Here is a 45,001-nt window from a genome sequence, read left to right as displayed (position 1 = left end):
TAGCCTTGAACCAGCCCGGGAAAATTTAAACCGGACAGCAGTGGGCTTGACCCGGCAATCCAGGGCTCCACACTCCGCGGATGAAGGATTTCTATGTCTATATGCTTGCGAGCGGGAGGAACGGGACGATCTATACAGGCGTCACCAGCGACATTCTGCGCCGCATCTCCGAGCACAGGGAAGAGATATCAAAGGGCTTCACCAGCCGATACGGCGTGAAGCGCCTTGTCTGGTACGAGGTGCATTCGGAAGCGCGAAACGCGATCCAGCGCGAGAAGAACATCAAGCACTGGTCCCGCGCATGGAAGATCGCACCGATAGAAGAAACGAACCCGGCATGGAAGGATCTCTTCGAGAGCTTGCTCCGAGAGTCTTGTGAAGAGAGACGCCGCTTGCGCGGTTACTGGATTGCCGGGTCACGGACTGACGTCCGGCCCGGCAATGACATTCGATTTTGACAGGACGCCTACCGTTGCACCATCTTCTGGGCTTCCTCGGCGAATTTCTTCGCGCCTTCGCCGTTGCCCTGCTGAAGGGCGGCGAGGTCGACGGGGATAGTGATGCCCTTCTGCGCGGCGGGGCGCTGAGCGATCAGGTCGAGCCAGCGCTGCAGGTTGGGCAGGTCGTCGATCTCGACGCCCGACCATTTATGCGTGCGCACCCAGGACCAGTTGGCGATATCGGCGATGGAATAATCGCCGGCGAGATACTCATTGTCCTTCAGATGACCGTCGAGAACGGTGAAGAGACGCTTCGATTCGTTCTGGTAGCGGTCGATGGCGGGCTGAATTTTTTCAGGAAAGTAGCGGAAGAAAACATTGGCCTGACCCATCATCGGGCCGACGCCGCCCATCTGGAACATGAGCCACTGGATGACGCGAGAGCGCCCCTTTGCATCCAGGGGCATCAGTCTGCCCGTTTTCTCGGCAAGATAGATCATGATGGCGCCGGACTCGAAAACCGCGAAATCACCCTCGTCGCGATCGACGATCGCGGGAATGCGCCCGTTCGGATTGATCTTCAGGAAGGCCGGTTCCTTCTGCTGGTTCTTCTGCAGCTCGATCGCATGGACCTCGTAAGGGAGCCCAAGTTCTTCAAGCGTTATCGAGGCTTTCCAGCCATTGGGCGTGGAGGCGGTGTAGAGATCGATCATGGACGTTCTGCCTTCCCTTGATGCGGGCCTTGAATAAGGGCGTGATTTTATTGGCGTTCACCGTGCCACTTTACCGGTGCCCGGACCAGACGCATTTTGGGTGGAGGGGGCCCGGGGACAAGGACGGACTGCCGAAATCTTTTGCACTGCACATCAAATTTTCGGGAGGAGGCCGGGGACGGAACGGGACAGCATTCCTGCCTTGTGGCCTGCCGGACCCGCCGTTTAAAATTTTGCACACATGGGCGATGAGAGCGCGCACCTCGCTTGCGCCCATGCAAAATCCATTGAACACTGACGATCTCTCGGCCGCTCGACCTCAAGGCAGGGGCGGGGCACAGACACCACAAGATGGAGGGATGACATCCATGAACCGCAAAAGAGGCATGGCCGGACTGTTGAGCGCGATCTCGCGACGGCAGTTCATGACGGGCGCAGCCGCAGTAGGCCTCAGCATCACCGCGATGCCCAAGTTCGCTTCGGCCGCCGAGGAAAAGAAGCTGAACTTCTACAACTGGGATACCTATATCGGCGAGACGACGCTGGCCGACTTCCAGGCGGCGACGGGCATCGAGGTGAAGATGGACCTCTTCGCCGACAACTCGGAACTCTTCGCCAAGCTCCGTGGCGGCAATCCCGGCTATGACGTGATCGTCCCGTCGAACGACTGGATCCCGCGCATGGTCGCCGGCAACATGCTGCAGGAACTCGACCACTCGAAGATTCCGAACATGGCGAACCTGTTCCCGCGCTTCCTGGACGAGCCGTTCGATCCGGGCCGCAAATATTCGGTTCCCTATATGTGGGGCACCATCGGCATCGGCTACCGCAAGTCGAAGGTTTCCTCCGTGCCCGATAGCTGGAAGGTGCTCTACGACAGCGACGAATATGCCGGCAAGATCGCGCTGCTCTCCGATTGCGGCACCATGATCTCCTGCGCGCTGAAATATCTCGGCTACTCCGTCAACTCGACCGACAAGGCCGAGAACGAGGCGGCGGCCGAACTCATCATCAAGCAGAAGAAGAACATCAAGTCCTTCGCCGAAGACAACGGCCAGGACCTGCTGGCCTCGGGCGAAGTCGACGTCACCATGGAATATAGCGGCGACATCGCGCAGCTCATGACCGAGGACGACGATATCGACTATATCGTGCCGAAGGAAGGCGGCATCATCTGGGAAGACACGCTGGCGATCCCGAAGGGCGCGCCGCACCCGGAAAACGCCCATGCCTTCATCAACTACATCTACGAGCCGGAACCGAACCAGCTCATCACCGACTACATCCAGTTCGCGACGCCGAACAAGGCGGGCTTCGACCTGATGCCGGAAGAATACCGGACCAGCAAGGTCACCTTCCCGCCGGAGGATGTCGTGGCCGTTTCCGAGACGGCGGCCTATCTGGGCGAGGACGTGGTGCAGATGCGCGAGGAGCTCTGCACGAAGATCAACGCCGCTTAGGCGGAACCCGGGCGGGCAGGAAACTGCCCGCCCTTTTCAATTCTGCTATCCTGCTGCCGGCCTCTTTCAATCTCCGCCACGCTGGAGACGGAGATTGAAAGGGACCGGCGGGTCCGGAGAGGGGGAACCTCCGCCCGCCGTCCGAGTTGTGTTTCTCTTTCCTGCCCTTCGGGGGGCCTGCACATGGAAAACTGGAAGAGATCGGCAAAGGCGTTCTTTGCGGCCTTTACGCCGCCGACGTTCTGGCTCGTCGCCTTCTTCATCATTCCGCTCTCGCTGATCTGGCTCTACAGCTTCTCGACCAAGACGGGCGTGACCGACATCACGCTCAACTGGAACCTGCAGCAATATGCCCGCGCGCTGGAGCCGCTCTATCTCGGCATCTTCTGGAAATCGATCCTCATGGCGGCGGCGACGACCGCGATCTGCCTCGTGGTCGCCTTTCCGGTCGCCATCGCCATCGTCTTCTCCAAGCCGACGATGCGCATGTGGCTGCTGCTCCTCGTCATCCTGCCCTTCTGGACAAACCTGCTGATCCGCACCTATGCGCTGATCGCGGTGCTCAGAACCAACGGTTTCATCAATAACGGCCTCGAATGGATCGTGGTGAACGCGGACTGGCTGCTTTCCTTCGTCGGGCTGGGCGACAACCGCATCGTCGGCCCCTTCGAGCCGCTGGCGCTGCTCTACAACAACACGGCGGTCGTCTTCGGCCTCGTCTATGTGAGCCTTCCCTTCATGGTGCTGCCGCTCTATGCCGCGCTCGACCGGCTCGACCGCTCCTACCTCGAAGCGAGCCTCGACCTCGGTGCGGGCCATATCCGCACCTTCTTTTCCATCGTCGTGCCGCTGGCGCTGCCGGGCATTGCGAGCGGCATCGTCATCACCTTCATTCCGGCCATGGGCTCCTACCTCACGCCCGACCTTCTCGGCGGCACGGACAGCCAGATGATCGCCAACGTGATCGCGAGCCAGTTCAAGCAGGCGAACAACTGGCCCTTCGGCGCGGCGCTGAGCTTCCTTCTCATGTATGCGACCTTCTTCGCGCTGGCGATCCGCGCCGTGCTGATGAGGAAAGAGGGAAGAGGAGACGTAAGATGAGTCTTTTCAAGCGCAACCCCGACCCGATGGGCCCGCTCGACTATTCGCGCCGCCTGTCGCTGCGCCTCACGGTCGGCGTGACGCTCTTCTTCCTTTATGCGCCGATCCTCGGCCTCATCGTCTTCAGCTTCAACGACAGCCGCCGCAACGTCGTCTGGCGCGGCTTCACGACCGACTATTACGTGAAGCTCTTCAACAACGACGCGCTGATGCTCGCCTTCGGCAATTCGCTGACCATTGCGCTTTTCACGACGCTCTTCTCGACCGTGCTCGGCGCGCTGACGGCCTATGTGCTCTGGCGCTACCGCTTTCCGGGCAAGGCGATCTACGAGGGCGGCATGGCCCTGCCCATCGTGATCCCCGAAATCTGCATGGGTGTCGCGATGATGGTGTTCTTCGCCCGCATCGGCTGGCCGTCCGGCATGATGTGGCCGTTCAACCTGTCGGCCATCACCATCGCGCATATCGCCTTCTCGTTTCCCTTCGCGGCCATCGTGATCCGCGCCCGGCTCGAAAGCTTCAACCCGGAACTCGCCGAATGCGCGCGCGACCTGGGCGCCAGCGAATACCGCGTCTTCAACGACGTGGTGGTGCCGCACATGAGGCCGGGGCTGATCGCGGGCGCGCTGCTCGCCTTCACGCTTTCGCTCGACGACTTCGTCATCACCTTCTTCACGAGCGGTCCCGACACGGTGACCTTCCCGGTGAAGATCTATTCCATGGTTCGTTTCTCGGTGACGCCGGAAGTGAACGCCGCCTCCACCGTGCTGATCCTGCTGACGCTCGTCGTCACGGCCTTCGCGCTGCGGATGCAGAACCGGAACAACATGCTCGGCTCCGCCGCGCACTGACCCTGAGCGAGTTTCGCAATGACCGACGAACCCATTATCCGGATAGAAAACGTCAGCAAGATTTTCGGCGGCAACGTGAAGGCGGTCGACCGGGTGAACCTGGAGGTGAAGCGCGGCGAGTTCTTCGCGCTGCTCGGCCCTTCGGGTTGCGGCAAGACCACGCTGCTGCGGATGCTGGCGGGCTTCGAGGTGCCGACCGAAGGCAAGGTCATCATCGACGGACATGACATGTCGACCGTCGCGCCGAACAAGCGGCCGATCAACATGGTGTTCCAGTCCTATGCCGTCTTCCCGCACATGTCGGTCGAGCAGAACGTCGCCTACGGGCTCAAGATGGACCGCCGCCCGGCGAAGGAAATCCGGGAGCGCGTGGCCGAAGCCCTCGACCTCGTGAAACTCGGCCACCTCGGCAAGCGCATGCCGGACGAAATGTCGGGCGGCCAGCGCCAGCGCGTCGCGCTCGCCCGCGCACTCGTGAAGCGCCCCTCCGTGCTGCTCCTCGACGAGCCCCTGTCGGCGCTCGACGCGAAGCTGCGCGAGGCGATGCAGCTCGAACTGGTGCGCCTCCAGAAGACGGTCGGCATCACCTTCGTGATCGTGACGCATGACCAGTCGGAAGCCCTGTCGATGGCGAACCGCATCGCTGTGATGAACGCCGGCACCGTGCAGCAGGTGGCAGCACCCGCGCCGCTATACGAAGCACCCGCGAACCGCTTCGTCGCGGACTTCATCGGCAAGATCAACATGATCGACGGCGACGCGGTGGCGGCGGGCGACGGCGAGGTGAAGGTGACGGCGCCCATCCTCGGCGAGGTGACGCTGAAGGGAAGCGCGACCGGCAAGGTGGCGCTCGCCGTGCGGCCGGAAAAGATTTTCGTCTCCGAGAAGGAGCCGATGGAGCCGGACATCATCAAGGTGAAGGGCAAGGTCGGCGAAGTCGCCTATTTCGGCAGCTACTCGAACGTCTTCTTCGACATCGGCCTTGCCCAGCCGCTGCAGGCCGACATCTCCAACCTGTCGAGCGACATCGAGGAGTTCACCTTCAAGGCAGGCGAGGAGGACTGGGTTTACTGGCGCAAGGCCGACACGCTGGTGCTGGGGGACTGAGGGGAGAGAAGGTTCGGGTTGTGTCCTGATTCTCCAGGAGTAAAAAAGGCCGTCATGGCCCGGCTTGTCCGGGCCATCCACGTCTTTACTGATTCAACTCCTCAAACAGGTCGTCCCAGCCGGGGTTCGCCTCATGGATCAGTCGCACCTTCCATGCGCGCGGTCATTTCTTCATCCGGGTTTCACGCGCAATGGCGCCTTCGATTTCTTCGTGGCGTTCCATATAGACAAGGCGCTTCAGGCCGTACCGCTTGCTGAATCCCGGATAGGTTCCATTCCTGTGTTCCGAGGCTCTGCGGCGTATGTCGGATGTCACGCCGATATAGAGCGTCCCGTCTCGCTTGTTTGTGACGATGTAGACCCAGCCGCCTTTCATGCTGGCAGTTTGCCAAGAGAGGGCGGCGCTATGCCAGAAGAAAGCAACAAGAAAGGAAGATGTGGATGGCCCGCATAAAGCGGGCCATGACGGTTGTTATTGAATGGAAGGCGGCAGGTACGGCAATTGAAAACCGCCCCCTCTAAACCTCATCCTCTTCCGCCGGCAGCACGCCGCTTTCCGACACCCTCTCCACCATGCGCACGATGCGGTCGATCAGGATGAGCGGCACCATTTCGCTTAAGGTGCGGATGCCGTTCACCGCGAGCTTCGCGGCGGCGGGCTGGTCGAGCTTGTCGCCGAGGCGCGAGTAGAAGCCGACGACGGCGCGCCGCGCCAGCAATTCGATCATCTGCGGATAGAACTCGTAGCTCTCGGTCGTGTAGCCGATATCGGGCGTGAAACCGTCAGCGCGGGTCTGCGCGATGATCTCCATGATGCGGACATTGCGCTGGTTGAGCCATTCGCCGCCGTCGCGCTTGTCGATATGGATGAGGCCGATTTCGGCGAAGGTGCGGATCTCGTCGATCCCGAGGCCGGTGTCCTTCGCAACATCGGTAAGCTTTCTCGGCGCGAGGTTGCGCCCGTCGGCAAGCAGCGGGCCCATCGCCACCTCAAGCCCGATCAGCGCCTCGAAGCCGCCCTCGGGCTCCCCCGTCTCGGAGGTGACGATGGTGCGGATGACGGAGAGCGGCAGGTGGCGCTCCTGCTGGAGCTTGCGGATGAGGTTGAGCCGCTTCACATGCTCGCGCCCATAGGCTGCGACATTGCGCTTCGGCCGGACGGGCTCCGGCAGGAGCCCCTCGCGGATGTAATAGCGGATGGTCTCGCGCCCGATACCGGTCGCGGCCTCCAGTTCCTTCATCTTCATGCGTCTGGTTTCTTCATTCTTTGGCCCCGCCCTCAGGGCGGGCCTCCCCCCGGGAACATTTTGAGCCAGTTTAACAGATGCATGGCAAAAATGCGTAGTACGAATCCACTGCGGCCGGAGGGATCAGCGGTGGCCTTCGCGATGCGCGATCTCGTTCATGAGCTCGACCTGGATCTGCTGGATTTCCATGAGCCTCTGCCATTGATGGATCAGCAGATGATCGAGTTTCTCGTGCAGATGGCGGATTTCGAGTTCGGCTTTGAGATTGATCTTGTAGTCGTTCTTGGCCCTGATCCGGTCGCGCGCTTCCTGCCGGTTCTGGCTCATCATGATGATGGGAGCCTGGAGGGCGGCAAGACAGGAGAGCACCAGGTTGAGCAGGATGAAGGGATAGGGGTCGAAGGGCCGGGCGAAGAGCCCCACGACATTGAGCGCGATCCAGCCGAAGAGAACCGCGCCGAAAAAGATGATGAAGCGCCAGCTGCCGCCGAAGCTCGCAATGACGTCCGACAGCCGCTCGCCGAGCGTCAACGTGCCCTCGAAAATCTCTTCCGCGTTCTCCGCGACGATGTCGTTTTCCTTGAGGCTGCGCAGCACCTCGCTTTCAAGCTCGTCGAGCTGGCCCTTATCCGCCTCGATGGCGCGGCGGACATAGAGATCGCGGAAGCGGTTCAGGTGATCGCGGCAAATGCGGGCATCCGGCGAAAGATCCGGATGTTCCGCGCGAATGAGCTCGAGGATCGGCTCGCGGATGGAGGAGATCGGGACGAGGCTGCCATGCCGCTTGCCCGGTCCGCACAGGACGCAGAAATGGCGCTCGTTACGGCTGTTGCTCTGCCCGGTCGACATGGCTGGCCCCTCCTCCCTCGTTCCCTGCAAACTATAGACGAAGCGCATGAAAAAAGGGCGGCGCATCACTGCACCGCCCTTCCGGTTCGAGGAGTTCGAGAGCCTTAGAGACGCTCGATGATCGTGACGTTGGCGAGACCGCCGCCTTCGCACATGGTCTGGAGACCGTAACGCTTGCCCTTGCTCTTGAGCGCGTGAATGAGCGTCGTCATGAGCTTGGTGCCGGACGCACCGAGCGGATGGCCGAGCGCGATCGCGCCGCCATGCACGTTGAGCTTCTCCGGGTCGGCACCCACCGCCTGCAGCCAGGCGAGCGGCACCGAGGCGAAGGCCTCGTTCACTTCATAGAGGTCGATATCCTCGATCTTCATGCCGGCCTTCTTGAGCGCCTTCTGGGTGCCGGGAAGCGGCGCCTCGAGCATGATGACCGGATCGCCGCCAACCACCGTCATGTGATGGACGCGTGCGATGGGCTCGACGCCGAGCGCCTTCAGGCCCTTCTCGTTGACGATCATGACGCCGGACGCACCGTCGCAGATCTGCGAGGAGGAGGCGGCCGTGACCGCGCCGCCCTCGACGAGGAGCTTCACGCCCTTGATCGCCTCGAGGCTCGCATCGAAACGGATACCTTCGTCGACCTTGTGGGTCTCCCTCGAGCCGTCTTCGAGCGCGATGTCGAGCGGCACGATCTCGTTGTCGAAGAGGCCGGCCTGCGTGGCGGCAATCGCCTTGCGGTGGCTGTTATAGGCGAACTCGTCGAGCTGGTCCTTCGTGAGGCCGTATTTCCTGGCCATCATTTCGGCGCCGGCGAACTGGCTGAACTGGATGTTCGGGTAACGCTCTTCGATGTTCGGGCTCTTGTAGATGCCGAAACCGTTCTTGAAGGGCAGCGAGATCGGCATGCCCATCGGCACGCGCGTCATGCTCTCGATGCCCGCCGCGACCACGACATCCATCGCGCCCGACATGACGGCCTGCGCGGCGAAGTGGAGCGCCTGCTGCGAGGAGCCGCACTGACGGTCGACGGAAGTGGCCGGCACGCTTTCGGGAAGGCCGGAGGCCAGCACCGCGTTACGCGCGATGTTCATGCCCTGCTCGCCCGCCTGGTCGACGCAGCCGACGATGACGTCTTCGATGAGCTCGGGATCGGCGCCGGTGCGCTTCATGAGTTCGTCGATCACCTTGCCGCCGAGATCGGCCGGGTGCCAGTCCTTCAGTTTGCCGCCCTTGCGGCCGCCCGCGGTGCGGGCCGCGGCGACGATATAGGCTTCCGCCATGATCTTCTCTCCCTGGTTTGCTCGCCCGGCCCGGAACGCGGGCTCACGCGATGACGCTTCCTGATATGTATATACACGGTCGGTTTCGGCAACCATCTTGTCCGCATATTTGCCGCACATCTTCTACACGGGGCGCACCTTGTCCAGCCGGAAACTGCCCCTTGCAAGTTCGCAAATCTGTGCCCAGAGTTGAAAGAAAGCCTTGTAACACAACAACTTGCCGGTTTACGCAGCGTCGGTGCGGTCCCATGGACCGGCTGTCCGAATTTGCACCGCTACCCGGTGAAAAGGAACAGGCGAAACACCCCGGAGGACCCCCATGAGCGACAAAACGAGCGACAAGAAAATCGACAATGCGATCGTGAACCCGAAGACCTATGCGCATGTCGACGCGTTTCACGAGCTCTTCACGAAACTGCGCGCGGAAGAGCCCGTGCGCTGGACGGAGCCCGACGGCTTCCGTCCCTTCTGGACCGTGTCGAAGCATGCCGACATCATGGAAGTGGAGCGCCAGACCGGCAAGTTCCTGAACGATCCGCGCCTCACGCTGCAGTCGATCGAACTGGAGGAAGAGGTGAAGAAGTTCACCGGCGGCGAGGCGAAGCTCATCCGCTCACTGGTCGACATGGACGATCCGGACCACCGCGACTACCGGGGCCTGACGCAGGCCTGGTTCATGCCGCCGAACCTCAAGGCGATTTCGGTCCGCGTCGATGCGCTGGCCGAGAAATATATCGACCGGCTGGAAGCGAAGGGCGGCGAATGCGACTTCGTCTCGGACGTGGCGGTCTGGTATCCGCTGCGTGTCATCATGACGGTGCTGGGCGTGCCGGAGGAAGACGAACCGATCATGCTGAAGCTGACGCAGGAACTGTTCGGCTCGACCGACCCCGACATGAAGCGCCCCGATGCGACCGAACCGTCAAAACGGTGACCGAGTTCTTCAACTACCTCAACGCAATGACGAAAGACCGCCGCAAGAACCCGCGCGACGACGTGGCGAGCGTGATCGCCAATGCGACCATCGACGGCGAGCCCATCGGGCATCTCGAAGCCATGTCCTACTACATCATCGTGGCGACGGCGGGCCACGACACGACGAGCTCGACGGCAGCGGGCGGCCTTCTCGCGCTGATGCAGAACCCGGAAGAGTTCGCGAAGCTGAAATCCGATCCGGAAAAATATCTGGGCGGCGCCATCGACGAGATGATCCGCTGGACGACGCCGGTGAAGCACTTCTTCCGCACGGCGGCCGTCGACTACGAATTGCGCGGCCAGAAGATCAAGGCGGGCGACAATCTGCTCATGTGCTACTGGTCGGCGAACCGCGACGAGGACGCCTTCGACGATCCTTTCGCTTTCCGGATCGAGCGTTCGCCGAACAAGCACCTCGCTTTCGGCTATGGCGCGCATCTCTGCCTCGGCCAGCATCTGGCGAAAATGGAAATCCGTGCGCTCTACAAGGAACTGCTGGCGCGGCTCGACCATATCGAACTCGCGGGCGAGCCGGCCTTCGTGGAGGCGAGCTTCGTGAGCGGGTTGAAGCGTTTGCCCGTGCGCTACTCGATGAAGCGCAAGGCGGCGTGAGGGCGACGCCACCGACAAGGAAAAGGCGGCTCGTGCGGGCCGCCTTTTTCATGCGCCTATTGCGGCATGGCGCGGCGGTAGAGATGCCAGGTTGCGTGCCCGAACACCGGTAGGACGACGACAAGCCCCAGAAAGAGCGGAACCGACGCGGCGAGCACGCAAAGCGTCACGAAGACGCCCCAGCCGAGCATCACGAAGGGGCTCTGCAGCACGGCCTTCACGGACGCGATCATGGCGGTGACGATATCGATGTCGCGTTCAAGCAGAAGCGGGATCGAGAAGACGGTGATCGAGAAGAGAACCATCGCCAGCACCGCGCCGACGGCATGGCCGAGCGCAAGGAAGAGGAGCCCCTGCGGCGTGGTGAAGACCACCGTCACGAATTGCTCGAAGGAGGCAAAGGAGATGAGGCCGAGACAGAGCGCGATCAGCAGGCGGACCTGATACATCCAGACCCAGAAGACGAAGAGCATCACGAAGGCCATCCAGGAAACCTCGCGCCGCCGCTGCGCCCAGATGACGGCGAAGACGCCGCGCCAGGAGGGACGTTCGCCCGCGGCGAGACATCGGCTCACCTCGTAGAGACCGACGGCGGCAAACGGCCCGACCAGCGGAAAGCCGATGGCGAAGGGATAGATGAGCCAGGGCATGTCCCAAGTGGTCAGCGACAGGACAATGACCGCGCCGATCGCCGCGAAGGCGCCGCCGATGGCGAGGCCGAAAAGCGGCGCACGGAAGAAATCGCGAAGACCGGCGCGCAGAGCGGCAACGAGATCGCGTATCTCCATCGTGTGTACAGGTTGCCCCGCAACGCCCGGCGCGGGAGCGCCGGAAGACATATCCGTCATCTTCTCTCTCCTCCCCTGTGCGTCGAAACCCACGGGAGAAGTATGAACAGAAGCCGGGCCCCGCGCCTAGCAGATTTCAGGCGGCGGCGATCGTCTCCGCGCGCGCGACGCCGCTGGCGAGATAGGCATTCCACGCAGCCACGAGGGTGGACGCTTCGCCCGTGCCGAAGACATAGCGGTCGGGACGGACGAGGACGGCCTGACGGTCGCCGATGAGCGCCGCGAGACGACCTGACGCGTCGGGCAGCGCACCGAGCCGGGCCACGAAGCCGCCGGAGCCCGCGAAGGCGCGCGACGCTTCGCTTTCCTCGCGGACGATCAGCAGGGCCGCATAGCCCGCCGCATCGTCGAGGCGGCTCTTTTCATGAGCTGTGCCGAAGCCCGGATCTGGCGCGATGGCGCCGCCGCTTTCGAGGATGCCGGACTTGATGCCGTCGACCGAGAGCAAGGGGCTGATGCGCTTGTCTTCGGGCGCGGCCAGCATCTGCGCGTCGCGCTGGCGCGCGGCTTCGGCATCCTGCGTGCAGACGACCCGGCCCATCGAAACGGCCATTTCCGTGATCATGCGCACATGCGGCTCGCGCTCCACCTGATAGCTGTCGAGGAGCGCCTCACCGGCGCGCCCGCGCAGCACGGCCTCGATCTTGAAGGCAAGGTTCGCCGCATCCCGCGTGCCCGAGCAGAGGCCCTGCCCCAGGAAGGGCGGCATCTGATGCGCGGCATCGCCCGCGAGAATGACGGGGCCCATGCGCCATGTCTTCGCGATGAGCGCGTGGAAGCGGTAGACGGCGCGGCGCTCGACCTCGAGCGCGGAGGCGTCGGCATAAGGGGCGATCATGGCGGCGATCGCCTCGTCCGAGACGACGTCTTCCGGCTTTTCGCCGGGCAGCAGCATGATCTCGAAACGGTGACGGCCGGGCGCCATCGGCATCGAGGTGACCGGACGCGCGGGATCGCAATGCTGAAGACCGACGGTCGACAGGCGCGTCACGCCATTCTTCAATACCGTGTCGATGACGAGCCAGGGTTCGTCGAAACCCATATCGTCGAACTCGATGCCTGCCTTGCGGCGCACCGTGCTGTTGCCGCCGTCGCAGCCGACAATGAAACGCGCCGCGACCTCATAAGCGCCTTCGGGCCCTTCGATCTCGGCAAGGATGCCCTCGCCCGCCGTTTCATAGGTCTTGAGCGCGTGGCAGAGGCGCGTGGAGACCGTGGGCATTTCCGCGAGGCGCGCCCGCAACGCATGCTCGAGCGTCGGCTGGTGAAACATGGAGGACCAGGGCCAGCCCGTCGGCGCAAGATCGCCTGTCGGCTTGAAGCCCATGAGGAGCTCGCCCGCCGCATTGCGGAACTCGTAGGAGGAGAGCGGCTGGCTCGCCCGTGCAACGGCTTCCGCCCCGCCCGCGAGGTGGAGAAGACGCATCGTCTCGTGATCGAGATGCGCGGCACGCGGCAAGGGATAGACGTCCTTGTCGCGTTCGATGGCGATGGCGCTCACGCCCATGCGTCCGAGATAGACGCCGAGCGCCGCACCCACGGGCCCAAGCCCGACGATCAGAACTTCCGTTTCCTCGCGCTTCATGGTCTCCCCCTGTTTTTTTTATGCCGCTTCGATCACCGTCTCGGCCTTTTCGGGCACGACGCGGTTTTCGATGTGCCCGAGTTTTTCGACCTCGACGCGCACGACATCGCCTTCCTTCAGGAACTGCATCGGCTTCATCGCAGCGCCGACGCCGCCCGACGTGCCCGTGAAGATCACGTCGCCCGGATCGAGCGTGAAGGCCTGGCTGAGATGCGCGATCTGGTCGAAGCAGTTGAAGATGAGATGCTTCGTGTTGGAGTTCTGGCGGAGTTCGCCGTTCACCCAGCACTTGATATCGAGCGCATGGGGATCGCCCACCTCGTCGGGCGTCACGATCCACGGACCCGTGGGTCCATGCGTATCGAAGCTCTTGCCGATCTGCCAGGTATTGGTGCGGAGCTGCCAGTCGCGCACGCTGACATCGTTGCCGACGAAATAGCCGGCGATCACTTCATGCGCGCGTTCGACCGGCACATGCTTGCAGCGCTTGCCAATGACGAAACACATCTCCGCTTCGTAGTCGAGAAGCGAGGAGACGGCGGGCAGCGCGATGTCGGCATAGGGACCGGTGATGCAGTTGTGCTGCTTGTTGAACCAGACCTGATGCTCGGGCATGGGCTGGCCGGATTCTTCCACATGGTCGCGGTAGTTGAGGCCGATGGCGAGCACCTTGCCCGGAAAGGGAATGGGCGCTTCGAGCGTGACGCCCGACAGCGGCAGGGCCTTGCCCTTTTCCGCCGCCGCGCGCGCCTTTGCCATCGCGGCATCGCTCGAAATGAGCGCCACCATATCGCGCGGCAGATCCGGTGCCGCGACGGAGAGATCGACGATGCCGTCGTCGCGGACGACGCCGATGCGCGTGGAACCGCCTTCTGTGAAGGTTGCGAGCTTCATGGTCTGTTTCCTTTTTTTGAATTCCGCTCAGGCGCCCATGCTCGGCGGCGCGGGCGGCCCCCACTGATTGCCCATGAGTTCCTCGATGCTCGTGAGATTGGGCGGCGTTTCGTCGTTGAAGAGATCGCCGTCGGTCCAGTGTTCGACCGTGTGGCCCCAAGGATCGCGCCAGTAGTCGAAGATCTGACTGCCGAGAATGTGGCGGCCGACACCCCATTCGTGCCGGCGGCCAGCCTCGACGAGGACTTCGCGGCCGGCCATCAGGTCGTCGAAATTCGCGACCTCGAAGGCAGCGTGATTGAAGCCGGACGTGCCGGTGCCGACGGGAAAGAGCGTGTGATGATCGACATGGGTCTTGCCGCGGTCGCAGCGCAGGAAGGCGCCGATGGGCGCGCCGGGCGCAATCTCGATTTCGTCTGACGTGACGAGGCCGAAGCGTTCCTTGTACCAGGCCTCCGTTTCGCGGAAATCCTTCACATTGATGACGCAATGGCCGAGACGCTTCACCTGCGAGGGACCGGGCGCGACCCGCAGCGGCGCGCCGCGCCGGGGCCGCTCCGCACCGTCATTGTGAACGAGACGCCGCTTCACGGGGAGTGCCTCGGGCGCTGCCTGCCCCGCGACGATGTCGACGGGAAAACCGTTCGGATCGGTGAAGCGGACGATCTTTCCGCCACCCGGCGCATCGTTTTCCTCGACGGGAAGCCCGTAGGCGGCGGAGAGCTTTTCGAGATCGGCGACGCTTTCCGCGTAGAAACCGAGGCCCGCAAAGCCCGGCTCGCCAAGCTCCGTTACATGACCGAAGGGCAGCGGGTCGGTGCCGCGCATGTAGAGGGTCTTTTCGCGGCGCTCCGCGCGCACGAGACCGAATTCGAGAAGGAATTTCTCCATCTCGTCGAGATCGGGTGCGCGAAACCGCACATAGGCAATGTCCGTGACCTTGATCATTCTTTCCTCCGCTTCAATTGCCCGCCGTGAACAGGTCCATGCCGCTCGCATCGAAGGGCCGCGCAAGCACGGCCTCGATCTCGTGGCTCTCCAGTCCGAGCCCGGCGAGCAGAACGGCGGCGATGTTGCGCGCGTAACCTTCGCCGCGCAGGATTTCCGCGCCCGCGCCATTGTCGAGCAGATGCCGCATGGCGATGGTGCCGAGGCCGACGACGATATGAAGTGCCGACATTTCGTCCGGCACGCGGAAGCGGCCCTTCGCAATGCCGTCGCGAACGTCGCCAAGCAGATGTTCGTTGCCGTGACTGTCGAGCGCCGCGCTGCTGTCGTAGAGGCGGGCGAGCATCGCCGTCTTGACCGGATCGAGAACGACGCCGGCCATGAAGAGGCGAACGCCACGTGCGATGCGCTCCGCCGGATCGTCGATGCCGCGATTGATCTCCTCGACCGCGGCGGTCATGCCGTGACGGACGCTGGCGGCGACGGCACGCGCGATCTCCGTGCGATCGGTGAAGTAGTTGTAGAAGGTGCCCTTCGCGACGCCGGCCACGTTCACGATTTCGTCGATGGTCGTCGCGTCGACGCCCTGCTTCGCAAAGAGCCTCAGCGCGGCCTCCACCAGCACCGCGCGCATCCGCTCGCGGCGGCGCGTTGCCGCTTCCTCCGGCTTCACTGCAAGTGCCCGTCCGGCCGCCATGGAACCTCCCTCTCTCTATCTGACTATTTAGTCATTAAATGACTATTTAGTCAAGTTGGGAGAAAGCGCCGTTCGCGAGGGTCCCAAAGAGAAAGGGCGGCACCTCAAGGAGGGCCGCCCTTTCGATTTCGAACGCCAGGCCGGAAGAACCGGCCGGGGGTGCCTTAGTGGCCGCGCATCACCGCGCGCGCTTCCTCTTCGGAGAGCGGCTCGCGCTTCAGCGGCCAGATATATTCGAACACCGCGACCAGCGCCGGCAGCAGCGTCACCGCGCCCACCATGTTCACGATGAACATGAAGGTGAGCAGCAGACCCATATCCGCCTGGAACTTGAGCGCGGAGAAGGCCCAGGTGCTGACACCGATGGCGAGCGTGCCGCCGGTGAACATGGTCGCCGAGCCGACGTCGTAGAGCGCCTGCAGATAGGCCTCGTGCGGCGTCTTGCCCATGCGCATGTAGCGCTGCATCCGGTTGTACTCGTAGATGCCGTAGTCGACGCCGATACCCACCGCGATGGCGAGCACGGGCAAGGTCGAGATCTTGAGACCGATGCCGAAGGCTGTGAGGAACCAGTCGCCGATGATGGTCGACAGGATCAACGGCAGCACGACGCACAACGCACCGCGCCACTCGCGATAGGTCAGGATGACGAGCGTCATCACGAGCGCATACACGTAGAGCAGCATGGGCAGCTCGGACTTGTGCACGATCTCGTTCGTCGCCGCCACGATCGGCACGTTACCCGTACCGATGCGCAGGTTGAGACCCGGATACTCGTTCTGGGCGATGTAGGATTCGAGTTCCTCGACGACGTGCTTCACCGTCCCGGCCTTCGTATCCTTGATGAAGATGGCAACCGCGGCAGTCGAGCAGTCCGGATTCACGATGCCCGACGAACTGCCGATGCTCGACGTCGCCTGGGCAAGGGCGGCCGAATTGCGCGGCAGGTTCTGCCACTTCGGATTGCCTTCCTGCCACATGCTGTTGATCTTGCGCGCGAGCACCGGAAGGCTGATGACCGACTGCACACCATCGACGTTGCGCATGTGCCAGCTGAACTTCTCGAGATAGTGCATCTTGTCGTAGTCGACGCAGACCACGCTGTCCGACTCGACGATCACGGTGAGCACGTTCAGGCCGAGGCTGAATTTCTCGGCGATATACCGGCTGTCCTGATTGTAGCGGGCGTCGGGCCAGAGTTCGCCCGCACCGGCATGCACGTCGCCGATCTGCTTGTCGCGCGCCTCGTAGAAACCGATGCCGCCGACGATAAGACAGACGATGACGAAGGGGAACGCGATCGGCGGCGTCGCAATCCGCGACAGCGCGGGCCAGAGCTTGGCGCGCGTATCCATCGCCTTGCGGACTTTCGCGCCATACTCTTCTTCCGGCGGCGCCACATAGGACACCAGCAGCGGCAGCATGATCAGGTTCGAGATGATCTTGAAGCCGATACCGATCGAGGCCGTGATCGCGAGCTCCTGGATCATGCCGATCGGAATGATGTAGAGCGTCGCAAAGCCCGCCAGCGTCGTCAGAAGGGCGATCAGGCCCGGGCGGAGCAGGAAGGTGAAGGTCGCACGCGCGGCCTTGTTCTTGTCGAGGCCAGCGGCCATTTCCGCGCCGACCATGTTGATCTGCTGCACGCCATGGCTGACACCGATGGCGAAGACGAGGAACGGCACCAGCACGCCGAGCGGATCGAGGCCGAAGCCGAGAATGCTCAGAAGACCGAACTGCCAGACCACCGAGCTGAGCGAGGCGCCGACCGTCACCACCGTGAGCACCCAGGAGCGGCAATAGAGCCAGAGCATGAAAGCCGTGAGGCAGAAGGCGATGGAGAAGAAATACACCACCGAGGAGGCGCCGTCGGCGATGTCGCCGACCAGCTTCGCGAAGCCGACGATCTTAACGTCGGTGTCTTCGGAGACGTATTTATCGCGCAGCGTGGTTTCGAGCTTGGCCGCGACTTCGAAATAGTCGAGACGCTGCTGCGTCTCGGGATTGAAGTCGAGCAGTTCGGCGCGGATCATCGCGGAGCGGAAATCGACCGACACGAGACGTCCGACAAGGTCGGCGCGCAACGTATTCTGCATCACCGTGTCGATATCTTCGGGCTCGCCCGCGAAGTTCGCGGGGATGACGTCGCCCGCTTCGAGACCTTCCTCGGTCACCGCGATGAAGCGCGTGTTGGGCGTCCACAGCGAAGTCACCGTGTGGCGCGCCACGCCCGGGATGTAGAAGAGATCCTGGGTCGCGTCGTTCAGCGTGTAGAGGAAGTCTTTCTGGAAGATGTCGCCTTTTTTGTTCTCGATGACGACGAGAATGCGGTTACCGCCACCGAACCCTTCGGAATATTCGAAGAAGGTTTCGATATAGGGGTGGCCGATCGGGAGCATCTTCGTGAAGCCTGCATCCATCCTCAACTGGGATGCGAACACGCCCATGATCACCGTGAAGACGAGAAGCGCCAACAGGATGACGGCACGCAGGCCGAACACGAGATTTTCAATACGCTGCAAAATAACCTCCCCTTGGGAATGCACTCTTTTGCACGGGAGTGCTTCGAAGGCTTGCTTGTGACACCGGAGCTTTCAGCTCTTCTTGTCGTTACTGTCGTTCGATGTTGCGCTGCCGGAGTGGACTTTCCGTCTCGTTTCCAACCGCGCCGGCGACCCCGAGGCTTGCGCCCTTTCGCCGTTATTCTTGTTTCAGACAGATCGCAATCGACTCAACGCCATCGCGACCGCCTCAGCCGGTTCTCTCCGGCGGGGCGGGGATAGCGCCTTTTCGTAAAAATCGCAATCTGGCCACCCTCTCGGGCGGGCACTCAATTATCATGACATGTCGCTTTGGCACAGCCTAATTGTCCAGAAAATGAATGAACAAACTCAGTCATGACGGGCAAAACATCGAATCTGCACCTATCCTGTGCATTGTGCCTGCCGGCGCAGCTTGCGTCCGAGGCGCCGCCGTTGGTTAATACGGCGCGCCGCTCCGCATCCCCCCGGCTGCCGGCGGATGCGCTGTCATGCCTCGCGAAGCAGCGGGGCAACCGCGCTATAAGGGTTCCGGTAATAAAGGGGATTCCATGCCGCCCATGCTTGAGCGACGGGCCACTGGCCGAACCGCATTCGCCGCCGCCCTTGCCGTTGCCGCTCTCGTTGCGCTCGGCCTTTATTACTGGTTTGTCATTCTTGCGCCCGAATTGCCCGACGGCATTGCCGCGTCGAACGGTCGCATCGAGGCCGAGCAGGTCGACGTCGCCACCAAATATGCAGGCAGGATCGAGGAAGTGCGCGTCGACGAGGGCGACTTCGTGACGGCAGGACAGATCCTCGCCTGGATGGACGACGCCCAGATGAAGGCCGTGATCGCCGCCGCGACGGCCGAGGTCCGCCGGGCCGTGGACAAAACGCCACCGGCCTTCGCCGGGATCGCGCAGCGCGAGGCCGAACTCGACCTTGCCCGCCGCGAACTCGGCCGGGCGGAACGGCTGAGCAGGAGCGGCCACATTCCGACCGAGCAGCTCGACCAGCGCCGCGCCCAGTTCCGCACCGCCGAAGCCGCCCTGAAGACGGCGACCGCGAACCGCGCCGCCGCGGACGCCACCATCGCGGCCGCGAAGGCCAACCTCTCCCGCCTGCGTGACATGCTGGACGATACGGTGCTGAAGGCGCCACGCTCGGGCCGCGTGCAGTACCGCCTGGCCGAGCCCGGCGAGGTGCTGGCCGCCGGCGGCCGGGTGCTCACCCTGCTCGATATCGGCAATGTCTACATGACGATCTTTCTGCCCGCCGCCGAGGCAGGCCGCCTTGCCATTGGCGAAGAAGCCCGGATCGTGCTCGACCCGATCCCCGGCTACGTGATCCCGGCGCATGTGAGCTTCGTGTCGAGCGATGCGCAGTTCACGCCCAAGGCCGTCGAAACGCGCGAGGAACGCGAGAATCTGATGTTCCGGGTGAAGCTCAACATCGACGCCGAGCTTCTCGCCCGGGTCGAGGAACGGGTGAAGACGGGGGTCCGCGGCGTCGGCTATGTGCGCACGCTTGCCGGAACGGAGTGGCCGGACAACCTCGCCGTGAAGCTGCCTCCGATCGCCCAGCCGCGCGACAGCGAGACGGGCGGGAGCACTGGCGAGGCGGAATGAACACCCGCCCCGGCAACGCCTGGCCGGAAGGTCCCGCCGCCGCGCAGGTGAGCGGACTTATTCATCGCTATGGTGACAAGCTCGCCCTCGACAATGTCACCCTGTCGATCCCGGCGGGCTGCATGGCGGGGCTGATCGGTCCCGACGGCGTCGGCAAATCGACGCTGCTCGGCCTGCTGGCGGGCGTCAGGCGCATCCAGTCCGGCGGCATCATGGTGCTCGGCGGCGACATGAAGAACCCCGCGCATCGCAGCCAGTGCCACACACGCATCGCCTATATGCCGCAAGGGCTCGGCAAGAACCTCTACCCGACACTGAGCGTGGTGGAAAATCTTGATTTCTTCGGGCGGCTTTTCGGCCTCGGCCCCGCGGCGCGAAAGGAGCGGATCGCCGAACTGCTCGCCGCGACCGGCCTGGCGCCCTTCCCCGACCGCGCCGCGGGCGCTCTTTCGGGCGGCATGAAGCAGAAGCTCGGGCTCTGCTGCGCCCTCATCCACGATCCCGACCTCCTGATCCTCGACGAGCCGACGACGGGCGTCGATCCCTTGTCGCGGCGCCAGTTCTGGGAGCTGATCGGCACCATCCGCGCGCGGCGCCCGCAAATGAGCGTGCTCATCGCAACCGCCTATATGGAAGAAGCCGAGCGCTTCGACTGGCTGGCCGCGATGGATGACGGGCGCGTGCTTGCGACGGGAGCGCCTGCCGATATCCGCGAGGCAGCGGGCAAGGAAACGCTCGAGGCGGCCTTCATCGGCCTGCTGCCGGAGGAAAAGCGCGCCCGCCACAAGCCCGTACATGTGCCGCCGCGCGCCGCCCATGATGGCGAGCCCGCCATCGAGGCGACCGACCTCACCCGCCGCTTCGGCGAGTTCGTGGCGGTGGACGCCGTGAACTTCCGCATCGACCGCGGCGAGATATTCGGATTTCTGGGCTCGAATGGCTGCGGCAAGACGACGACAATGAAGATGCTGACGGGCCTGCTGCCGGCGAGCGCGGGCACGGCGCGGCTGTTCGGCAAGCCGCTCGATGCGCGCGACATGGCAACGAGACGGCGCGTCGGCTACTTGTCGCAGAGTTTCTCGCTCTACGAGGAACTGACGGTTCGCCAGAACCTCGACCTCCACGCGGAACTCTTCCACATTCCGAAGGAACGCCGCGCGGCGCGCGTGCGCGACATGCTGACGAGCTTCGACCTCGAGGAGGTCGCGGATGCAAGCCCCGACGGATTGCCGCTCGGCATCCGCCAGCGCCTGCAACTAGCCGTCGCCGTGATCCACGATCCGGAAATCCTCATCCTCGACGAGCCGACATCCGGCGTCGATCCGATCGCGCGCGACCAGTTCTGGCAATATCTGATCGATCTCTCGCGCAACCACGGCGTGACGATCTTCATTTCCACGCATTTCATGAACGAGGCGGAGCGCTGCGACCGCATCTCGCTGATGCATGCAGGCCGCGTGCTCGCGGTAGGCGAGCCGCACGAACTGTCGAAGGAGCGCGGCGAGACGACGCTTGAAGAAGCCTTCGTCGATTACCTGCGCGAAGCGGCGGATCTTCCGGAGTTTCGCTCGGACCCCGTGCCGCAGGCTGAAGATATCGCACCGGCAGAAGCGGCGCCCGAGGCCGGACCGCACAGGCGTTTCTTCAGCACACGCCGCCTCTGGGCCTATACGCGGCGGGAGACGACGGAAATTCTGCGCGATCCGGTGCGCCTTGCCTTCGCGCTCATCGGACCGCTCATCCTGCTCGTGACGCTCGGCTACGGCATTTCCTTCGACGTCGAGAATATTCCCTATGCCGCGTTCGACCAGGATCGCTCGCTGGAAAGCCGGACGCTGCTGCAGGAACTCGAGGGCTCGCGCTACTTCGAGGAAAAGACCGAAATCCGAAGCACCGCGGAGCGCTACCACCGCCTCCAGAGTGGCGACATCACGCTTGCCATCGAAATTCCCGAAGGCTATGGCCGCGATCTTCTGGCCGGACGGAGCCCCGAAATCTCGCTCATGGTCGCAGGTTCGAACCCGTTCCGCGCCGAGACCGCGCTCGGCTATGGCGAAGCGATCATCGCGCGCTATGCCGACGAGCAGCGCCGTCTTCAGCCGATGCCTGTTGCGGATGCCGCCTTCGGCATCGAGACGCGCTTCCTTTTCAACCAGGCCTTCAAGAGCGTCTTCGCCATCGTACCCGGCGCCTACATGCTGCTGATGATGCTCATTCCCGCGATCATGACGGCCGTCGGCGTCGTCCGGGAAAAGGAAATGGGGTCGATTGCAAACTTCCGGGCAACGCCGGTGACGCGGCTGGAATTTCTGCTGGGCAAGCAGCTTCCTTATGTGGCGCTCGCCTTTGTAAGCTTTCTCATGCTGCTGCTGATGGGGCTTTTTCTGTTTCGCGTTCCCGTGCAGGGCTCGCTCCTGGCGCTTCTCGCCGGCGCCGCGCTCTATGTGTTCGCCTCCACGGCCTTCGGACTTCTCATCTCGTCATTTGTGAAAAGCCAGATCGCCGCGCTCTTTGCGACCGCCATCGTCGCCATGACGCCGACGGTGAATTTCTCGGGCATGCTGACGCCGGTCTCGACGCTCGAAGGCGCATCGCGCCACATGGGCAAGTTCTTTCCGTCGTCGTGGTTCCAGCAGATCAGCTCAGGCGCGGTGACCAAGGGTCTCGGTTTCGCCGACCTGTGGAATGCACATGTGGCGCTCGCGCTTTTCTGCATCGTCTTTCTGATGGCGGCGCGCTTCGCGCTGCGCAAGCAGGAGAAGTGACGTGGCCGCCCGGGGAGATTTCGCATTGCTGCGCAGCCTGCTCAACATCGCAAGGCTCGGCGTCAAGGAACTGCGCTCGCTCCGCTCGGACCCCGTCCTCGTCTTCCTGATCGTCTATGCGTTTTCCTTCGGCATCTATGAAGTCGCGACCGGCGTGAAGTTCGAGGTGTCGAACGCCTCCGTCGCGATCATCGACGAGGACCGCTCGCCCCTGTCGCGCCAGATCGCGGCCGCTCTCCTGCCGCCCTACTTCCAGTATGCCGAGCAGATCGGTGCGGAGGGCGCGGACGAAGCGCTCGATGCCGGGGACTATGTCTTCATTCTCGACATACCGCCGCATTTCGAGCGCGACCTCCTGTCGGGAAAGACGCCGACGCTGCAACTCAACGTCGATGCGACCGCCATGTCGATGGCCGGAACGGGCGCAAGCTACATCCAGAGCATCGTGACGGAGGAAGTGACCCGCAGCCTTCGCACAACCGGCAAGACGACGAAGGCGGAAGCCGAACTCGTCGCGCGGGCGCTCTTCAATCCCAATCTCGATTCCGTTCCCTTCACGTCGGTGATGGAGGTGATCAACAACATCACTCTCCTGTCGGTTATTCTCGCGGGCGCCGCGCTCATTCGGGAGCGCGAGCACGGTACGCTCGAACATCTGCTCGTCATGCCGGTGACGGCAATCGAGATCATGTCCTCCAAGCTCTGGGCGAACGGGCTCGTGATCGTGATGGCGGCGACGCTCTCCCTCATCCTCGTGGTCGAGGGCGTGCTCGGCGTGCGGACATCCGGCTCGCTCGCCCTCTTTATCGCCGGCGCGCTTCTCTACCAGTTCTCCGTAACGGCGCTCGGCATCCTCCTCGCCACCTTCACGAATTCCATGGCCCAATACGGGCTCCTCGTCATGCCCGTCCTCATATTGATGCAGTTGCTGTCCGGCTCCTCGACGCCGCTCGAAAGCATGCCGGTCTGGCTCCAGAACACGATGCAGATATCCCCCTCGACGCATTTCGTCGCCTTTTCCCAGGCGATTCTCTACCGCGACGCGGGCGTGGCGATCATCTGGCCACAGCTCGCGATCATGGCTGGCATCGGAGCGGTATTTTTCTTTATCGCTCTCGCTCGCTTCCGCCGGGCGATTTTGCGCGGCTGAGCAAGGAGAAAGCTGCATTACGGATGTGACATTTTGCAGCGCGGCAAGCTGGCCGGTACTTGTTTATCCGCACAAGTGATATGGTCTTGGGGCTGGGTACGGAGGGGTTGAATCGGCACATGCGCTATCTGACCACCGACGCTATCCGGCATGAAGGCAACGCACATAAGGATAGCGTGACATGGCGGTTTCAGGCGCGCCGGGCTCGAACCTTCCCGGCACGATGACCTCTTCGGCTTGGGCCGTAGCTGGGTCTCTCATCGCGGGGACGATTCTCTCCATCATAATCGCCGCCAAGGCACAGGACGCGCCGATGGCCGTCCATGCCTGGCTCTTCGCCTTCGCCTTCGCGGCGGGCGTGATGGTGCTGGGACAGCGCCATCTCAACGCCACGACGCATGGCGGTGCGCTCGAAGACGACGGCACGGGCTATAATGACGGCGTGGTGAAGGCTGGCGCCATCGCGACCCTCTTCTGGGGCGTCGCGGGCTTCCTGGTTGGCGTCGTGATCGCCTTCCAGCTCGCCTTCCCCTTCCTCAATCTGGACACCGCCTTCACGAATTTCGGCCGGTTGCGGCCACTTCACACCTCGGCGGTGATCTTCGCTTTCGGCGGCAACGCGCTGATCGCGACCTCCTTCTACGTCGTCCAGCGCACCTGCCGCACGCGGCTTGCGGGCGACGTCGCCCCCTGGTTCGTCTTCTGGGGCTACAACCTCTTCATCGTCGTGGCCGCGACCGGCTACCTGATGGGCGTTTCCCAGTCCCGCGAATATGCCGAACCCGAATGGTACGCCGACCTCTGGCTCACCATCGTCTGGGTGGTCTATCTCCTTGTCTTCCTGGCGACGCTCGCCAAGCGCAAGGAGCCGCATATCTACGTCGCGAACTGGTTCTATCTCGCCTTCATCGTGACGATCGCGATGCTCCATATCGGCAACAATCTTGCGATCCCGGAAAGCTTCACCTCGTCGAAGAGCTATTCGCTCTTCCCCGGCGTGCAGGACGCGCTGATCCAGTGGTGGTACGGCCATAATGCGGTGGGCTTCTTCCTGACCGCCGGCTTCCTCGGCATGATGTACTACTTCGTGCCGAAGCGCGCCGAACGGCCGGTCTATTCCTACCGCCTGTCGATCGTCCATTTCTGGTCGCTGATCTTCCTCTACATCTGGGCGGGCCCGCACCATCTGCACTTCACGGCGCTGCCCGACTGGGCGCAGACGCTCGGCATGACCTTCTCGATCATGCTGTGGATGCCTTCATGGGGCGGCATGATCAACGGCTTGATGACGCTGTCGGGCGCATGGGACAAGCTGCGCACGGACCCCGTGATCCGCATGCTGGTCGTCTCCGTCGCTTTCTACGGCATGTCGACCTTCGAAGGCCCGGTCATGTCGGTGAAGGCGGTGAACTCGCTTTCCCACTACACCGACTGGACGATCGGTCACGTGCATTCGGGCGCGCTCGGCTGGGTCGGCTTCGTCTCTTTCGGCGCCATCTACTGCCTCATCCCCTGGCTCTGGAAGCGCGAGCGGCTCTATTCGATGGCCCTTGTGAGCTGGCACTTCTGGATCGCCACCATCGGCATCGTTCTCTACATCACCGCGATGTGGGTGTCGGGCATCCTGCAGGGACTGATGTGGCGCGCCTATGACGCGCAGGGCTTCCTCGAATACTCCTTCGCGGAGACGGTCGCCGCAATGCATCCCTTCTATGTCATCCGCGCGCTTGGCGGCGTGCTCTTCCTCGTTGGCGCTCTGATCATGGTCTACAACTGCTGGATGACCATCAAGGGACGCGTCCGCGAAAGCGAGCCCCTGCCCGCCCCGGCGCCTGCCGGCGCCATGCCGCAACCCGCCGAGTGAGGAGCAAAGGTCATGGCAAAAAAGTTCTCGCATGAAACGATCGAAAAGAACTCGATCCTGCTCCTCGTCCTCACCCTGGTCGTCGTGGCGATCGGCGGACTGGTCGAAATCGTTCCGACCTTCCTGATCAAGAGCACGATCGAGGATGTGGACGGCGTACGCCCCTACAGCCCGCTCGAACTCGCCGGCCGCAACATCTATCTGCGCGAAGGCTGCTACACCTGCCACAGCCAGATGATTCGTTCGCTCCGCTCCGAGGTCGAACGCTACGGGCACTACTCGCTGGCGGCGGAAAGCAAGTACGACCACCCCTTCCAGTGGGGCTCGAAGCGCACGGGACCGGACCTTGCCCGCGTCGGCGGCAAATATTCCGATGAGTGGCACAGGCTGCACATGGAAGACCCCCGCGCCGTGGTGCCGGAATCGGTCATGCCGGGCTACCCCTTCCTCGCCAGCACGCCGCTCGATTACCGCAATACGAGCAAGGGCCTCTCGGCGCTTGCGATGGCGGGCGTGCCCTATGCGCAGGAAAATATCGAGAACGCCCGCGCCGATCTCGAGGCACAGGCCACGCCCGACGCCGACACGGAAGGGCTGATGCAGCGCTATCCGAAGGCCGTCGCGCGCGACTTCGACGGCAACCCGGCGATGATCTCGGAACTCGATGCTCTTGTCGCCTACCTGCAGATGCTCGGTACGCTCGTGGACTTCAATGCCTACGAGAATGCGGACTTCAAGCAATAGGAGCGCGCCTTGGATAGCGAGACCACCTATTCGCTGGTGAGAACCTGGTTCGGAACGGGCGGGCTCATTCTCATGGTGGTGCTTTTCACCGCCGTGCTGGCCTACGCCCTCTGGCCGGCGAACAAGAAGAAATTCGACCGTATGGCGAATCTGCCCCTCGAGGACAAGGATCCCGAGGATAGCCAGAAGAAGGACACGGAGACCGGACAATGAGCGAGAAGCACAAGGACGACGTGACCGGCGTCGAGACGACCGGCCATTCCTGGGACGGGATCCGCGAGTTGAACAACCCGCTGCCGAAATGGTGGGTCTACACCTTCTATGTTTGCATCCTCTGGTCCTTCGCCTACTGGGTAGTGATGCCCACCTGGCCCTACCTCACGGGGGACGGCTGGACCTATACGAAGGGCGTGATCGGCTATGAGCAGCGCAATGTCGTGACGAACGAACTCGCGGCTGTCGCCGAGGGCCGCTCGGGTGCGATAGAACAGATCGCAACCATGCCGCTCGAAGAGATCGCCAACGACCCGGCGCTGATGGAAGTCGCGCTCGGCGCCGGCAAGGCCGCCTTTGGCGACAATTGCGCACCCTGCCACGGCTCGGGCGCGCAAGGCTCCAAGGGCTTCCCGAACCTCAATGACGACGACTGGATCTGGGGCGGCACGCTGGACGACATCCACACGACGCTCCAGCACGGTATCCGCTGGGACGCCGACGACGAGACCCGCCTCAACGCGATGATGGCCTATGGCCGGGACGGCATTCTGAACCGCTCGGAAATCTCCGATGTGGCGGAATACGTGTTGCTCCTGTCGGGCCAGCCCCATGACGGCGAAGCAGCCGTCCGCGGCACGGCGGTCTTCGAAAGCCAGTGCGTCGCCTGCCACGGCGATGCAGGCACCGGCAATCGCGAACTCGGCGCGCCGAACCTGACGGATGCGATCTGGCTCTATGGCGGCGACAGGGCGTCCATCGTGGAAACCGTGTCAAACGGCCGCAGCGGCGTCATGCCAGCTTGGGGAACGCGCCTCAATGAAGGCACCATCCGCTCGCTGACGCTCTTTGTTCACTCCCTCGGCGGCGGCGAGAAGTAATACCGCCGGACCAATCGGGCGGAACGCTTCTCGGCGTTCCGCCTCCGGGGACCAGATCCTCGAGTACACCAATGACAGATACCGCCACGACCCTCGAACGTCTTGCGGCCGAAGCCGCGGCAACGGCGGGCGCAAGCCCCCACGGCGAGGAAGGCGAGCGCTACACAGCCGTCAATTCGGAGAAGAACCGCCCGCTCTATGCAAGCCGGGTGAAAGTCTATCCGAAGCTCGTGCACGGCACCTTCCGCCGCCTGAAATGGCTGGTGATGGCGATAACGCTGACAATCTACTACGTCACGCCCTGGCTGCGCTGGGACCGGGGACCGAACCTCCCCGACCAGGCGGTGCTGCTCGATTTTCCCGCGCGGCGCTTTTACTTCTTCTTCCTCGAAATCTGGCCGCAGGAATTCTACTACGTCACGGGCCTCCTCATTCTGGCGGCCCTCGGCCTCTTCCTCGTGACGAGCGTCGCCGGCCGCGTCTGGTGCGGCTATGCCTGCCCGCAGACGGTCTGGACCGATCTCTTCATCCATGTCGAACGCTTCTTCGAAGGCGACCGCGCCAAGCGCATCCGCCTCGACAAGTCGTCCTGGAGCGCGGGCAAGCTGGCGCGCAAGGCGGGAAAGCACCTGACCTGGGTCCTGATCGCGCTGGCAACGGGCGGCGCCTGGGTCTTCTATTTCGCCGACGCGCCGACGCTGGCCAGCCAGTTCCTGACCTTCGACGCCCCTTCCGCCGCCTATCTCTTCGTCGGCCTCTTCGCCCTGACGACCTATCTGCTCGGTGGCATCGCGCGCGAGCAGGTCTGCATCTATATGTGCCCCTGGCCGCGCATTCAGGGCGCGATGTTCGACGAGGAATCGCTCCTCGTCAGCTACAAGGAAGATCGCGGCGAGACGCGCGGCCCGCACAAGAAAGGCGCGAGCTGGGAAGGACGCGGCGATTGCATCGATTGCGGGCAATGCGTTGCCGCCTGCCCCATGGGCATCGACATCCGCGACGGCATGCAGCTCGAATGCATTCAGTGCGCGCTCTGCATCGACGCCTGCGACGAGATCATGGACCGGGTGGAGCGTCCCCGCGGCCTCATCGCCTATGACACTTTCCGCAACCAGGAGCGCCGCCGCGCGGGCGAGACCCCCCGGCTCAGCATCCTGCGGCCGCGCACGATCCTTTATTCCGTGGTGCTGGCGCTCGTCGCCGCGATCATGCTCGTGGCGCTCAGCAACCGCACGACGCTCGACGTCAGCGTGCTCGCCGACCGTAACCCGCTCTTCGTGCGGCTGTCCGACGGCTCGATCCGCAACGGCTATCAGGTCAAGATCGTCAACAAGGAGCATTCCGAGCGCATTTTCCGCGTCTCGATTGACGGCCTGGAAGGCGCTATCCTGACCCGGCCGGCGCTCGCGGGCGAGGACACGGCAACGGTTATCGTCGAAGCCGACAAGCTGGAAAACGCCCGCTTCTTCGTCAGCCTGCCCGCCGATCTCGCAGCGGCGATCAAAGGCGGAGAAGCCGATTTCGACTTCGTGGTTACCGACACCGAAAGCGGCAAGATCGCGACAAGATCGACAACCTTCCGGGGGCCTGGGAAATGAGCATGGAAAACAGCGACTACCGCCCCTCGGAGCGCTTCGGCAAGATCACCGGCAGGCATGTGCTGACGGGCTTCCTCCTCTTCTTTGCCGTCGTCTTCGGCGCGAACGGGCTCATGGTCTATGGAGCGCTGTCGACATTCGACGGCGTGGAGAAAGAAGGCGCCTATCAGAAAGGCCGCGCCTATAACGACGTGCTTGAACGCATGGAAGCGCAGCGCCAACTCGGCTGGACGGCGGCAATCGCCGCCGATCCCCTCCCCGGCGCCGGCAACCGCACGGCGCTCAACGTCTCTTTCGCCGACGCAGGCGGCACACCCGTTTCCGGGCTCACTGTGCAGGGCACCTTCTGGCGCCCCGTTGTGTCCGGCGAGGACGCCCGCTTGAAACTCGTCGAAACGGCGCCCGGCCGCTACGAAGGCGTCTTCGATCTGAAACACGCAGGCAACTGGCTCGTGCGCATTGCGGCGAGCGGCAAGAAGGGCGAAACCTTCGTCGAGGAAAAGCGCGTCGTCATACGCGACTGAGGACCCAATGAGCGAAGCCGCGACAGCGCAAGAGAGACCGGGTATCGACCCCGATCTTTTCGTGCGCAAGACCGAAGAAGGTCTTGCCCGCCTCGACCTCGTGGTCGCCGGCATGCATTGCGCGGGCTGCCTGCGCAAGGTGGAAGGCGCGCTGAAAGGACTTGGCGGCGTCGAATATGCGCGCGCCAATCTTTCGACAAAGCGCGTCGCGGTGCGCTGGGACCCGGCGCGTCTCAAGGCGAGCGCGGTCATCCGCGCGCTTGCGGACACCGGCTTCACCGCCGTTCCCTTCGATCCCAAACTCATCGGCACGCTCGACGACCGCGAAAGCCGTTCGCTCCTGAAGGCGCTCGGCGTTGCGGGCTTCGCCGCCGCCAACGTCATGCTCGTCTCGGTCTCCGTCTGGTCCGGCCTCGTATCCGACATGGACGAGACGACGAGAAGCTTCTTTCACTGGGTGTCGGCGCTGATCGCCCTTCCCGCGATCGCTTATGCGGGCCAGCCCTTCTTCCGCTCGACGCTGAGGGCGCTCCGGGCGAAGAGCATGAACATGGACGTGCCGATCGCGCTCGCCGTCATCCTTGCGACGACGATGAGCCTCGTCCAGACCATGGTGAATGCGCGCCATGTCTATTTCGACGCAAGCGTGACGCTGCTCTTTTTCCTGCTGATCGGACGTTATCTCGACGTGCAGGCGCGCGCCAGGGCCTGCTCGGCGGCGGAGAACCTGCTCGGGCTTCGCGCGACCGCGGCAACGCTGATCGCACCCGACGGCACGCATAAATCCATCGCCGTGGAGAACCTCGAACCCGGCATGAAGGTGCTGGTGGTTGCCGGCGCGCGCATTCCCGCCGACGGCGAGATCGTGACGGGAGCGAGCGAGATCGACACGAGCCTCGTCACCGGCGAGAGCGTGCCGGAACAGGTGAAGGCTGGCGCATCCGTCTTCGCCGGCACGCTCAATCTCGGCGCACCGCTCGTCATCCGCGTGACGAAACGCGACGATGATTCGCTCCTTGCCGAAATCGTGCGCCTGATGGAAACGGCCGAACAAGGCCGCGCGCGCTATGTCCGCATCGCCGACCGCGCCGCGCGCATCTATTCGCCTGCCGTCCACATCATGGCGCTGGCGACGCTGCTCCTCTGGTTCGCGCTCGGCGCGCATTGGGAGACGTCGCTCACCTACGCAATCTCGGTTCTCATCATCACCTGCCCCTGCGCGCTCGGGCTCGCCGTGCCCGTGGTGCAGGTCGTTGCGACGGGCCGTCTCCTCCGTCAGGGCGTTCTCGTGAAGGCGGCGGACGGGCTCGAACGGCTCGCACAGGCGGACACCATCGTCTTCGACAAGACGGGTACGCTGACGCTTGGGCGGCCGCGCCTCGTCAATGGCGACGAGATCGCCCGCGCCGATCTCGCACTGGGTGCGGCGATTGCAGCCGCAAGCCGCCATCCGCTTGCCGTCGCTCTTGCCGCTCACGGAGAAATGCTGCCGCACCCGCTTCTCGACGATATCCACGAGGAACCCGGCATGGGCCTCGAAGCGCGGCTCGGCAGCGAGGCGATCCGTCTCGGCAATGCCGACTACGCCAGCACCCGCGTCGCGCAGGGCCATGAACATGATGGGCATGGCGGCTCCGAACTCTGGCTGCGGCGCGGCAGCGACGAGCCGGTCCGTTTCCGCTTCGAGGACACACCGCGGCCCGATGCAAAGGACGTGATCGCCGCCCTCAAGGCGCGCGGCTTCGCCATCGAGCTCCTCTCGGGCGACCGCGAGCCCGCCGTGAAGCGCCTCGCCGATGAACTCGGCATCGCAAACTGGCGCGCCGCCGCCCGGCCCGCAGCGAAGATCGCCCGGCTGGAAGAGCTGGCCGCGGAAGGCCGCAAGGTCGCCATGATCGGCGACGGCCTCAACGATGCGCCGGCGCTTCGCGCCGCTCATGTCTCGCTGTCGCCGGCCGATGCCGCCGATGTGAGCCAGACGGCGGCCGACTTCATCTTCCAGGGCGCGAAGCTCGCGCCCATCGTCGAAGCCGTGGATGTCGCGCGGAAATCCCGCCGCCTCGTCTTCGAGAATTTCGGTCTGGCACTTGCCTATAACGCGGTTGCCGTGCCTCTCGCGGTCGCGGGCTTTGTCACACCGCTCGTCGCCGCGATCGCCATGTCGAGCTCGTCCATCACGGTGACGCTGAACTCGCTACGGCTCAACCTCGCGCAACGGCGAGCGCTTTCGCGCGAAGCCTCATGAATATCCTGATCTTCCTCGTGCCCGCAGCGCTGCTGCTCGGCCTTCTCGGCCTTGTCGCCTTCCTCTGGTCGCTGAGGTCCGGGCAATATGACGACCTCGAAGGCGCGGCCGAACGCATCCTTTATGACGATGACAAGCCGGACAATGACGGGCCGGACGATGACAGGCGCAGGGACTAGGCGTCGTCTCCCACCAGCGCGCGCTGCGCATGCCAGGTTGCATGACCGAGCAGCGGGAAGATCACCGCAAGGCCCAGAAACCAGGTCGCGATTCCGAAGGCAGTGAGGAGCGCCACAATCCAGGCCCAGAGCAGCATCGGCCAGAAGTTGAGCCGCACCGCGCGGATGCTCGTCGTCACCGCCGTTACCGCATCAATGTCGCGGGCGAGGAGCAGCGGCACGGAAATCGCGGAAATCGCGAAGACGGCAAAGGCGATCGCCCCGCCAACCACCGAGCCGATGACCAGCATGGCAAGCCCGCGCTGTGTGAGAAGCAGCATGGGCGCGAAATCGGAAAGCGGCGGTATGCCGATGGCCCCGAAAAAGACGGCAAAGAGCCAGCCCGCAACCTGAAGCCAGATGAGCATTGCGCCTGCAAGCATGGCGCCGACGAAAGCAAGCTGCGAAATGTTGCGGCTCGAAACGAAAGCGACATCGGACAGTTGCACCGGCAGGCCCGCTTCGAGGCGGCGGCTCGCCTCGTAGAGCCCGACGGCGAGCATCGGGCCGACGAGAAGGAAACCCGCCGCCATGACCGGTACCAGCGCGCTGAGGTTGGCAAAGAGGAGCACCGCCACGAGCGAAAGCGAGGCCAGCAGAAATGCGATGCCATAGGTCAGGCTGATCGCAGGAACGGTGCGCATGTCCGCCCAGCCCGCCTCGAGCCAGCGCCAGGGCTGATCGGGACGAATGCGGCGAACCACGGGCTCCACGCCTGCGGCACCCGTCACTCCCGTATTTCCTGCCGGAACGCCCATCGCCAGCCCCTCCCAAAGCAAAACCATCAGCTGCAACATGCTAGCCTTGGAACGTCCCTCCCGTCCATGTGGGATTGCGCCGCGAATGGCTCTCAAAGACGTGAGCCGATGTGAAAGGCGGGAACGATGGTTTCAGCCTACATTACGCTCTGACATCTGGACCTTGATCCACATCAAAGGAGCTCGAAGGCCCATGCGCTTCCTGCTTTCGCTCGCCCTTGCCTTCGCCATGCTCGTGAGCGGCGCATCCGCCCAAACGGAACCGGAAAAGGCCACGGCCGTGGCGATCTTCGCCGGGGGCTGCTTCTGGTGCATGGAACCGCCCTTCGACAAGACCGACGGCGTGATCGGCACAACCTCCGGCTATACGGGCGGAACGGTCGCCAATCCGAGTTATGAGGAGGTTTCGCGCGGCAGGACGGGCCACGCCGAGGCAGTGAAGGTCGTCTACGATCCCGCGAAGGTGAGCTACGAGGAACTGCTGCACATCTTCTGGCGCAACATCGATCCGTTTCGCAAGGATGCGCAGTTTTGCGACGTGGGGTCCCAATACCGTTCGGCGATCTTCTATCTCGACGCGGAACAGAAGAAGCTGGCGGAGAAGTCGAAGGAAGAGTTCGAGAAGTCGGAGCGCTTTTCGCAGCCCTTCGTGACGGAAATCGTGGAGGCAGGGCCCTTCTTTCCGGCCGAGAAATATCATCAGGACTACTACGTGAAGAATCCTAACCGCTACACCTACTACCGCTGGAGCTGCGGGCGCGATGAGCGGCTCGAGCAGGTCTGGGGCAGCGAAGCGGGCGGGCATTGAGGAGGACAGCATGATGTCACGACGCAGATTTCTGGGCGGAACCGCCGTTGCGGGCGTGCTCGCGGCCGCCGGAGCGGCGCTGCGCGGCGGCAGTGCGGATGCGGCGGAAAAAGATTCCTTCGAAGTGACCAGGACGAAGGCCGAATGGAAAGAACTGCTGACGCCCGAGCAATATTATGTGCTTCGGGAGCACGGCACCGAACGGCCCGGATCGAGCCCGCTCAACAAGGAAAAGCGCAGCGGCACGTTCCACTGCGCCGGATGCGACCTCGCCCTCTTCTCTTCGCAGACGAAGTATGAAAGCGGCACCGGCTGGCCGAGCTTCTATGCGCCGCTCGACAATGCGGTCGGCACGTCGGAAGACCGGAGCTTCTTCATGACGCGCATCGAGGTTCACTGCCGACGCTGCGGCGGCCATCTCGGCCATGTGTTCGACGACGGCCCGCCGCCGACCGGAAAGCGCTATTGCATGAACGGGGTGGCGATGACCTTCGAACCGGCCAGCCCGGCCTAAGGCCCGGAACGGCGCTTCGCGTCCCGCAACGCATCTTCGAGCGCACGGAGAAAGCGCGAGCGGTCCTCCCTGGAAAAGGCGGGGCCGCCACCCTTGGACTGCCCGGTCTCCCGCAACTCCCGCATCAGATCGCGCATGGCAAGCGCCATCCCGATACTGTCCCTCGTGAAGGGCCGCCCGTCATGGCCGAGCGCCGCCGCCCCCCTTTCGAGCGCGCGGGAGGCGAGCGGGATATCGCCCGTCACCACGATATCGCCCACGCTCGCCCGCTCCGCGATCCAGTCATCCGCCGCATCCGGCCCTTCCGGCACGACAACCTGCCGCACGAGCGGATGGCCGGTCGGCCGCATGCCGCTATTGCTGACGATATGGACGGGCACGCCATGGCGCTCGGCGACGCGCACAACCTCCTCCTTCACCGGGCAGGCATCGGCATCGACATAAATCTCGGTCACCTGTTCTTCATTCCCTGACTGCATTCGGATGCGGACGATGATAGCTTCCCCGCGTGAACGACACTTCCGGAAAATCTTCCCCGCGCCCGCTCGCCGCAATTATCGGCGGCGGCCCGGCGGGCCTCATGGCGGCAGAGCGGCTTGCGCCCCTCGCCGACGTCCATCTTTTCGATGCCATGCCTTCGCTCGGCCGGAAATTCCTTCTTGCCGGCAAGAGCGGGCTCAACATCACGCATGGTGAGGACCTCGAAACCTTCCTGACCCGCTTCGGCGCAGCGCGAGAGAAACTCGAGCCCGCGCTGAGAGCCTTCACGCCAAACGATATCAGGGCATGGGCCGCCGAACTCGGGATCGAAACCTTCGAGGGAAGCTCCGGCCGCGTCTTTCCCGTCATGATGAAGGCGTCGCCCCTGTTGCGGGCCTGGCTCCGGCGGCTTGACGAAAGCGGCGTCATCTTCCACGCGCGCCACAAATGGCAGGGCTGGACCGGGGACGGCGCGCTTCGCTTCGGGACGCCCGGCGGCGAAGTTACCTTCATGGCGGACGCGACCGTGCTCGCACTTGGCGGCGCAAGCTGGCCGCGCCTCGGCGCCGATGGAAGCTGGACACCGTTTCTGTCCGCGCGCGGCGTGGAAGTTGCCCCCTTCCGCCCCTCGAATTGCGGCTTCGACGTCGCATGGAGCGATCACATGAAGGAGCGCTTCGCGGGCGCCCCCGTCAAGTCCGTGGTGCTCGCCTTCGCCGGCGAAAGCGTGAAGGGCGACGTCGTGGTGACGGAGAACGGCATCGAGGGAAGCGCTGTCTATGCGCTCTCCGCCGCGCTTCGCGATGCCATGGACCGCGGCGGACAGGCGACGCTCACGATCGATCTCGCGCCGGACATGGACCTCGCCCGCCTCGAAACAGCACTTGCCGCGCCGCGAGGCAAGAATTCCATCGCAAATCATCTGCGGAAGAAGGCGCATATAGACGGCGTGAAAGCCGCCTTGCTGCGGGAGGCGGCAGACAAGGCGGCGTTCGAAAGCCCCTCGTCGCTCGCCCGCACGATCAAGCAACTACCTCTGAGGCTCGAGCGCCCGCGGCCCATCGCCGAATCGATCAGCGCCGCAGGCGGCATCCCGTTCGGCGAACTCGACGAAAGCTTCATGCTGAAGAAATGTCCAGGCGTCTTCGCCGCCGGTGAAATGCTCGACTGGGAAGCACCGACCGGCGGCTACCTGATTTCCGCCTGCCTTGCCACGGGACGCGCGGCGGGCGAAGGCGCCGTGCGCTGGCTCAAGCGTTCTTGACCAGCATGCCGCCATCGACCGGGATCGCCACCCCGTTGAGATAGGAGGACGCCGGAAGGACGACGCTGAGCGTCACATGCGCCACCTCCTCAGGAAGCCCGTAGCGCCGAAGCGGCACGCGGCGCTTCGCGAAAATCTCCTTGTGCTCGTCCGGGATGCCTTGCGTGATGCCGGTGCGGATCGGACCGGGGCAGATGCAGTTGGCCGTCACACCTTCGCGGCCAAGCTCGACCGCAAGCGCCCGCGTGAGACCGATGACGCCGTGCTTCGCCGCCACATAAGGCGAATTTCCGGGCGTCGCGCCGAAGCCTTCCGTCGATGCCACATTGACGATCCGTCCCTCGCCCGATTTTTTCAGCATGGGCAGCGCCACACGAACGAAGCGCATATGCGCGGTGAGCATCACGTCGAGCGCGAGCGTCCATGTGTCTTCATATCCGGGCTCTCCGATCCCGTGGAAGGTCGCAAGGCCCGCATTGTTGACGAGGATGTCGAGCCCGCCGAAGCGCTCCCCGACCTCTTTCACCACGCGGATAATGCCCTCCCCGTCGGCAACATCGAGGGCCCATCCCGCCGCTTCGCCGCCCGCGGCTTCGATCTCCTTCACAACCGCATCCACCCGGTCCTGTTTCAGATCGATGACGGCGACCTTCGCGCCTTCATCCGCGAAAACATGCGCGGTGGCGCGCCCCATGCCGCTTGCCGCACCCGTGACGAGCGCGACCTTTCCCTTGATCGAGCGGCTGAGTTTTCTGACGGGCTCCATCGATCGTCTCCTCTTTCCCAAAATCTTCATTGGCAGAAGACTAGCGAAACCGGAGCAGGCAAGCGAGATTGAACCTTGACCCATTTCACGCGTTTCACCGGAGCTCCGCGCTTCCCTTGCGGCAGCCATTTCGAGATACAACCATGACCATTACGCTGGAACAGGCAATCGCGCTCGCCGCAGAGGCCCATGAGGGAGAACGGGACAGGAAGACGGGTGAGCCTTACATCTTCCACGTGATGCGCGTGACCATGTCCGTGACGGAAGAGAGGGAACGGATCGTCGCGGCGCTTCATGATGTTGTCGAGCATGCGGAGGGGTGGACTTTCGAACGTCTTCGGGAAGCGGGCGTGCCCGAAAAGATCGTTGCGGCCGTCGACGCGCTGACGCGCCGAGACAACGAGGACTATCTCGATTTCGCCCGCCGCGCCGCCTCAAACCCGCTTTCACGCGCGGTGAAAATCGCGGACCTGCAGGACAACCTTCAAGCTGTACTGCAGACCACGCCTCCGCAGGAGCGGGAGGAGAAGGCGCGGAAATACCGCGACGCATTGCGCCTTATCGGCGCCTAGCCATTCTATTCAAGCGTGAACGCCAGCTTCAACTTGACCTGATAGTGGCCAACCTTGCCATTTTCGACATGGCCGCGCGTTTCCACCACCTCGAACCAGCGCAACTCCCTGAGCGTCTTGCTCGCCTTCCCGATGGCATTGCCGATGGCACCCTCGATGCTCTCCGGCGAGGAGCCGACGACCTCAATCACCCTGTAGACATGTTCTGACATTGGCGGATGCCTCCATTTGTTCCGTATCGGGCCGGTTTGTCCGTTCCGCAGGAAGATGGAGCGGCGGGCCCTTTGGGCAAGGGTGATGCCGTCGCGATGCGGAAAACATGGCCATGAGCGGCAACCTTTGGCAGACTGGGAACGCAACCGCGAGACAGGCACCGGACCAAGGGAGGCGCCGAATGAACCGCGCGATGCGATCCGCGCTCTATGCGACACTGGCGATCGTCGGCGCCATGCTGCCGGGGCTCGGCCTTTCTCAGACGAACGCGCCTGCGGCGGAGGATGCCTCTCCACCGCTTGCGCTCGTCTCGACGATCGAAGGCGCGATCGGTCCCGCCACCGCGCGCCAGATCGCGATGGCGATCGAGACTGCCGAAGAGCGCCGCGCGGACGTCCTCATCCTCCGGATCAACACGCCTGGCGGCCTCGTGACATCGACGCGCGACATTGTGAGCGACATCCTCGCATCCGATGTACCCGTGGCAGGTTATGTCTGGCCGGGCGGAGGCCACGCCGCCAGCGCCGGCACCTACATTGTCTATGCGACAGGTATTGCTGCGATGGCGCCGGGCACGAATATCGGCGCCGCCACACCGGTAACAATGGGCGGCATGCCCGGCACGCCGCAGCAACCGCCAGGACAGGAAAAGAAAGGCGACGATGGCGGCACCCCCTCCAATGAGCAGGCCCTTTCGAAGAAGGCGACGAACGACGCCGTCGCGCTGATCGTGAGCCTCGCCGAAACGCATGGCCGCAATGCCGAATGGGCCGAAGCGGCCGTACGCGAAGGCGAAAGCATCGGCGCAAAGAAGGCACAGGAGCTTGGCGTGGTCGAGCTCGTTGCGCCAAGTCTCGAAGACCTTCTGAGCAAGATGGACGGACGCGAAGTTCTCGCGAACGGCAAGCCGGTCACGCTGTCGACGGCCGGGGCGTGGATCGAGCATCTGGAGCCGGGCTTCATGACGGAACTTCTCGCGCTCATCAGCAACCCGAACGTCGCCTTCCTGCTCATGATGATCGGCGTCTATGGCATCATTTTCGAACTCTCCAACCCGGGCAGTTTCGGTCCCGGCATTCTCGGCGCGATCTGCCTGTTGCTCGGTCTCTATGCGCTGAACCAGTTGCCGCTCGACTATACGGGCGCGGCGCTCATCGTCTTCGGTCTTGTGCTGATGGGGGTCGAAGCCTTTACGCCGACATTCGGCATTGCAGGATTTGGCGGCTTGGTCGCATTCATTTTCGGTGCCGCCATTCTCGTCGATAGCGACACGCCCGAGTTCCAGCTTTCCTGGTGGACCATCGGAACGACCGCACTTGCGAGCGCGGTTCTGCTGATTTTTCTCGTCGGCTACACCTGGCGCGCACTACGCCGACCGGTCGCGACGGGTGCAGAGCAATTGCAAGGGGCGGAAGCGCGCGTCCTCGAATGGGCGAACGGCGAAGGCTATGTGCATGTGCACGGCGAACGCTGGCACGCGCGCGGGCCCGCGGATCTCGCCCCGCAAGCGACGGTGCGCATCGAGAAGATGGACGGGCTGACGCTCGTCGTGAGCTGAGCCGCGCGGCGGCCGGCATCCAACCCACAAGGAAGGAAGGCCCATCATGGGAGGTTTGGCATTCTACGTTCTGGCGGCGGTACTCATCGTCGCTTTCTTCGCCTCCGCGATCCGTATTCTGCGCGAATACGAGCGCGGCGTCGTCTTCACCCTCGGCCGCTATACCCGGATCGCAGGCCCCGGCTTCATCATCCTGATCCCGGTGATCCAGCAGATGGTGCGCGTCGACCTCCGAACTTTCGTCGAGGATGTGCCGACGCAAGATGTGATCTCGCGCGACAATGTGTCGGTGAAGGTGAACGCGGTGCTCTATTTCCGGATCGTCGATCCGGAACGCGCGATCCTGCAGGTCGAAAACTACATGGAAGCGACGAGCCAGCTGGCGCAGACGACGCTTCGCTCCGTCCTCGGCAAGCATGAACTCGACGAGATGCTGGCCGAGCGCGACAAGCTCAACGCGGACATTCAGGCCATCCTCGACGAGCAGACGGACGCGTGGGGCATCAAGGTCGCCAATGTCGAGATCAAGCATGTCGACATCGACGAGAGCATGGTGCGCGCGATCGCCAGGCAGGCTGAGGCCGAACGCTTCCGCCGCGCGAAGATCATCAACGCCGAAGGCGAGCAGCAGGCAGCGGAAAAACTCGTGGAAGCAGGCCGCATTCTCGGCGGCGACCCCCGCGCGATGCAGCTTCGCTATTTCGCCGCCCTCCACGACATTGCAGGCGACAAGTCGAACACCATCGTCTTCCCCATGCCGCTCGACTTGATCGAGGGCCTGAAGGCCAGCACCAAGGTGTGAGCCCGTCCGGCGGAGCGTGACCCGCTCCGCCGGCGCTCCGGTCACGGACAGTCCGTGAAATTCACGCACACCCCGATCCCTCCAAAAAGGTTCGATCCCCGCTCGCGGGAAAGCGCCGTCTCCCTGAATAATGCAACCCGCTGCAACGACCGATATGAGTCGCAACGGGAGGCGGGATGGGCGAGATCACTTACGTTTCCGGATGGCGGAAGCGCGACGTAAAAATCGAAAAGGACGCCATCGCCACATGGCGCGCATACGATGCGATGCCCGAGGGCGTATCGCCGGAGGAGCGGGCGCACGAAATCTGCTGCCTCGCCTATGACGGAGACGCCGTTGCCGGCATTTCGACCGTCGAGATAAAGCCATGCCGTCCCTTGCGGAACAAGCTCTTCGGCTATCTGCGCGTCTTCACCCTTCCCGACTACGAGCAACAGGAAATCGCGATCGGACTCGCGATCAACTGCCGCGACACGCTGGAAGCATGGGCGCTCGAGCATCCCGGCGAAAAGCTTTGCGGCATGGCGGCCATCTACCAGTCGCCGAAACTCGGACCGACACCTGTCGGCAAGTCCGGCCTGACGCTCATCGGATATACGCCGCAAGGCTTTCAGCACCGCGTTGTCTGGTTCCCTCACATTCGCCTGTAATAAAAATGAGGTACACGGAATGAACAATCCCGCCGGCGGCCGCGAAACGCGGTCCGACACCCATCTCTCCTATGCCGTGGTGGCATCGGGAACGCTGATCGCCATTGCGATCGTCGTTTCCGCACTGACCGGATCGGGCGGCAACGGGTTGATGCCGAACCCGCAGGGCGGCATCTGGATCGAGCGCAACAACGCGCTTTATCTCTGCCAGGCAAGGCCCGACGGACCCGCCCGCTGCGTGAACGCGGCGGACGGCACGACGCTCGCCTATGGGGATATCCCGCGCTGAAAAGGCCCGACTGTCACTGAAATGTCATCGTACCGTCACAAAGACAAGCCCGGCTCCGGCCGGGCTTTTTCTTGAGCAAGACCTCGCCACCGAAAGCGGGGACAAGTTGCCCGCTCCGATCCGGACAAAAAAATGGCGCCCCGGTTATCCCCGAGGCGCCATTCAAGTTTGAGGGACGCCGATCCTCAGAAGGCGATTCGGATCGCCGCCGAGAGACTCTGCTCGTCGTAGTCGCTCTGGAACTCGCCGTCATAGGTGACGCGTAGCGTGATCCCGCTCGACCCTTCAAAGGTGAGGCCGCCAAGGACGCCGTAGGAGACATCGTCGCGCGGCGTCGTCTGTGTGACGAAGGCACCGCCGCCGACCACGCTGCCCGTGGTCGCCTCGTCGGGATCGGCAAGTTCGCCGAGCACCTTCACGCCAAGCTCGGGGATGAGCTTGGAGCCGCCTTCGAGCTCCGCCGTGTAGCGGAGATTGACACCGCCAACTGCGCGCAGCGACTCGATGGTGCGCCCGTTGACGCTGATCGGGAACGGACCTGTCTCCGTATAGGCATCCACATCGACCAGGTTGTAGCGGAGCCCCACATTGGGTGTGACGTCCCACTGGCCGGAGGTGAACATGTGGCCCACCTCTGTGCGCGCCGCGAACTGCGTGCCGTCATAGTCCGCGACGTTCACGCCGCCGAGCGAGCGGCGCGAGCTGTCATAGTTGTTGAGGCCGTATCCGAGCGAGCCGTTGACGTACCAGGCGCCGGGGCGGTAGCTCAGATAGGCAACCGCACCATAGCCGTCGACCGTGGTGGTCGAGTTTGCGCCTGCCCCGTTCTCGTCGATATCGGATGAGACGTAGTAGACGCTGAGGCCGACGCGGGTGTTCTCCGCAACCTTGCCGTCGACACCACCGGTCAGGCCCCACATATCCGTATCGAAGCCATTGACGCCGGAGGGCGTGTATTCGGCCTTGAGGCCGCCGACCCGTCCCCAGAGCGCCCACTCGCCGTCGCCGCCGAGCATCTCGTCACCCGCGGCAAGACCCGTATCGCCACCGCCCTGCGCGATGGTGAAACCGCCGCCCGATATCCGGTCCATGATCATGTCGAAGATGAGATCGGTGGAGGCGATGGTGCTCGTGCCTTCGGCCTCGCTTTCGGAAGGCAGCGTGTCCTCGACGGCCTGGAGCAGCGCTGCGCGCTGTTCCTCTTCCGTCTCGAACTGGGCGAGCCAGAGCGTGAGGGGGCTATCGATGGGCTGGGTCGCGATGTACTCGTCGATCGCCTGGGCGAGGTCCACGAGATTCACGCTGCCATCGACATTGTCCTCCGTATCCTCCGCGGTTTCGGCAAGCTGGACACGCAGGAAGAGGTCGTTCGCGGAACCGGTCTCCACCACCTCGTCGTTCATCACCTTCAGGAAGTCGAAGAGGATGGTGTTGTCCTGGACCGTGGCGCCGTAGTCGGTGACGCCGTCCTCGCTCGAGGCGGAAGCGATCAGGATATCGCTGCCGACGACGCCCGAGAGGCCGCCCACGACGTCGACATCGATGATCGAGCCTTCCGAGAAGGTGATCGTATTGCCGTAGACGACGGCAGCGCCACCCGACGAGATGTCGGTGCCGAAGGTGCTGCCCTCATTGAAGAAGACATCGCCCGACACATCGAAGAAGCCGCCAAGGGTGAGGTCGAGCGTGCCGGAGATCGAAACCTCGCCTGCCATCACATAGACGCCTTCGTCCGTCACGCTGAGCGTTGCATCCTCACCGACGTAAACGTAGCCGTCCGCGTCCTTTGTGTGAATGCCGAACCCGTCCAGAACAACGGTGCCGCTGTAGAGGCCGACAAAGTCGGCATTCGATATGGCATATCCGTCGAAGCCGTCGTCGAGCGTGATCGTATCGTCATGCTCGAAGTAGATGTCGAGATCGCCTTCCGAACCGCCATGGATACCGAGGCCGAGCTGGACGCCGGAGCCCGAGATCGTCACCTCATCATTGCCGTCGCCGGTATAGATCGCACCGGTCACCGTGCCGCCATCGATGAGGATCGTATCGTCGCTGTAACCGAGCGAGGTGTCGATGTCGCCGTCGATGGAGCCCGTATGGGCGATCTCGACCGTCGCATTGAACTCGGCATAGCTATATGCCGCGACCAGCACATCGCCCACGATCTCGCCGTCATTGACGATCGAGACATATTTCGTGTTGTAGGCGTAGATCGCCGCTCCGTCGGCCGACGAGATGACGCCGTCCTCCGTGTTGGTGATGTTGACCGTCGGGCCGGTCGCCCGGATGGCGTCGGCATAGTCGCCGGTCGCCTCGATCGTGCCGGAGTTGTAGATGTTCGTCGTTGCGAAGCCGCCGGAATTGACGACGACCGCATGGCTGTAGTCGCCCGAGGCTTCGATCGTACCGCTATTGTCGAGCCAGGCGGTGCTGCCCCGGAGATGGACGCCCACCGTGTCGTCGGCCGCGACGGTAATGCTGCCGCGGTTCACCATCACGACTTCGTCATAAGCCTGGAGATAGACGCCGCCATCCTCGTCGGTATTGTCGGCGACGACGATAACCTCGGCATCCTCCTCATTGAGGAAGTAGATGTCATCGCTTTCCGAGACATCCACACGGCCGGTGATCGAGCCGTAATTGTAGATCGAGACGTTGTCCACATTGTCGATTTCGATGCCGGATTCGACGACCGAGATCGTGCCGTAGTTCACGACGGTAGCGGTATCCGCATCCTGGATGTCGATGCCGTCGGCACCGTACGACGTGACAGTGCCGTGATTCACGACCGTCACATACTCGGCATATTCCACAAAGATCGCATCGCTGTCGTAGGAGTAGACTTCGCCGTCTTCGAGGTTGGTGATGTCGACCGTGGGGCCCGAGGCGTAGATGCCCCTGGCGTCCTCGCCCGTCACCTTGATGAGCCCGCCATTTATGACGGTCGTCGTGTCGATGCTCTCCGAAGAGATGCGGACGCCATCCGAGTCCTCGCCGTATGTGCGGATCGTGCCGTAGTTCCTGAGTTCGGCCGTCTCGCCGAAGACCGTGGCGCCGTAAGCGTAATCGCCATGCGTGATGATGGTGCCATTGTTGTAGACATAGGCCGTTCCATCCTCGGCATCGGCGTCGATACCGTGGGAGTAGTTTCCATAGGTCTCGATGCGCGCCTCGAGCGTCTCGTCCGCTTCGTTCGTCGTCGTCGCATTGACGGCGAGGACGTCTCCCTCGTCCGAGGTCACGACCATGCCCGTGGCGTACTCGCCATGGGTGAGGATGCTCGAACCGATATTGTAGGCACGCGCATCGTTATAGCCATACTCGTCGCCTTCGTTGGCGGCGACCATGCCGACCGAACCGTCGCCATACGTGACGATGCTGGAGGCGTATTTGTTGCCCGCCATGGCGCCGCCTTCGTCGCTGTCCGCGACGACGCCGGCCGCATATTCGCCATAGGTCACGATCGACGAATAGGCCCAGTTGATCGCAACCGCATCCCCTTCGTCGGTTTCCGCGATCAGAGCCGTCGCATAATTGCCGTGGGTAACGATGGCCGCGTGATATTTGTTGAAGGCGAAGGCATCGCCTTCCGAGGAGAAGGCGGCGACGCCATAGGAATAGGTGCCGCTTGTTGCATCGCCATATTCGTCCATCGTGCCGGTCGTCACGTCGCCGTAGAAGTTGCCGGCAAACGCCGTCTCGTCTCCACCCGAAACGGCGAGAACACCCGAGGCAAAGTCGCCCGTGGTGACGATGGTCGAGCGGAAGTCGGCCGGCTCAAAGCCTTCCGTATCGACGAAATCCGCGACGGAGACATGGCCTTCGTCGCCGTAGAAGTAGAAACCTTCGCCGAAATACTGGCCGGGAAAGCTGTTGATCGCGACCGCGGCGCCACCGTAGCCGTTCGAATAGCCGTCGATGTCGCCGAACTCCGTGCCCGTCGCGGCAACGAGACCGTGTGCGCCATTGCCGCTCGTGACGATGGAGCCGCCGAACACGTTATAGGCAAAGGCATCGCCATACTTCGCGACGGCCGCGACGCCATAGGCATCGTCGCCGGCCGTCTGGACCGTGCCGGCATTGCCCGCGATTGCATCGCCGCCATCTCCTTCGTAGCCGCCCGCATAAGCCGCGACGCCGTAGGAGTCATCGCCCGAAGTCTGGACGCTGCCCGTGTTGAGCGCCTGGGCGACACCGTATTCGGAGGCCGCGTAAAGCGCGTCGGAGCCCTCACCGACGGTCGTCACCGTACCGGTGTTGAGCACCAGCGCGCCGTCCTCGCCATAGGCATAGGCCGCGGTGGCGAAGTGGCCATAGACATAGGTGTCGATTTCGTTGGTGTAGGTGCGGCCGGTCGAGATCGAGCCGTAG

At 63.4% G+C, this 45,001-nt stretch carries 42 protein-coding genes (1 of these 42 only partly in view); 26 read left to right on the top strand and 16 right to left on the bottom strand.

What is annotated here, in order from left to right:
* Positions 1-80: 80 nt before the first annotated feature.
* Positions 81-458 carry a GIY-YIG nuclease family protein gene (locus ACKUUH_RS05950; RefSeq protein ID WP_407948960.1) on the top strand — a complete coding sequence of 126 codons (378 nt, stop codon included), beginning with the start codon at positions 81-83 and terminating at the stop codon, positions 456-458.
* An 8-nt stretch (positions 459-466) separates the two neighbouring features.
* Here ACKUUH_RS05950 and ACKUUH_RS05945 read toward each other — a convergent pair whose 3' ends face one another.
* On the bottom strand, positions 467-1,153 hold the full coding sequence (locus ACKUUH_RS05945) for a glutathione S-transferase family protein (protein ID WP_407948959.1): 687 nt from the start codon (positions 1,151-1,153) through the stop codon (positions 467-469).
* A gap of 368 nt (positions 1,154-1,521) precedes the next feature.
* On the opposite strand from ACKUUH_RS05945, the gene ACKUUH_RS05940 reads away from it, so the two are divergent.
* From ACKUUH_RS05940 to ACKUUH_RS05925, 4 genes are all read left to right on the top strand, one after another.
* Positions 1,522-2,613: a PotD/PotF family extracellular solute-binding protein gene (locus ACKUUH_RS05940; RefSeq protein WP_407948958.1), complete on the top strand. Its 1,092-nt coding sequence runs from the start codon at positions 1,522-1,524 to the stop codon at positions 2,611-2,613.
* A gap of 183 nt (positions 2,614-2,796) precedes the next feature.
* Positions 2,797-3,714: an ABC transporter permease gene (locus ACKUUH_RS05935; RefSeq protein WP_407948957.1), complete on the top strand. Its 918-nt coding sequence runs from the start codon at positions 2,797-2,799 to the stop codon at positions 3,712-3,714.
* Complete coding sequence (locus tag ACKUUH_RS05930; RefSeq protein WP_407948956.1) at positions 3,711-4,565, top strand: ABC transporter permease; 855 nt, start codon at positions 3,711-3,713, stop codon at positions 4,563-4,565. Before ACKUUH_RS05935 ends, ACKUUH_RS05930 begins: the two co-directional genes overlap by 4 nt.
* An 18-nt stretch (positions 4,566-4,583) precedes the next feature.
* Positions 4,584-5,672, top strand: a complete 1,089-nt coding sequence (locus ACKUUH_RS05925) for an ABC transporter ATP-binding protein (RefSeq protein WP_407948955.1) — start codon at positions 4,584-4,586, stop codon at positions 5,670-5,672.
* Between the two features lie 163 nt (positions 5,673-5,835).
* On the opposite strand, the gene ACKUUH_RS05920 is transcribed toward ACKUUH_RS05925, so the two are convergent.
* The 4 genes from ACKUUH_RS05920 to ACKUUH_RS05905 form a co-directional block, all read right to left on the bottom strand.
* Positions 5,836-6,048 (bottom strand): GIY-YIG nuclease family protein, encoded by a 213-nt coding sequence (locus ACKUUH_RS05920; protein ID WP_407948954.1) that lies wholly within the window; start codon positions 6,046-6,048, stop codon positions 5,836-5,838.
* A 142-nt stretch (positions 6,049-6,190) separates the two neighbouring features.
* Complete coding sequence (locus tag ACKUUH_RS05915) at positions 6,191-6,919, bottom strand: MerR family transcriptional regulator (protein ID WP_407948953.1); 729 nt, start codon at positions 6,917-6,919, stop codon at positions 6,191-6,193.
* Positions 6,920-7,042: 123 nt separating this feature from the next.
* A complete protein-coding gene (locus ACKUUH_RS05910) occupies positions 7,043-7,768 on the bottom strand; it encodes a DUF1003 domain-containing protein (RefSeq protein ID WP_407948952.1) in 726 nt (241 codons plus the stop codon).
* A 104-nt stretch (positions 7,769-7,872) separates the two neighbouring features.
* Complete coding sequence (locus tag ACKUUH_RS05905; protein WP_407948951.1) at positions 7,873-9,045, bottom strand: acetyl-CoA C-acetyltransferase; 1,173 nt, start codon at positions 9,043-9,045, stop codon at positions 7,873-7,875.
* 319 nt (positions 9,046-9,364) lie between these two features.
* Between ACKUUH_RS05905 and ACKUUH_RS05900 the strand changes: the two genes are divergently transcribed.
* A complete protein-coding gene (locus tag ACKUUH_RS05900) occupies positions 9,365-9,979 on the top strand; it encodes a hypothetical protein (RefSeq protein ID WP_407948950.1) in 615 nt (204 codons plus the stop codon).
* Positions 9,976-10,632, top strand: a complete 657-nt coding sequence (locus tag ACKUUH_RS05895; RefSeq protein WP_407948949.1) for a cytochrome P450 — start codon at positions 9,976-9,978, stop codon at positions 10,630-10,632. The genes ACKUUH_RS05900 and ACKUUH_RS05895 overlap by 4 nt, the downstream gene beginning before the upstream one ends.
* A gap of 56 nt (positions 10,633-10,688) precedes the next feature.
* Here ACKUUH_RS05895 and ACKUUH_RS05890 read toward each other — a convergent pair whose 3' ends face one another.
* The 6 genes from ACKUUH_RS05890 to ACKUUH_RS05865 form a co-directional block, all read right to left on the bottom strand.
* Positions 10,689-11,480 (bottom strand): DUF2189 domain-containing protein, encoded by a 792-nt coding sequence (locus tag ACKUUH_RS05890; protein WP_407948948.1) that lies wholly within the window; start codon positions 11,478-11,480, stop codon positions 10,689-10,691.
* Between the two features lie 76 nt (positions 11,481-11,556).
* Positions 11,557-13,065 carry a bifunctional 3-(3-hydroxy-phenyl)propionate/3-hydroxycinnamic acid hydroxylase gene (locus ACKUUH_RS05885; protein WP_407948947.1) on the bottom strand — a complete coding sequence of 503 codons (1,509 nt, stop codon included), beginning with the start codon at positions 13,063-13,065 and terminating at the stop codon, positions 11,557-11,559.
* An 18-nt stretch (positions 13,066-13,083) separates the two neighbouring features.
* The gene (locus ACKUUH_RS05880) at positions 13,084-13,959 is read right to left on the bottom strand and encodes a fumarylacetoacetate hydrolase family protein (RefSeq protein ID WP_407948946.1); all 876 of its coding nucleotides are present in this window, start codon (positions 13,957-13,959) and stop codon (positions 13,084-13,086) included.
* A 27-nt stretch (positions 13,960-13,986) separates the two neighbouring features.
* Positions 13,987-14,907, bottom strand: coding sequence for a VOC family protein (locus ACKUUH_RS05875; protein WP_407948945.1), 921 nt, complete (start codon positions 14,905-14,907; stop codon positions 13,987-13,989).
* A 13-nt stretch (positions 14,908-14,920) separates the two neighbouring features.
* Positions 14,921-15,604 carry a TetR/AcrR family transcriptional regulator gene (locus ACKUUH_RS05870; RefSeq protein ID WP_407948944.1) on the bottom strand — a complete coding sequence of 228 codons (684 nt, stop codon included), beginning with the start codon at positions 15,602-15,604 and terminating at the stop codon, positions 14,921-14,923.
* 164 nt (positions 15,605-15,768) lie between these two features.
* Complete coding sequence (locus ACKUUH_RS05865) at positions 15,769-18,126, bottom strand: efflux RND transporter permease subunit (protein ID WP_407948943.1); 2,358 nt, start codon at positions 18,124-18,126, stop codon at positions 15,769-15,771.
* Between the two features lie 578 nt (positions 18,127-18,704).
* On the opposite strand from ACKUUH_RS05865, the gene ACKUUH_RS05860 reads away from it, so the two are divergent.
* From ACKUUH_RS05860 to ccoS, 11 genes are all read left to right on the top strand, one after another.
* Complete coding sequence (locus ACKUUH_RS05860) at positions 18,705-19,754, top strand: HlyD family secretion protein (RefSeq protein WP_407948942.1); 1,050 nt, start codon at positions 18,705-18,707, stop codon at positions 19,752-19,754.
* On the top strand, positions 19,751-22,519 hold the full coding sequence (rbbA, locus tag ACKUUH_RS05855) for a ribosome-associated ATPase/putative transporter RbbA (RefSeq protein ID WP_407948941.1): 2,769 nt from the start codon (positions 19,751-19,753) through the stop codon (positions 22,517-22,519). The genes ACKUUH_RS05860 and rbbA overlap by 4 nt, the downstream gene beginning before the upstream one ends.
* Before the next feature lies 1 nt (position 22,520).
* Complete coding sequence (locus ACKUUH_RS05850) at positions 22,521-23,669, top strand: ABC-2 transporter permease (protein WP_407948940.1); 1,149 nt, start codon at positions 22,521-22,523, stop codon at positions 23,667-23,669.
* Positions 23,670-23,850: 181 nt separating this feature from the next.
* The gene (gene ccoN / locus ACKUUH_RS05845; RefSeq protein WP_407948939.1) at positions 23,851-25,533 is read left to right on the top strand and encodes a cytochrome-c oxidase, cbb3-type subunit I; all 1,683 of its coding nucleotides are present in this window, start codon (positions 23,851-23,853) and stop codon (positions 25,531-25,533) included.
* A gap of 12 nt (positions 25,534-25,545) precedes the next feature.
* The gene (gene ccoO / locus ACKUUH_RS05840; RefSeq protein ID WP_407948938.1) at positions 25,546-26,277 is read left to right on the top strand and encodes a cytochrome-c oxidase, cbb3-type subunit II; all 732 of its coding nucleotides are present in this window, start codon (positions 25,546-25,548) and stop codon (positions 26,275-26,277) included.
* 9 nt (positions 26,278-26,286) lie between these two features.
* The gene (locus ACKUUH_RS05835) at positions 26,287-26,490 is read left to right on the top strand and encodes a cbb3-type cytochrome c oxidase subunit 3 (protein WP_407948937.1); all 204 of its coding nucleotides are present in this window, start codon (positions 26,287-26,289) and stop codon (positions 26,488-26,490) included.
* Positions 26,487-27,371, top strand: a complete 885-nt coding sequence (ccoP, locus tag ACKUUH_RS05830) for a cytochrome-c oxidase, cbb3-type subunit III (RefSeq protein ID WP_407948936.1) — start codon at positions 26,487-26,489, stop codon at positions 27,369-27,371. Before ACKUUH_RS05835 ends, ccoP begins: the two co-directional genes overlap by 4 nt.
* A gap of 71 nt (positions 27,372-27,442) precedes the next feature.
* A complete protein-coding gene (gene ccoG, locus ACKUUH_RS05825; protein ID WP_407948935.1) occupies positions 27,443-28,969 on the top strand; it encodes a cytochrome c oxidase accessory protein CcoG in 1,527 nt (508 codons plus the stop codon).
* A 2-nt stretch (positions 28,970-28,971) separates the two neighbouring features.
* The gene (locus ACKUUH_RS05820) at positions 28,972-29,493 is read left to right on the top strand and encodes a FixH family protein (RefSeq protein ID WP_407948934.1); all 522 of its coding nucleotides are present in this window, start codon (positions 28,972-28,974) and stop codon (positions 29,491-29,493) included.
* A 7-nt stretch (positions 29,494-29,500) separates the two neighbouring features.
* The gene (locus ACKUUH_RS05815; protein ID WP_407948933.1) at positions 29,501-31,738 is read left to right on the top strand and encodes a heavy metal translocating P-type ATPase; all 2,238 of its coding nucleotides are present in this window, start codon (positions 29,501-29,503) and stop codon (positions 31,736-31,738) included.
* Positions 31,735-31,917 carry a cbb3-type cytochrome oxidase assembly protein CcoS gene (gene ccoS / locus ACKUUH_RS05810; protein ID WP_407948932.1) on the top strand — a complete coding sequence of 61 codons (183 nt, stop codon included), beginning with the start codon at positions 31,735-31,737 and terminating at the stop codon, positions 31,915-31,917. Before ACKUUH_RS05815 ends, ccoS begins: the two co-directional genes overlap by 4 nt.
* Here ccoS and ACKUUH_RS05805 read toward each other — a convergent pair.
* A complete protein-coding gene (locus tag ACKUUH_RS05805) occupies positions 31,914-32,687 on the bottom strand; it encodes a DUF2189 domain-containing protein (RefSeq protein WP_407948931.1) in 774 nt (257 codons plus the stop codon). The genes ccoS and ACKUUH_RS05805 overlap by 4 nt on opposite strands.
* Before the next feature lie 220 nt (positions 32,688-32,907).
* Here ACKUUH_RS05805 and msrA point away from each other — a divergent pair, with 220 nt between their 5' ends.
* Positions 32,908-33,522 (top strand): peptide-methionine (S)-S-oxide reductase MsrA, encoded by a 615-nt coding sequence (gene msrA / locus ACKUUH_RS05800; protein ID WP_407948930.1) that lies wholly within the window; start codon positions 32,908-32,910, stop codon positions 33,520-33,522.
* A 10-nt stretch (positions 33,523-33,532) separates the two neighbouring features.
* Positions 33,533-34,036 (top strand): peptide-methionine (R)-S-oxide reductase MsrB, encoded by a 504-nt coding sequence (msrB, locus tag ACKUUH_RS05795; RefSeq protein ID WP_407948929.1) that lies wholly within the window; start codon positions 33,533-33,535, stop codon positions 34,034-34,036.
* Here msrB and ACKUUH_RS05790 read toward each other — a convergent pair.
* Positions 34,033-34,491, bottom strand: a complete 459-nt coding sequence (locus ACKUUH_RS05790) for a YaiI/YqxD family protein (RefSeq protein WP_407948928.1) — start codon at positions 34,489-34,491, stop codon at positions 34,033-34,035. The two genes, msrB and ACKUUH_RS05790, sit on opposite strands and share 4 nt — an antisense overlap.
* Before the next feature lie 53 nt (positions 34,492-34,544).
* Here ACKUUH_RS05790 and ACKUUH_RS05785 point away from each other — a divergent pair, with 53 nt between their 5' ends.
* Positions 34,545-35,780, top strand: coding sequence for a TIGR03862 family flavoprotein (locus ACKUUH_RS05785; protein ID WP_407948927.1), 1,236 nt, complete (start codon positions 34,545-34,547; stop codon positions 35,778-35,780).
* Here ACKUUH_RS05785 and ACKUUH_RS05780 read toward each other — a convergent pair.
* Entirely contained in the window at positions 35,767-36,546 is a 780-nt protein-coding gene (locus tag ACKUUH_RS05780) for an SDR family NAD(P)-dependent oxidoreductase (RefSeq protein ID WP_407948926.1), read from the bottom strand. The genes ACKUUH_RS05785 and ACKUUH_RS05780 overlap by 14 nt on opposite strands.
* Positions 36,547-36,689: 143 nt before the next feature.
* Between ACKUUH_RS05780 and ACKUUH_RS05775 the strand changes: the two genes are divergently transcribed.
* Positions 36,690-37,118, top strand: coding sequence for a metal-dependent phosphohydrolase (locus tag ACKUUH_RS05775; RefSeq protein ID WP_407948925.1), 429 nt, complete (start codon positions 36,690-36,692; stop codon positions 37,116-37,118).
* Between the two features lie 5 nt (positions 37,119-37,123).
* Here the strand turns inward: ACKUUH_RS05775 and ACKUUH_RS05770 are convergent, their stop codons facing one another.
* Positions 37,124-37,330 carry a dodecin gene (locus ACKUUH_RS05770; RefSeq protein WP_407948924.1) on the bottom strand — a complete coding sequence of 69 codons (207 nt, stop codon included), beginning with the start codon at positions 37,328-37,330 and terminating at the stop codon, positions 37,124-37,126.
* 182 nt (positions 37,331-37,512) lie between these two features.
* On the opposite strand from ACKUUH_RS05770, the gene ACKUUH_RS05765 reads away from it, so the two are divergent.
* The 4 genes from ACKUUH_RS05765 (at position 37,513) to ACKUUH_RS05750 (ending at position 40,630) form a co-directional block, all read left to right on the top strand.
* Complete coding sequence (locus ACKUUH_RS05765) at positions 37,513-38,889, top strand: NfeD family protein (RefSeq protein ID WP_407948923.1); 1,377 nt, start codon at positions 37,513-37,515, stop codon at positions 38,887-38,889.
* A 46-nt stretch (positions 38,890-38,935) separates the two neighbouring features.
* Positions 38,936-39,691, top strand: a complete 756-nt coding sequence (locus tag ACKUUH_RS05760) for a slipin family protein (protein WP_407948922.1) — start codon at positions 38,936-38,938, stop codon at positions 39,689-39,691.
* 176 nt (positions 39,692-39,867) lie between these two features.
* Positions 39,868-40,341, top strand: a complete 474-nt coding sequence (locus ACKUUH_RS05755; RefSeq protein WP_407948920.1) for a hypothetical protein — start codon at positions 39,868-39,870, stop codon at positions 40,339-40,341.
* Positions 40,342-40,360: 19 nt separating this feature from the next.
* Positions 40,361-40,630 carry a hypothetical protein gene (locus tag ACKUUH_RS05750; RefSeq protein WP_407948919.1) on the top strand — a complete coding sequence of 90 codons (270 nt, stop codon included), beginning with the start codon at positions 40,361-40,363 and terminating at the stop codon, positions 40,628-40,630.
* A 185-nt stretch (positions 40,631-40,815) separates the two neighbouring features.
* Here ACKUUH_RS05750 and ACKUUH_RS05745 read toward each other — a convergent pair whose 3' ends face one another.
* Positions 40,816-45,001, bottom strand: partial view of an autotransporter domain-containing protein gene (locus ACKUUH_RS05745; RefSeq protein ID WP_407948918.1) — the 3' portion only. The gene runs 1,511 nt beyond the window's last position; only the last 4,186 of its 5,697 coding nucleotides appear in the window; the start codon falls outside the window, past its right edge; its stop codon occupies positions 40,816-40,818.

Source organism: Parvibaculum sp. (assembly GCF_045863935.1).
Lineage (GTDB): Bacteria > Pseudomonadota > Alphaproteobacteria > Parvibaculales > Parvibaculaceae > Parvibaculum.
This window is presented reverse-complemented; position numbering and strand designations above follow the sequence as displayed.

Bases quoted from the DNA above. Each gene is read 5' to 3' on its own strand.
- ACKUUH_RS05950 (WP_407948960.1), top strand. From the start codon at position 81: ATGAAGGATTTCTATGTCTATATGCTTGCGAGCGGGAGGAACGGGACG.
- ACKUUH_RS05945 (WP_407948959.1), bottom strand. From the start codon at position 1,153: ATGATCGATCTCTACACCGCCTCCACGCCCAATGGCTGGAAAGCCTCG.
- ACKUUH_RS05940 (WP_407948958.1), top strand. From the start codon at position 1,522: ATGAACCGCAAAAGAGGCATGGCCGGACTGTTGAGCGCGATCTCGCGA.
- ACKUUH_RS05935 (WP_407948957.1), top strand. From the start codon at position 2,797: ATGGAAAACTGGAAGAGATCGGCAAAGGCGTTCTTTGCGGCCTTTACG.
- ACKUUH_RS05930 (WP_407948956.1), top strand. From the start codon at position 3,711: ATGAGTCTTTTCAAGCGCAACCCCGACCCGATGGGCCCGCTCGACTAT.
- ACKUUH_RS05925 (WP_407948955.1), top strand. From the start codon at position 4,584: ATGACCGACGAACCCATTATCCGGATAGAAAACGTCAGCAAGATTTTC.
- ACKUUH_RS05920 (WP_407948954.1), bottom strand. From the start codon at position 6,048: ATGAAAGGCGGCTGGGTCTACATCGTCACAAACAAGCGAGACGGGACG.
- ACKUUH_RS05915 (WP_407948953.1), bottom strand. From the start codon at position 6,919: ATGAAGATGAAGGAACTGGAGGCCGCGACCGGTATCGGGCGCGAGACC.
- ACKUUH_RS05910 (WP_407948952.1), bottom strand. From the start codon at position 7,768: ATGTCGACCGGGCAGAGCAACAGCCGTAACGAGCGCCATTTCTGCGTC.
- ACKUUH_RS05905 (WP_407948951.1), bottom strand. From the start codon at position 9,045: ATGGCGGAAGCCTATATCGTCGCCGCGGCCCGCACCGCGGGCGGCCGC.
- ACKUUH_RS05900 (WP_407948950.1), top strand. From the start codon at position 9,365: ATGAGCGACAAAACGAGCGACAAGAAAATCGACAATGCGATCGTGAAC.
- ACKUUH_RS05890 (WP_407948948.1), bottom strand. From the start codon at position 11,480: ATGACGGATATGTCTTCCGGCGCTCCCGCGCCGGGCGTTGCGGGGCAA.
- ACKUUH_RS05885 (WP_407948947.1), bottom strand. From the start codon at position 13,065: ATGAAGCGCGAGGAAACGGAAGTTCTGATCGTCGGGCTTGGGCCCGTG.
- ACKUUH_RS05880 (WP_407948946.1), bottom strand. From the start codon at position 13,959: ATGAAGCTCGCAACCTTCACAGAAGGCGGTTCCACGCGCATCGGCGTC.
- ACKUUH_RS05875 (WP_407948945.1), bottom strand. From the start codon at position 14,907: ATGATCAAGGTCACGGACATTGCCTATGTGCGGTTTCGCGCACCCGAT.
- ACKUUH_RS05870 (WP_407948944.1), bottom strand. From the start codon at position 15,604: ATGGCGGCCGGACGGGCACTTGCAGTGAAGCCGGAGGAAGCGGCAACG.
- ACKUUH_RS05860 (WP_407948942.1), top strand. From the start codon at position 18,705: ATGCTTGAGCGACGGGCCACTGGCCGAACCGCATTCGCCGCCGCCCTT.
- rbbA (WP_407948941.1), top strand. From the start codon at position 19,751: ATGAACACCCGCCCCGGCAACGCCTGGCCGGAAGGTCCCGCCGCCGCG.
- ccoN (WP_407948939.1), top strand. From the start codon at position 23,851: ATGGCGGTTTCAGGCGCGCCGGGCTCGAACCTTCCCGGCACGATGACC.
- ccoO (WP_407948938.1), top strand. From the start codon at position 25,546: ATGGCAAAAAAGTTCTCGCATGAAACGATCGAAAAGAACTCGATCCTG.
- ccoP (WP_407948936.1), top strand. From the start codon at position 26,487: ATGAGCGAGAAGCACAAGGACGACGTGACCGGCGTCGAGACGACCGGC.
- ccoG (WP_407948935.1), top strand. From the start codon at position 27,443: ATGACAGATACCGCCACGACCCTCGAACGTCTTGCGGCCGAAGCCGCG.
- ACKUUH_RS05820 (WP_407948934.1), top strand. From the start codon at position 28,972: ATGGAAAACAGCGACTACCGCCCCTCGGAGCGCTTCGGCAAGATCACC.
- ACKUUH_RS05815 (WP_407948933.1), top strand. From the start codon at position 29,501: ATGAGCGAAGCCGCGACAGCGCAAGAGAGACCGGGTATCGACCCCGAT.
- ccoS (WP_407948932.1), top strand. From the start codon at position 31,735: ATGAATATCCTGATCTTCCTCGTGCCCGCAGCGCTGCTGCTCGGCCTT.
- msrA (WP_407948930.1), top strand. From the start codon at position 32,908: ATGCGCTTCCTGCTTTCGCTCGCCCTTGCCTTCGCCATGCTCGTGAGC.
- msrB (WP_407948929.1), top strand. From the start codon at position 33,533: ATGATGTCACGACGCAGATTTCTGGGCGGAACCGCCGTTGCGGGCGTG.
- ACKUUH_RS05780 (WP_407948926.1), bottom strand. From the start codon at position 36,546: ATGGAGCCCGTCAGAAAACTCAGCCGCTCGATCAAGGGAAAGGTCGCG.
- ACKUUH_RS05775 (WP_407948925.1), top strand. From the start codon at position 36,690: ATGACCATTACGCTGGAACAGGCAATCGCGCTCGCCGCAGAGGCCCAT.
- ACKUUH_RS05770 (WP_407948924.1), bottom strand. From the start codon at position 37,330: ATGTCAGAACATGTCTACAGGGTGATTGAGGTCGTCGGCTCCTCGCCG.
- ACKUUH_RS05765 (WP_407948923.1), top strand. From the start codon at position 37,513: ATGAACCGCGCGATGCGATCCGCGCTCTATGCGACACTGGCGATCGTC.
- ACKUUH_RS05760 (WP_407948922.1), top strand. From the start codon at position 38,936: ATGGGAGGTTTGGCATTCTACGTTCTGGCGGCGGTACTCATCGTCGCT.
- ACKUUH_RS05755 (WP_407948920.1), top strand. From the start codon at position 39,868: ATGGGCGAGATCACTTACGTTTCCGGATGGCGGAAGCGCGACGTAAAA.
- ACKUUH_RS05750 (WP_407948919.1), top strand. From the start codon at position 40,361: ATGAACAATCCCGCCGGCGGCCGCGAAACGCGGTCCGACACCCATCTC.